52 protein-coding genes and 2 pseudogenes (1 of these 54 running past the window's edge) are annotated in these 56,804 nt (G+C 40.0%); 25 read left to right on the plus strand and 29 right to left on the minus strand.

The features are described from left to right. The 5 genes from A7967_RS14715 to A7967_RS14735 all read left to right on the plus strand — a co-directional run. Nucleotides 1-97 carry the end of a bifunctional diguanylate cyclase/phosphodiesterase gene (locus tag A7967_RS14715; protein WP_054203022.1) on the plus strand. The gene continues 2,222 nt to the left of window position 1, outside the view, so 97 of the gene's 2,319 nt are visible here — the last part of the coding sequence; its start codon lies off the left edge, out of view; it ends in the stop codon at nt 95-97. After that, the gene (locus tag A7967_RS14720) at nt 90-917 is read left to right on the plus strand and encodes a DUF3034 family protein (protein WP_099458990.1); all 828 of its coding nucleotides are present in this window, start codon (nt 90-92) and stop codon (nt 915-917) included. The genes A7967_RS14715 and A7967_RS14720 overlap by 8 nt, the downstream gene beginning before the upstream one ends. Beyond that, complete coding sequence (locus A7967_RS14725; RefSeq protein ID WP_054203024.1) at nt 917-1,336, plus strand: group I truncated hemoglobin; 420 nt, start codon at nt 917-919, stop codon at nt 1,334-1,336. The genes A7967_RS14720 and A7967_RS14725 overlap by 1 nt, the downstream gene beginning before the upstream one ends. Before the next feature lie 59 nt (nt 1,337-1,395). Next, the gene (locus A7967_RS14730) at nt 1,396-2,178 is read left to right on the plus strand and encodes a glycosyltransferase family 2 protein (RefSeq protein WP_064435821.1); all 783 of its coding nucleotides are present in this window, start codon (nt 1,396-1,398) and stop codon (nt 2,176-2,178) included. 83 nt (nt 2,179-2,261) lie between these two features. Continuing rightward, complete coding sequence (locus tag A7967_RS14735) at nt 2,262-3,104, plus strand: sulfurtransferase (RefSeq protein ID WP_054203026.1); 843 nt, start codon at nt 2,262-2,264, stop codon at nt 3,102-3,104. Here A7967_RS14735 and A7967_RS14740 read toward each other — a convergent pair. The 3 genes from A7967_RS14740 to A7967_RS14750 all read right to left on the minus strand — a co-directional run bounded on the left by A7967_RS14740 (nt 3,101) and on the right by A7967_RS14750 (nt 7,651). After that, a complete protein-coding gene (locus tag A7967_RS14740) occupies nt 3,101-4,633 on the minus strand; it encodes a tetratricopeptide repeat-containing sulfotransferase family protein (RefSeq protein ID WP_054203027.1) in 1,533 nt (510 codons plus the stop codon). The two genes, A7967_RS14735 and A7967_RS14740, sit on opposite strands and share 4 nt — an antisense overlap. A 52-nt stretch (nt 4,634-4,685) precedes the next feature. Beyond that, a complete protein-coding gene (locus A7967_RS14745; protein ID WP_054203028.1) occupies nt 4,686-7,124 on the minus strand; it encodes a TonB-dependent receptor in 2,439 nt (812 codons plus the stop codon). A 170-nt stretch (nt 7,125-7,294) separates the two neighbouring features. After that, nucleotides 7,295-7,651 (minus strand): DUF5522 domain-containing protein, encoded by a 357-nt coding sequence (locus A7967_RS14750; protein ID WP_054203029.1) that lies wholly within the window; start codon nt 7,649-7,651, stop codon nt 7,295-7,297. A 56-nt stretch (nt 7,652-7,707) separates the two neighbouring features. Here A7967_RS14750 and A7967_RS14755 point away from each other — a divergent pair, with 56 nt between their 5' ends. Then, nucleotides 7,708-8,034, plus strand: coding sequence for a hypothetical protein (locus A7967_RS14755; protein ID WP_054203030.1), 327 nt, complete (start codon nt 7,708-7,710; stop codon nt 8,032-8,034). Between the two features lie 116 nt (nt 8,035-8,150). Here the strand turns inward: A7967_RS14755 and A7967_RS14760 are convergent, their stop codons facing one another. Beyond that, nucleotides 8,151-9,119, minus strand: a complete 969-nt coding sequence (locus A7967_RS14760) for a class 1 fructose-bisphosphatase (protein WP_054203031.1) — start codon at nt 9,117-9,119, stop codon at nt 8,151-8,153. A 162-nt stretch (nt 9,120-9,281) separates the two neighbouring features. Between A7967_RS14760 and A7967_RS14765 the strand changes: the two are divergent. Both A7967_RS14765 and A7967_RS14770 read left to right on the plus strand, forming a co-directional pair. Beyond that, nucleotides 9,282-11,707, plus strand: a pseudogene (locus A7967_RS14765) (zinc-dependent metalloprotease). Nucleotides 11,708-11,841: 134 nt separating this feature from the next. Further along, nucleotides 11,842-12,615 (plus strand): YggN family protein, encoded by a 774-nt coding sequence (locus A7967_RS14770; protein WP_054203033.1) that lies wholly within the window; start codon nt 11,842-11,844, stop codon nt 12,613-12,615. A 3-nt stretch (nt 12,616-12,618) separates the two neighbouring features. Here the strand turns inward: A7967_RS14770 and A7967_RS14775 are convergent, their stop codons facing one another. The 3 genes from A7967_RS14775 to rsuA all read right to left on the minus strand — a co-directional run bounded on the left by A7967_RS14775 (nt 12,619) and on the right by rsuA (nt 15,865). After that, a complete protein-coding gene (locus A7967_RS14775; protein WP_054203034.1) occupies nt 12,619-13,017 on the minus strand; it encodes a glutaredoxin family protein in 399 nt (132 codons plus the stop codon). A gap of 395 nt (nt 13,018-13,412) precedes the next feature. Beyond that, entirely contained in the window at nt 13,413-15,041 is a 1,629-nt protein-coding gene (locus tag A7967_RS14780; RefSeq protein WP_197279049.1) for a methyl-accepting chemotaxis protein, read from the minus strand. Between the two features lie 125 nt (nt 15,042-15,166). Continuing rightward, complete coding sequence (gene rsuA, locus A7967_RS14785; protein ID WP_054203035.1) at nt 15,167-15,865, minus strand: 16S rRNA pseudouridine(516) synthase RsuA; 699 nt, start codon at nt 15,863-15,865, stop codon at nt 15,167-15,169. A 58-nt stretch (nt 15,866-15,923) separates the two neighbouring features. Between rsuA and zapE the strand changes: the two genes are divergently transcribed. After that, nucleotides 15,924-17,045: a cell division protein ZapE gene (gene zapE / locus A7967_RS14790; protein ID WP_054203036.1), complete on the plus strand. Its 1,122-nt coding sequence runs from the start codon at nt 15,924-15,926 to the stop codon at nt 17,043-17,045. Between the two features lie 503 nt (nt 17,046-17,548). Continuing rightward, nucleotides 17,549-19,669 carry a winged helix-turn-helix domain-containing protein gene (locus tag A7967_RS14795; protein WP_316244667.1) on the plus strand — a complete coding sequence of 707 codons (2,121 nt, stop codon included), beginning with the start codon at nt 17,549-17,551 and terminating at the stop codon, nt 19,667-19,669. Nucleotides 19,670-19,692: 23 nt separating this feature from the next. On the opposite strand, the gene A7967_RS14800 is transcribed toward A7967_RS14795, so the two are convergent. Then, a complete protein-coding gene (locus tag A7967_RS14800) occupies nt 19,693-20,025 on the minus strand; it encodes a 5-carboxymethyl-2-hydroxymuconate Delta-isomerase (RefSeq protein WP_054203038.1) in 333 nt (110 codons plus the stop codon). A gap of 465 nt (nt 20,026-20,490) precedes the next feature. Between A7967_RS14800 and A7967_RS14805 the strand changes: the two genes are divergently transcribed. From A7967_RS14805 to A7967_RS14830, 6 genes are all read left to right on the plus strand, one after another. Then, nucleotides 20,491-20,961, plus strand: coding sequence for a CreA family protein (locus A7967_RS14805; protein ID WP_054203039.1), 471 nt, complete (start codon nt 20,491-20,493; stop codon nt 20,959-20,961). A 15-nt stretch (nt 20,962-20,976) separates the two neighbouring features. Further along, complete coding sequence (locus tag A7967_RS14810) at nt 20,977-21,759, plus strand: hypothetical protein (protein WP_054203040.1); 783 nt, start codon at nt 20,977-20,979, stop codon at nt 21,757-21,759. A 5-nt stretch (nt 21,760-21,764) separates the two neighbouring features. Further along, nucleotides 21,765-22,388 carry a LysE family translocator gene (locus A7967_RS14815; RefSeq protein ID WP_054203041.1) on the plus strand — a complete coding sequence of 208 codons (624 nt, stop codon included), beginning with the start codon at nt 21,765-21,767 and terminating at the stop codon, nt 22,386-22,388. 39 nt (nt 22,389-22,427) lie between these two features. Next, on the plus strand, nt 22,428-22,922 hold the full coding sequence (locus tag A7967_RS14820) for a gamma-glutamylcyclotransferase family protein (protein ID WP_054203042.1): 495 nt from the start codon (nt 22,428-22,430) through the stop codon (nt 22,920-22,922). A 22-nt stretch (nt 22,923-22,944) separates the two neighbouring features. Then, complete coding sequence (locus tag A7967_RS14825) at nt 22,945-24,492, plus strand: serine hydrolase (protein WP_054203043.1); 1,548 nt, start codon at nt 22,945-22,947, stop codon at nt 24,490-24,492. Between the two features lie 100 nt (nt 24,493-24,592). Next, nucleotides 24,593-25,513, plus strand: coding sequence for a histone deacetylase family protein (locus A7967_RS14830; protein WP_054203044.1), 921 nt, complete (start codon nt 24,593-24,595; stop codon nt 25,511-25,513). Here the strand turns inward: A7967_RS14830 and A7967_RS14835 are convergent. Further along, nucleotides 25,496-25,786, minus strand: coding sequence for a DUF4144 family protein (locus tag A7967_RS14835; RefSeq protein ID WP_054203045.1), 291 nt, complete (start codon nt 25,784-25,786; stop codon nt 25,496-25,498). The two genes, A7967_RS14830 and A7967_RS14835, sit on opposite strands and share 18 nt — an antisense overlap. A gap of 80 nt (nt 25,787-25,866) precedes the next feature. Between A7967_RS14835 and A7967_RS14840 the strand changes: the two genes are divergently transcribed. Then, nucleotides 25,867-28,371, plus strand: coding sequence for an EAL domain-containing protein (locus A7967_RS14840; RefSeq protein WP_054203046.1), 2,505 nt, complete (start codon nt 25,867-25,869; stop codon nt 28,369-28,371). On the opposite strand, the gene A7967_RS14845 is transcribed toward A7967_RS14840, so the two are convergent. The 13 genes from A7967_RS14845 to rsmD all read right to left on the minus strand — a co-directional run bounded on the left by A7967_RS14845 (nt 28,358) and on the right by rsmD (nt 44,016). Further along, entirely contained in the window at nt 28,358-29,167 is an 810-nt protein-coding gene (locus tag A7967_RS14845) for a DUF2797 domain-containing protein (RefSeq protein WP_054203047.1), read from the minus strand. The two genes, A7967_RS14840 and A7967_RS14845, sit on opposite strands and share 14 nt — an antisense overlap. Before the next feature lie 378 nt (nt 29,168-29,545). Beyond that, nucleotides 29,546-32,056, minus strand: a complete 2,511-nt coding sequence (locus A7967_RS14850) for an EAL domain-containing protein (RefSeq protein WP_054203048.1) — start codon at nt 32,054-32,056, stop codon at nt 29,546-29,548. Nucleotides 32,057-32,163: 107 nt separating this feature from the next. Further along, a complete protein-coding gene (gene purD, locus A7967_RS14855) occupies nt 32,164-33,453 on the minus strand; it encodes a phosphoribosylamine--glycine ligase (RefSeq protein ID WP_054203049.1) in 1,290 nt (429 codons plus the stop codon). A 14-nt stretch (nt 33,454-33,467) separates the two neighbouring features. Beyond that, a complete protein-coding gene (locus A7967_RS14860) occupies nt 33,468-34,286 on the minus strand; it encodes a class I SAM-dependent methyltransferase (RefSeq protein WP_054203050.1) in 819 nt (272 codons plus the stop codon). Nucleotides 34,287-34,393: 107 nt separating this feature from the next. After that, on the minus strand, nt 34,394-35,980 hold the full coding sequence (purH, locus tag A7967_RS14865) for a bifunctional phosphoribosylaminoimidazolecarboxamide formyltransferase/IMP cyclohydrolase (protein WP_054203051.1): 1,587 nt from the start codon (nt 35,978-35,980) through the stop codon (nt 34,394-34,396). Between the two features lie 191 nt (nt 35,981-36,171). After that, nucleotides 36,172-36,462, minus strand: coding sequence for a DNA-binding transcriptional regulator Fis (gene fis, locus A7967_RS14870; protein WP_002957804.1), 291 nt, complete (start codon nt 36,460-36,462; stop codon nt 36,172-36,174). 20 nt (nt 36,463-36,482) lie between these two features. Continuing rightward, complete coding sequence (dusB, locus tag A7967_RS14875) at nt 36,483-37,454, minus strand: tRNA dihydrouridine synthase DusB (RefSeq protein ID WP_170174191.1); 972 nt, start codon at nt 37,452-37,454, stop codon at nt 36,483-36,485. Nucleotides 37,455-37,737: 283 nt separating this feature from the next. Next, on the minus strand, nt 37,738-38,619 hold the full coding sequence (prmA, locus tag A7967_RS14880; protein ID WP_054203053.1) for a 50S ribosomal protein L11 methyltransferase: 882 nt from the start codon (nt 38,617-38,619) through the stop codon (nt 37,738-37,740). Nucleotides 38,620-38,693: 74 nt separating this feature from the next. Then, nucleotides 38,694-40,532, minus strand: coding sequence for an RNA polymerase sigma factor RpoD (rpoD, locus tag A7967_RS14885; protein ID WP_054203054.1), 1,839 nt, complete (start codon nt 40,530-40,532; stop codon nt 38,694-38,696). Nucleotides 40,533-40,656: 124 nt separating this feature from the next. After that, on the minus strand, nt 40,657-42,408 hold the full coding sequence (gene dnaG / locus A7967_RS14890; RefSeq protein ID WP_054203055.1) for a DNA primase: 1,752 nt from the start codon (nt 42,406-42,408) through the stop codon (nt 40,657-40,659). A 162-nt stretch (nt 42,409-42,570) separates the two neighbouring features. Further along, nucleotides 42,571-43,017, minus strand: a complete 447-nt coding sequence (locus A7967_RS14895) for a GatB/YqeY domain-containing protein (protein WP_054203056.1) — start codon at nt 43,015-43,017, stop codon at nt 42,571-42,573. Between the two features lie 20 nt (nt 43,018-43,037). After that, entirely contained in the window at nt 43,038-43,253 is a 216-nt protein-coding gene (gene rpsU, locus A7967_RS14900) for a 30S ribosomal protein S21 (RefSeq protein WP_002957797.1), read from the minus strand. A 163-nt stretch (nt 43,254-43,416) separates the two neighbouring features. Continuing rightward, nucleotides 43,417-44,016 carry a 16S rRNA (guanine(966)-N(2))-methyltransferase RsmD gene (rsmD, locus tag A7967_RS14905; RefSeq protein ID WP_054203057.1) on the minus strand — a complete coding sequence of 200 codons (600 nt, stop codon included), beginning with the start codon at nt 44,014-44,016 and terminating at the stop codon, nt 43,417-43,419. 212 nt (nt 44,017-44,228) lie between these two features. Here rsmD and ftsY point away from each other — a divergent pair, with 212 nt between their 5' ends. The 8 genes from ftsY to A7967_RS14945 all read left to right on the plus strand — a co-directional run bounded on the left by ftsY (nt 44,229) and on the right by A7967_RS14945 (nt 52,103). Continuing rightward, complete coding sequence (gene ftsY / locus A7967_RS14910) at nt 44,229-46,307, plus strand: signal recognition particle-docking protein FtsY (RefSeq protein WP_082916338.1); 2,079 nt, start codon at nt 44,229-44,231, stop codon at nt 46,305-46,307. Between the two features lie 66 nt (nt 46,308-46,373). After that, nucleotides 46,374-47,051, plus strand: a complete 678-nt coding sequence (ftsE, locus tag A7967_RS14915; RefSeq protein ID WP_054203058.1) for a cell division ATP-binding protein FtsE — start codon at nt 46,374-46,376, stop codon at nt 47,049-47,051. Further along, nucleotides 47,048-48,034 (plus strand): permease-like cell division protein FtsX, encoded by a 987-nt coding sequence (gene ftsX, locus A7967_RS14920; RefSeq protein ID WP_054203059.1) that lies wholly within the window; start codon nt 47,048-47,050, stop codon nt 48,032-48,034. Before ftsE ends, ftsX begins: the two co-directional genes overlap by 4 nt. 224 nt (nt 48,035-48,258) lie before the next feature. Then, entirely contained in the window at nt 48,259-49,122 is an 864-nt protein-coding gene (rpoH, locus tag A7967_RS14925) for an RNA polymerase sigma factor RpoH (RefSeq protein ID WP_054203060.1), read from the plus strand. Nucleotides 49,123-49,338: 216 nt separating this feature from the next. After that, on the plus strand, nt 49,339-49,620 hold the full coding sequence (locus tag A7967_RS14930; RefSeq protein ID WP_054203061.1) for a hypothetical protein: 282 nt from the start codon (nt 49,339-49,341) through the stop codon (nt 49,618-49,620). Then, complete coding sequence (locus tag A7967_RS14935; protein ID WP_064435822.1) at nt 49,613-50,029, plus strand: hypothetical protein; 417 nt, start codon at nt 49,613-49,615, stop codon at nt 50,027-50,029. Before A7967_RS14930 ends, A7967_RS14935 begins: the two co-directional genes overlap by 8 nt. Nucleotides 50,030-50,349: 320 nt before the next feature. Beyond that, nucleotides 50,350-51,714 carry a serine hydrolase domain-containing protein gene (locus A7967_RS14940; RefSeq protein WP_064435823.1) on the plus strand — a complete coding sequence of 455 codons (1,365 nt, stop codon included), beginning with the start codon at nt 50,350-50,352 and terminating at the stop codon, nt 51,712-51,714. A 179-nt stretch (nt 51,715-51,893) separates the two neighbouring features. Continuing rightward, entirely contained in the window at nt 51,894-52,103 is a 210-nt protein-coding gene (locus tag A7967_RS14945; protein WP_064435824.1) for a hypothetical protein, read from the plus strand. A gap of 226 nt (nt 52,104-52,329) precedes the next feature. On the opposite strand, the gene A7967_RS14950 is transcribed toward A7967_RS14945, so the two are convergent. From A7967_RS14950 to A7967_RS14970, 7 genes and pseudogenes are all read right to left on the minus strand, one after another. Beyond that, nucleotides 52,330-52,731, minus strand: a complete 402-nt coding sequence (locus A7967_RS14950) for a hypothetical protein (RefSeq protein WP_064435825.1) — start codon at nt 52,729-52,731, stop codon at nt 52,330-52,332. 512 nt (nt 52,732-53,243) lie between these two features. Beyond that, nucleotides 53,244-53,672 (minus strand): hypothetical protein, encoded by a 429-nt coding sequence (locus A7967_RS14955; protein ID WP_064435826.1) that lies wholly within the window; start codon nt 53,670-53,672, stop codon nt 53,244-53,246. A 228-nt stretch (nt 53,673-53,900) separates the two neighbouring features. Beyond that, nucleotides 53,901-54,089, minus strand: a complete 189-nt coding sequence (locus tag A7967_RS23645) for an ATP-binding protein (protein ID WP_082916339.1) — start codon at nt 54,087-54,089, stop codon at nt 53,901-53,903. 302 nt (nt 54,090-54,391) lie between these two features. After that, a pseudogene (locus tag A7967_RS23720) lies at nt 54,392-54,647 on the minus strand (transposase); the annotation flags it as partial. 401 nt (nt 54,648-55,048) lie between these two features. Beyond that, nucleotides 55,049-55,363 (minus strand): helix-turn-helix domain-containing protein, encoded by a 315-nt coding sequence (locus tag A7967_RS14960; protein WP_064435827.1) that lies wholly within the window; start codon nt 55,361-55,363, stop codon nt 55,049-55,051. Continuing rightward, entirely contained in the window at nt 55,350-55,682 is a 333-nt protein-coding gene (locus A7967_RS14965) for a type II toxin-antitoxin system RelE/ParE family toxin (protein WP_064435828.1), read from the minus strand. The genes A7967_RS14960 and A7967_RS14965 overlap by 14 nt, the downstream gene beginning before the upstream one ends. A 289-nt stretch (nt 55,683-55,971) precedes the next feature. Continuing rightward, nucleotides 55,972-56,283 carry a hypothetical protein gene (locus tag A7967_RS14970; protein ID WP_064435829.1) on the minus strand — a complete coding sequence of 104 codons (312 nt, stop codon included), beginning with the start codon at nt 56,281-56,283 and terminating at the stop codon, nt 55,972-55,974. Between the last annotated feature and the right edge of the window lie 521 nt (nt 56,284-56,804).

Below are 56,804 nucleotides of genomic sequence, written 5' to 3' on the forward strand. Positions count from 1 at the left end.
GAAATGCGATCATGTGCAAGGGTATTATTTGAGCCGACCTTTAAAAGCGGATGTTTTTGAACAATGGTTAAAAGAGTTTAACAATGAGCATGCTTAAGTTTTTTTTGGGATTTATTGCTTGTTTATTACCATTTAGTAACTTTGCAGGGCAAGGGAAATTATTAGCAACGCCTGGCGTATCGCAAGTTGAAGGTAGCGCGGGTGGAGGTTTAGTCCCTTGGGCGCAATTAGCAGGTTATGCAACAGACGATGAGTTTGCAATCAATGGATTTTGCAGTCGCGCAGACGTAAGTGATTATACCCTTGATGTTTGTGGTGCGCAGATCAATTTGTTTAATCGTGTTGAATTCAGTTATGCAGAGCAACACTTTGATGTGCCAGCATTAAACACAAAAATAGAGCAGTCAATCACCGGTGCTAAAATCCGTTTATACGGCGATATAGTGTATAGCCAATGGCCACAATTAAGTTTAGGCGTGCAACATAAATCACTACGCGATGGCGCCGTAGCAACACTTGTCGGCGCAGAAAAAACAAGCGGTACAGACATTTACCTTGCAGCAAGTAAGCTTCATTTAGGCGCTTTGGCGGGCTACAACTGGTTTTGGAATATGACTACGCGCTACAGTGAAGCGAATCAGTTGGGGTTGCTTGGCTATGGTGGCGCTAATAGTCGTCAAAAATTATTATTTGAAGGCAGTACGGCTATCTTCTTAAGCCGTGATATTGCAGTAGGTATTGAATATCGCCAAAAATCAAACAATTTAGGTTTGGGTGAAGAAGATTGGCGTGATGTATTTGTCGCTTGGATGCCTAATAAGTATGTCAGCGTTACGGCTGCTTGGCTCGACTTGGGCAGTATAGCTGGCGCAGATGATCAAACGGGTTGGTATTTATCAGTAACAGGGTATTGGTAATGAAAAGCACACTAATAATAGTCGCGTTATTGCTGATGCTGGGGGGCTGTAAATCCACTGGTGGTCCAACGTTGTATCAGCAGCTAGATGGTAAAGCAGGAATTGAAAGGTTAATTGATAGCTTTATTAATCAGATTGCGCGCGATGAGAAAATAATTCACTATTTTGAAGATGCAAACATCACGCATTTTCGTGATGGGTTTATTAACCACTTGTGCGCTTTAACTGACGGGCCTTGTGAGTACATCGGCGATGACATGGTCGCGATTCATACTGGTATGAATATTAATGAGACTGACTTCAATCATGTTGTTGAGTTACTTATTAATGCGATGAATGAACTGAATATCAATCATACAGTGCAAAATAAAGTGTTAGCAAAAATGGCTCCATTACGAGCTGAGATTATTGAAATTTAAACAGTGCTTTATCGATTGCTGTTAGTTTAGGTTATCAAAAGAGTTTTAAAGTGAAAAATATGTCGGAAAGTAAAAAGAATAGAGAAAATAAAGCGCCAATCAGTGTTTTCATCGTCACATTGAATGAAGCTGAACATATTGAAAATACACTTAAAAGTGTCAGCGAATGTGCTGAAGTTATTGTTATTGATTCAGGCAGTACTGATGGCACGGTTGAAATAGCTACAGAGCTAGGTGCAAAGGTAATTTACCATCCATGGGAGGGTTATGCGAAGCAAAAGCAAATAGCGATGGAACATTGTAGCTTTGACTGGGTTTTGAATTTAGATGGTGATGAAGAACTAACGCCTTCTGCATTACAGGTCTTATGTAATGCTATGGAGGAAGATAAATATACCGCAGTGCGTTTAAAACGTATTGATCGCTTTATTAATAAGTTTCCAACTGGTTGGGTTAAAAAGCCAAATAATGTCAGGTTCTACAAAAAAAGTGATGCATGTTTTAACGCCAAAAAATTGGTTCATGAAAGTGCCACTGTAGAAGGTAAAGAGCTTTATGCTAAAGAGTATTTTTTACATTATGGTTATAACGATATCGACACCTTAACAGCCAAAAATAATACTTACTCAAGCTTAAGAGCAAAAGAAAAAATTATACAAGGTAAGCGCTATTCTATTTTGAAATTATTGCTTGTTTTTCCTATTACATTTATTAAAGAGTATATATTCTGTCGATTTTTTCTGTTTGGTAATCGAGGGTTTATAAAATCAATGATGACCGCTCATTATGCTTTTTTGAAAGAAGCAAAGTTATATGAACAAAATAAAAAGCAAAAAAAATAAACCTATTTTTGGTTTGTTTGTATTTTTAGCATTATTACCCGCTGATATTGTCAGTAAATATTGTAGGCAGCAACATATAAAGTATGAAAAATTTAGTAACCGCCACGTGGTTAAATGAACATCTAACCGACCCTAAACTCGTTATTTTTGATGCAGGAATGGTGCGTCCTGGTTTACCTGGGCAATATCAGCCTCACGCTAAGCTACCCAATGCTTTGCGCTTTGATTTTAAAAAGCAGTTAGCGGATTTATCCAGCGGCTTATCGCATACTATGTGTAGCCCTGAGCAGTTTACCGAGCAAATGCAATTGCTGGGTGTTGATAATGATTCACTTGTTGTTATTTATGAAGATGGCGGGCTATTTAGTGCCGCGCGTGGCTGGTGGATGTTTAAAGCAATGGGCTTTGACAACGTTAAGGTTCTCAGTGGCGGTTTAGCTAAGTGGCAATCACTCGGTTACCTCACTCAAGTTGAATACAGCCAAAATCACCACAAGGGTAATTTTAAAGCAAGAGCGCGTGTAGGGTACTTTATCGATACAGCAGCCGTGTTTAATGGTATTGATGACGATGATGTACTTTTGCTTGATGCACGAAGCTATAAGCGTTTCACTGGCGAAATGGCAGAGCCTCGTGAAGGTATGCGCAGTGGGCATATTCCTAATAGTTGTTCATTACCGTTTGCAGCATTGCTCAATGACGGGGAAGCTAAGCCACTGACACAAATAAAAGCGGCGTTTGAGGCGGTAATAGATGGCCAAAGTATCTTACAGTTTAGTTGTGGGTCGGGCGTAACAGCGTGCATATTGGCATTGTTTGCTGATGAATGTGGCTACGAAAACTTACATGTATACGACGGTTCATGGAGTGAGTGGGGCGGCCGTGATGAGTTGCCTATCGAAACCGGCTCTAGCCCAGCACGTTAAAGTGCAAACCCGTAGTGTTGCCAGTAATCAATGGCTTTGTTATTGAGAGGCTGGCGTACTTGTACTTTACTTGCCGTTGCTGACGGGCTGTGTTGTTTGTAAAAATCTAAACATTGTTCTTGCCACGTTAAATCACAAAATGCATAAACCCGCTGTGTGCTTGCAATCGGATTAGTTACGAGTTCTTCGTACTTTATAGTGATTACATTATCAGGGTATTTATTTGTAAAGTGCTCAATCAAATCACCGCAGTCTTCATAAAAGTTCTTTATATTATTTAAGTTATAGCTGTAGTGATGAAAGGGACTCGCTGGATTATAAAGTTGGCGAAAATTAGCAATACAGCTGTCTTTTTTCCCGCGTTGCATACAAATAATTTTAGCACTAGGAAAGGCTGCTAAAATTAAATCAATATAATAAAAATTGAATGGCTGTTTATCGCAGCTACGTAGCTGTGGATCCACTAGTTGCGTAATACGCTGTTGATATTGAGCCAATTGTGTTGTTAGTTCGCTATTTTTATACACGGCATTGATTACGCTACTATTTAACAGCTGAGTATTATTGCCTTGGCAAAGCTGGGCAATGTCATTGAGTTCACCCACCCCTTGTACGTGTGCTGACTGGTTTATTATTTTCTCCATCAAAGTAGTGCCGGAGCGCGGCATACCCACAATAAACAATGGTGCAAAATTGTTGTGATTTATTTGCGGCCTATGATCGTCACTTAAAGCGATAAGCTGCCTACAAAATTCACGATGGGCTTGTGCGTTATATTTAACATTTTGATAGATAAGTTTTTTACTTGTATTAAAGTGAGTAAAGGCCTGCTTATAATCAGTGCAATGTTCATAATTAAGTGCAATTGCGTGGTGCAAAAATTGCTGCTGTATCGGGGTTTTAGCGTACTCGGTTAAACCTAAAAGCAGTTGTAAATGCTGCTTAGCCTGTTGGTTATCGTTAAGTTCGGCCAGTGAATAGTGAGCCTGAAAATGCTGCGGGTGTTGTTTTATAAGTGAATGCAGTAGCTGTACTGCATCATTAAATTGCCCCATTATTTTATACGCTACAGCTAAGTTATAGCTCATCTGTGGATTTGTAGGAGCATGTTGATGAGCCTGCAGTTGCCATTCTAACGCGAGTTGATAGTGCCCTAAACGAGTTAGTACATTGGCAATTAAATCGCACTCAATAGCATTAAACTGTGTGTGCTTTACTGCTTTATTAATCGCTTGTTGCGCATCTAACAGCTTGCCACTGAGTACCGCTAATTTTGCCAAGTGAGCAAAGTATAATGGCATTGGATCAATGCTAATCGCTTTATTGAGTAGTTTATGTGCCTTGCTATTATCGTTTGCAGCAATGTTTATTTGCGCGAGTAAAAAATAACTAAAGAGATCATTCGGTGTGTTGTTAATATTACTGACCAGTAATAAATGCGCGTCGTTAAGCTTGCCATGATTAATAGCGTGCTCAATTTGTTGTTGTAGGTTTTTTTGAACGGATGTTAATTGCATAGTAATAAGCATAAAAGCCTTGGCGTAAAACACCAAGGCTTTTTTAGTTTACAAAGAGCTGTTATTACAGTTCAAAGTTATACGTAAACTTCATACCAATAGTACGAGGAGTTGTGGTGTAGTGACCATACACACGTTGTAATTTAGGCAGTTCTTTGTTTAGCTCTTCATACTTAGCCATGCCAGCCCATGATTTATCACGGCGTACCGAGGTAAACGCGTACTTATCGAATAAGTTATCAACATAGAGAGTGGCTGACCACATATCACCGGTTAACTTGGCTGATAAGTTATTCAGTGCATAACCTGAAAGTGTTTCGCCATAAGCTTTTAAGCCGACTTTAGTGATCACATCACTTTGCGCGGTCATACCGTAGTTAATGCTTAGCAATTTATCATCGAGTACATCTTGCTCGTAACGTAGGCCAAATGAAAACTGATGCTCAGGCGCGCCTGGTAAACGGTCGCCATCAGAGCCATCGTAATATGTTTGATACTGTGCGTATTCATCGTCCAGTACACCTAATAACCCAGGAGCATCTTCAGTTAACTGTGCCTTTGCATAAGCATAAGCATAAGTGGCGTAGGCAGTCCAGTTATCAGCAATCATTGCGCGAGATGAAATTTCCACGCCCTTTGAGTTAGCTGTAGCTGCATTTGAGGTGATTAGCTCTTGACCATTTACGGTTGCAGTACCTACTTGTGCGTCTTTCCAGTCAACGTTAAATAGCGCCGCATTAAAGTGTAAGCGATTTTTAAACCAGCTTGATTTAAAACCTAGCTCATAGTTTACTGTGGTATCGGGTTCATAACCAATTTCATTTGGAAGAGCACAGACTATTTGCTGTTCAGGTAATATATCTGGGCAAGGTGCTAGACCGTTGCCACCGCCAATTCTAAAGCCTTCACTTACGGTAAAATAGGCAAGTACACCAGAATTAAATGTGTAATTAGCATTAAATTTAAATAAGTTACCGTTATCACTGGCGCTCGTATTCACCATTGTAAGTTGATCTAATGATGAAAAATCACCTGAGTACAACGGTGTTGCTGAGCCAGATGTTGTTGATACATCATACTCGTAAAAACGCGCGCCAAGTGTCACGTTAAATTGCTCGGTAAAGGCATACCCTACCTCACCAAATAAAGCTTGTTCAGTGATCTCAGAGTCACTGACTAAAATATACTCGAGATCTTGTTGCAGATTAGGAATATCATCGCCCCAAAACTCAGTTAAACCGGGTGTGTATTCGCGATCGTCTGAGTGAGTTTCAAGTTTGTTGTAATAACCACCGACAATCCAGTTAAAAGCGCTATCAGAGTTAGACACTAAACGAATTTCTTGAGTGAAACTATCACGTTTTGACGTATCCAAAGTTTGCGCTACAAACGCAGGGAAATCAGCATAACCACTCCAAATATCGTAAAGCAAATCAGTTTGGTCACGTTGCCCAGATTGCTCATAGCTTGACCAGCCTGATGCCGACACAAGTTCAGCAAAGCCTAAATCAGCTTTGATCTCTAAACTTAATAAATCGTTTTCTTCTTCACCTGGCTCAAGAATACGCGCGGCATTTTCATATTGACCAATCATACCGTGTAATGGGTTGGTATCGCTTAGTGAATTATATTGCGATGTTGAATTGCCACCGTTTTCTTGCTTTTGATAAAAGTAGTTAAGCGTAGCCTCAACCGCTTCATTAGCTTGCCAACGCAGTGATACACGACCAGTAGTGATTTGCTCATCATTTACGTCACTAACACGGCGTAAGTTGGCGTTTACATCTTGCTGATTGGTAAAATCTGGATTTGGGTTTGATACACCGGGGTTTTGCACCACGTAGTTATAATCGATATAACCTGGGTTAGTGTAATGATTTACACTGGCGCGAATAGCCAACACATCCTCAATTAAAGGCGTATTGAATACCAAGCCAAACTCACCGCCCGTACCGTCACTTTCATTTAATGCAAATATATCACCGGTTACTTGGCCTTCTGTAATATCAAGCTCAGGCTGCTTTAATAAGTAACGAATAGCGCCACCTAATGTACCAGCACCATACAAAGTGCCTTGCGGGCCAATAAGTACTTCAACACGATCAACATCAGTTAAACGTAAATCAATATTAAGTGGAATTTCGCCCACATAAGTAGCAACAGTACCGCCGTCAGAAATACGATCAGAGGTATTGGTATTTAAGCCGCGGACAATAATCGGTGAGCCTTCACGCCCGCCTTGATCAGAAATAGTTAAACCGGGCACCCAACGCGCTATATCTTCAAGATCACCAATGTTTTGATCTTTGATCACATCGCCATCAAGAGCGGTAATATTAAGGGGGGCTTCTTGCACTGAACCCGCACGACGAGTTGCAGTTACTTGAATAGTTTCGATTGCTTTATCTGCTTGAATTGCTGATTCAGCGGCTGATAGTGGTTGGCTATTAAATAAAATGGCAGAAACGGCAGAGGCAAGTAATGCAGGTCTAAAGGCAGTCATGTTCATTTTCCGAATAAGTTACAGTATATTTATGCTTAAAAAGTAGCCTAAACCACTTTGTAAGGCGCAATTAAGTAAATTATTAGTGAATTTATATCCAATTGTAATGTATTTTTATTCTGATAGTCATGCGTTATTTGCAATATTATTTAAATTATTTGAATAACTATTTACTGTTTTCGGTACGGACAATTTTTACAGTTGTTTTTGCAGCAGTTGCCGCGCTTTAAAAAAAACCAACGACTGAATACCATATAGCCGTTTTGCATCTCATAATCGAGGCGTTCAATTAAATTAGCATTACTTTGAAAGGGCTTAGCAAAAGCGACTTGTTCTTTAAGGGGGCGCTGATACAGCGTGTTTAAAAATGTATTAATTTTTTCCAAAGTACACACTTGGCATAAACAGCTGGTGGTTGTGCTATCAAGCGGTAAAATAGCAGGCAGCTCATTGCACCAACAGGCATTGATATTATCAACATTGCAGGTGAGAGTAGCTTGGCATTGCGAACAGGCTAAAGTAGTCATTCAATATTCATTTAAGCTTTAATAATTATCATCTATAGAATAACAGATAAACACATATGAACAGAGCACAAGCCTTAGCAGAATTTACCACCTTTGGTAAACACAAAGACGAAGCCATCGGCATTATTGTTTCATCACTAGCAGATGATCAAAGCCCAGCCTACATATTAACGCTCGAAGCTGTACTCGATGTGCTCACTCGATGCCTTGCCGGCGAGATAGATTTAGACGATATTGAGCTGTGGGCCAATGTTATTGAATCAAGAACCGACATAGACCACAGCGCTGTCGAAGGCGCAATTTATGCCCTAAGCAACAGCGAACAAATGGGTGATCTCGATAATAGTAAAATTGAGAGATTGGTTGAGTTGTTGAAAATTTAGCCGTTAGCCGTTAGCCGTCAGTTTAGAGATAAAATATAAACCGTGCTTGACTTAACAAGCATGGTTTATATTTTTGAGCTTACAGCTTACAGCTTACAGCTTACAGCTTACAGCTATTACTTATGATATCCCAAGCAGGTTTCTACTTCGTTTTTAGAACCTAAAATAACGGCTACACGCTGGTGAATGGCGTCTGGTTGAATATCCATGATGCGCTCAGTGCCTGTTGATGCAATGCCGCCAGCTTGTTCGATAAGCATGGCCATTGGGTTTGCTTCATAAAGTAAGCGTAGTTTATTTGGTTTGTTTGGATCCTTAGTGTCGGTAGGATAAGTAAATAATCCACCACGACATAAAACACGATGCACATCACCTACCATGGCTGCAATCCAACGCATGTTGAAGTTACGAGCGCGTGGGCCTGTTTCGCCAGCCATTAAGTCATCAATGTAACTTTGCATAGCTGGTTGCCAATGGCGTTGGTTTGATGCGTTAATAGCGTATTCGTTAGTGTCTTCAGGTACTTGGGCAAAATCTTGAGTAAGTAAAAATGTGCCGTGCGTTTTATCAAGGGTGAAAAAACGTGTACCTTTACCGGTTGTTAGCGCAAGAGTAGTGCATGGGCCATATAAAACATAACCCGCCGCAACTTGATTTTTACCCGGCTGCATAAAGATGCTCTGATCTGCTGCATCTGAACCTTCAGGTGCTTTCATGATAGAGAAGATAGTACCGACTAATGAGTTGATATCGGTATTTGATGAGCCGTCAAGCGGGTCGAATGCGACGATATATTCAGCGTCAGGGTTACCCGCAACGGTGTAATCTTCTTCTTCAGAGGCAATCGCTTTTACGTAGCCTGATTCCAGTAATATGTCTTTGAGGAGCTGGTTGGTTACTACATCAAGTTTTTTTTGTGTTTCGCCTTGAATGTTTTCATCAAGTGTTGAACCGAGTACGCCTGAAAGTGCACCTTGGCCAACACGAAAAGAAATTTCTTTACATGCAGCTAAAATGGTTCGGATCAAAGAAATTAATTCTCTTGGGCAACCGTCTTCAAGTAAAACCGGTGGAAGTCTACGCATTCTATTTTCCTGATAACGTTATGGGCTGTAATAATCTTTTTATGTGAGAGCGACTATGACAGCAAGCGCTGAATTTCGTCTTAAATAACTGTATTTTAGATGTAACATCCTATACTGGAAGTACCCATACAATCTTAAAACGCGAATAACAAAGATAAGATTATGCAAAAAATACCATTGATACGTTACATACTCTTTACTGTGTTGCTAACTATGATAACCCAAGCGCACGCAGCAATTAAGTCTATAAATGATTTTACTGAACAAATGAATCATTTTCCGGGCTATTTCTCTTTTTACTACGATAATGAAAACGGTAAAATTTACTTAAAAGTAGATAAACTGAAACAGCAATTTTTACTACAACAAAGTTTACCTTACGGTGTTGGCTCTAACGATATTGGCCTGGACCGAGGCCAACTTGGCAATACACATTTAGTGCAGTTTGAGCGCTTTGGCGACAAAGTGATGCTCAGAGCAATCAATACTTATTATCGTGCAAATACCACAAATAAAGCTGAACAAAAAAGTATAAAAGAAGCGTTTGCATCAAGTATTTTAGCGGGTTTTAAAGTTGTTGCACAAAACCCACAAGCCGTATTGATTACACTCCTTATTTATTGAGTGATGTACATGGTGTAAGCCGAACACTCGCTGCGCGTAAACAAGGTAACTTTAGTTTAGACGAAAATCGCAGTGCTGTGCTTGTTGAACGTTCAAAAGCGTTTGTTAAAAACACTGAGCTTGAGGCTGTACTCACTTTTAAAGGCTCTCAACCGGGGGAATTTATTCGTCAAGTAAGTGCCGACCCTTATGCATTAACTGTGCATATGCATCATTCATTAATTCAATTACCTGATGATAATTACACACCGCGTAAATTTCACCCTCAATCGGGGTATTGGAGTATTGAACACAAAGACTATGCAGCGCCTTTGAGCGAGTCAATGCTGGTACGGTATATACCGCGTCATCGTCTTAGTAAAAAAGATCCCTCATTACCGATAAGCGATCCTGTTGAGCCGATTACTTATTATTTAGATCCAGGTGTTCCTGAGCCAGTAAAAACCGCTTTATTAGACGGTGCTAAGTGGTGGGATGATGCGTTTGCTCAAGCAGGTTATAAAAATGCTTTTATTGTAAAAGTGTTACCAGATGATGCGGATCCGATGGATATTCGCTACAACGTTATTCAATGGGTACATCGTGCTACACGCGGATGGTCTTATGGAAGCTCCGTAATTGATCCTCGCACCGGGGAAATTTTAAAAGGCCATGTAACGCTTGGCTCGTTACGCGTTCGCCAAGATATATTAATAGCAGAAGCCTTAGCTGCGCCTTACTTAGAGGGTAACGAAGTTGCTAAAACCCTACAAGCAATGGCTTTAGATCGTATTCGCCAGCTTAGCGCTCATGAAATTGGTCATACCCTTGGTATAGCCCATAACTTTTCAGCATCAGTGGCCGATCGCGCATCAGTGATGGATTACCCACACCCATTATTAAGCTTTACAGATAAAGGTGAACTTGATGTTAGTCGTGGTTATGCACATGGTATGGGGCAGTGGGACACGCAAGTTATAAAATATGGTTACAGTGATTTCACTAATCTTGATGAAGACGCTGAACTTGCTGCTATTTTGGCTGATAATAAAGCCAAGGGGCTTGAGTTTATCTCTGATACCGATGCACGTGCAAAAGGCGGTGCTCACCCAACAGCACACCTTTGGGATAATGGGGCATCGCCAAGTGATGAGTTAACGCGTGTACTGGCTGTGCGAAAACTTGCTTTGGCTAATTTTGGTATTAAAAATATTAAAACGGGCGTGTCGATTTCACAGTTAGAAGAAATGTTAGTGCCACTTTATTTATTTCATCGTTATCAAGTTGAGTCTGCGGTTAAATTAATTGCAGGTGTTGATTATGACTATGAAGTACGGGGTGATACCGCGATAAAAGGTGCGCAAGTTGTTGAAAAACGAACTCAGCAGCTTGCTCTAACAGCTATCTTTGAAACATTACATGCAGATAATTTAGTGTTGCCTGAGTCTATTTTAGCGCTGATCCCACCAAAGGCGTATGGTGAGTCTAAAAATCGAGAAAGCATTGTAGGTCGCACGGGGTTAACGCTTGATGCCATGGCACTTCCTGAAGTGGCGGCGCAACATAGCTTATCTTTATTGCTTAATAGCCAGCGTTTAAACCGTTTGGCGCAACAACAAGTGCGCAGTGATGCATTTTTTAGTCTGGATGAATTACTTGCAAAAGTGTATCAGCAAGTGTTTTTAATTCAGAGTAAAAAAGGCATGGCAGGTAAAATTGACCAGCGAGTACAACTTCTTACTGCCAAACAGTTCGCTGACTTAGTGGCCAGTGATAAAGTAGCGCCAGAAGTGCAAGCTCAGCTGCGTTATTACTTAGTAAAATTGAATAAAGTCTACCAGCAGGATTCACTACTAAGCAGTGCCAGTGTAGGCGATAGTGCGTTTAAACAGTATTTAGCTGATCAAATAAGTCAATTTTTAAAAACAGGGCAATGGCCTGAAAACTTTAAAGCATTACCAATTCCACCGGGTTCACCTATTTAAATGTAGGCGCGGGTTTATCCCGCGCACTTGAGGCACCCATGCGCGATGTAAAATCGCGCCTACCATTTTTCTTGCATAAAACTGGTTTTTTGTTAACCTAGCCACCTTCCATTTTTAGTCTTTTTGAGGTGTTTATGGCGTTTTTATCTCGGTCGATATTGGCGTTATCTATAGCACTTTCAAGTCTGCATCTTTCTGCCCAAGCTCAGTGTGAAGTTGAATTAGGTCATGGTTTAATCATCACCGACGATATTATTCGTATTGTTGATAAAGGCCAAACACGCGTCCAAATTAATAATGATAATCAATTGTTTATCCGTGGTTATTGGATTGACTTAAGTAATGAGGAAAGTTTGGTTTTAGCCCAGTTTAGTGCCGGTATTCGCGATACTGTGCCAGAGTTAGTTGAGCTGGCTACTGATGGTGTTAATCTGGGTTTAAGTGCGATTGAGCAGGTTGTTGAAGGTATGTCTGATAAAGAACCTGAAGTACTAAAAACACAACTGCAGTACGTAGAGCGTGCATTAATGGATAAATTTAAACGCGGTGATGACTTCTTTTTCATCGCGCCGCAATCATTATCTAAAATTGATGATTTTTTTACCGAAGAGATCAGTAAAAAAATTCACTCAGCGGTACATGGCTCATTAGGTGCAATTTTGGTTTCACTTGGTGATGCGTTTAAGTCACGTGAAGGTAATATTGAAGATCGAATCAACGACATGGGTTTACGTATGGATATTATTTCGAAAGAAATTGATAAATCATTACAAAAAAAAGCTCACCAATTAGAGCTTAAAGCCTCAGAATATTGTGAGTGTTTAAATTCGTTAGATATAACAGAATCGCGCTTACAAACGATTGTGCCAGATCTTGCCGATTTTGATTTAGTGCAAATAAAATCGTAATTTCTATGTAGCGATTATATTTGAGTCTGTAAGTTTTTGTTTAATTGGTCCTTCAAAGAAACCTCTGAAAAGCATGTTTTCTATAATTATTAAAGGAAAGCCGTCGCCGGAAAGTTGTTCAAACTCCTTTAAGCCTTGCGGGTTTTTTTCTATATCAACTTCGATATATTCGACGTGGTGTTTATCTAACATTTCTTTAGCTTTTGCACAAAATTCACACCAATCAACAGTATAAATTTTTACCTTATTTATATCAGTGATACCAACATGTTGATAATTGCCAACCTCTATAGCAGGTTCTTCGAAAAAGCGCTTAACAGTGGGTAAAACAAACTGACCTACCAAGGCACCTAAGCTGAGTGTAATAAAAAAAATAGTCGTGTATTTAGCAAGTGATTTCATTGATGTATTTTCGTTACGTTAGTTGGTAAGGGGGGTAATCCCCCCTCTGATTTAACTACTACATTTACTTATACAGTTTGCTTTTACGTCTCTGCAGTTTAAGTAAGAATTATTCGATGACATTGCGCATTTATAATATTCATAGCCGCAATAATTATCTATAGAGCCATAGGGCTCCCAGTTGCAGTCACTAACTGCTGAAACAGTTGCTGTCATTCCAATACCAAATGACAGTCCTAGAATTGCTGTTAAGAGTTTCTTTTTTTTCATTACTAGTTCCTTATTAGTTAAGAATTCGGAAACGCTTACTACCTTTTCCAGTCCCTAAAGTACCGACCAAAGACAGCGTTGTCAATTTGTTTTTTTTAATGTTTTTATAACATTAAAGTTACATTTTAGGAGCTGAATTTACCTGTTTGCTCTTCTAAATCATTCGTTAAACCTTTTATTAAATCAGTCGCCGCGTGAGCTTGATGAGATACATTCGCTGTTTGTGAAGCGGTATCTGAAATTGTCACAATCCGTTTGGCTGTATCTTCACCTGCATCAAGTTGTTCTTTCGCCGCAATAGCAATTTGGTGGCTCATTTGTGCAATGGCACTAAGGGATGATGCAACGCGTTGTAGTTCTTCACTGGCATTTTTAGACTTCGCAACCGTTTGTTCGCTAGTCGCAATACTCAGGTTTACAGATGTTTTAGCGTCTTGCGTAGCCGTTTGTAGTTTGCCAATCATATTACGAATTTCTTCGGTGCTGGTTTGCGTGCGTTGTGCGAGTTGGCGAACTTCATCGGCCACAACGGCAAAACCACGGCCTTGCTCACCGGCTCGGGCCGCTTCAATTGCAGCATTAAGTGCAAGTAGGTTAGTTTGTTCGGCAATACTTTGAATGACACTCAGTACATTGGCAATGTTGTTAACTTCGTCATCAAGTGTTTGGATATTATTACCAGCGCTGTCAATTTGCTTTTCAAGAAGTACAATTGTTTCCGCCGCTTCGGTTGTTAAATCGTTGGCTTTTTGCCCTTGATTTTCAGCTTCTTGAACAGAGTAGGCTGCTTGTTCTGCATGCTCAACAACAGTTTGTGCAGAGGCCGTAAGCTCAGTGATAGCTGATGCGACCATATGCGTTTCTTCATTTAGGCTCAGTGTTAGTTTATCAAGTTCAGTTGAGCGTGACTCGTTATCAAAGCTTTGACTTTTAAGGCTATCAGTGACGTCTTTAATACTGCCTACTACACCACGTAAACCTTGCTGCATATATTGCATGGCTGCAATAATGCTCTCAGGTGGCGCGTCTGTACGAATATGTGAGTTTAAATTGCCACGAGACACTTGTTTTACTATATCTATAACTTCAGTGACCTCGCCGCCAAGTGCATTGCTCAAAGCAATACCAAAGCGAGCAATTGCAATAGTTAAAACAATTGCAATAACAAGGGATAAGCCTAGTAACCACTTTGCGGTATTCCAATAACGCTCGTCGACTTCTTTAGCACTAATGCCAGTACCTACATACCAACCAAAGTAGGGTGTTTTCTGTACTACTGAGGTCAAATCAACTGTTTCGCCATCACGGACTGAATCCCAGTGGTAAGTAATAATTTTATTCGTTTGACGACCAACTAATTGCTCAACCATACGACCAATACTTTTACCGCTGGCATCTTGAAAATCATTAAAGCTCGTACCATGCAGTTGGGGATCGTGAGGAGTGGCAATAAAGTCAAGCTCGTCATTTACCACGTAAACATATTCAGAATCATGGTATTTGTTTTCACGAAGCATGTTAGTTGCAAATTCGCGGGCTTGCTCTTGGGTTAATTGTCCATTTTGAGCGAGTAACTCAAATTGTGCGACAATATTGCTGGTACTTTTCATGAGCTGATTTATACGCGCAATATTATCGGTTTCGCTAGCGTGGCGCAGCGACTGTAAGCCAAGTAATGCAATAGCATTAAGTGCTATAAACATCGCCCCAGCAAATAGGATAGTTTTTGTTCTTAATGCTAAACCTGACAGCACATTGAGCCCCTTATTTATATTATGACCCTAAATTTCTACCATGTTTATCGACCCGTTGTCAGATTTAATTAATGATTATTAGGGAGTTTTACGTGATTTTTACTCAAGTTAAAAAACTTGCTGAATTAAAGATTAACCTCTTCAGACGTTAATTGTCGATACTCACCACTTTTTAAAGAGTGCTCTAGTTCAATACCGTCTATTTTCTCTCTATGTAACTCAACAACTTTATTGCCTACGGCTGCAAGCATTCGTTTAACTTGATGGTATTTACCTTCGCTAATTGATAAGCGTAAGCTAAAAGTAGCAAGTTGCTCTGCAATGGCTGGCCTTGTGATTTCTTTTTCGTTATGTAGTTGTATACCTTGACGAAGTTGTTCTAGTGCATCTTCAGTTATTGGCTCTATGGTTTCAATTAGGTAAGTTTTAAACTTATTGTGTTTTGGTGAGGTAATTCTATGAGACCAATCGCCATCGTTGGTGATCAAGACTAATCCTGTTGTATCGATATCAAGGCGACCGGCAACATGAAAATCACTCATGTTAGGTTCATCAAATAAATCAAATACGGTGGGATGCATGTCATCTTTGTTGGCACATATATAACCCACCGGTTTATTTAGCATGAAATAGCGCTTACCCAAAAATACAAGAGGCTTGCCTTGCCAGGTTACTTCATCTGTTGCTTTGATTGATAGATCAGGTGCGGTCGCGAGTTCTCCATTAACTAATGCAAATTTGCTTTTAAGCCCGGCTTTGACTTTTGTACGTGGGATCTCAGCAAGGTGGCTAATGAATTTATCTAAGCGGCAAGGGAATTTCATTGGGTTCACATTTTTAGTCGGCTACAATGGCGGCGATTATAGCCGATAGTGATATACCATGACAGTATCAAGCGGACAAATATTACAGTATTACAATACACAAATCACCATGGGTGAACTTGAGCTTGATACTGCGCAGTTAAAGGCTGTAACGGCACTTGATGAGTTAGCAAACGCTTTACAGACACCCCTAAAATGGTGGCAGCCACCGCTTGTTGTACAGGGGGTTTATTTGCATGGGCCTGTCGGGCGAGGCAAATCGATGTTGATGGATGTATTTTATACTCGCGTGATGATTTCACAAAAAACGCGTCTACACTTCCATCATTTTATCGCGCAAGTACATCAGCGTTTAGCGCAATTACAAGGAATTAAAAACCCGTTAGATCAAATAGCCAAAGAGTGGTCAGCCAATCTTAAATTAATATGTTTTGATGAGTTTTTTGTTTCTGACATTGGCGACGCGATGATCATGGCTGGGTTATTTAAAGCATTATTTGTAAGACAGGTCGTGCTTGTTGCAACTTCTAACTGTCAACCAGAACAGCTTTATTACAATGGCCTGCAAAGGGCGCGGTTTTTACCTACGATAGAATTAATTAAGCGGCATTGTCATATTATAGATGTAGCGGGAGAGGTCGATCACCGTTTTAGATTTGGCCAATTAGCGACGCATTACTTTGTTGGGGCTTTAGAGCGTACATTAATCTCGCACTTTAAAAGCTCTGAAAACCATATAAGGCAAGGCTCAAATATTAGCGTCTGTGGTCGTAATATGACGTACTTAGTGCGCAGTGAAAATGCCATTATGTTCGACTTTATGGCGCTTTGCTCAGGAGCTCGTAGCACCGCAGATTATATTTATTTAGCGCAACATTTTACGCGTATTTATATTGCAAACGTGCCAGTTATGGGAGCAAGTGCGACAAATAAACAAATAGTGCATGGTATTGAAGATAGCTATCAACGTGAGAAACAAGATTTACAAGAGCATACACTCGATGACGAAGCGAGACGCTTTATTGCGTTAGTGGATGAGTTTTATGATCGCGGTAAGCTATTGGTGATTGGTGCCGATGTTGCTATTGCACAGCTCTATCAAGGTAAAAAATTGGCTTTTGAATATGCACGAACTGAATCTCGATTGGTTGAGATGCAAAGTTGGCCATTTATAAATTAAAAAAGGCAGGCTTTTTCAAGCCATGCCTTTGGTAACAACCTAGTAGGAATATAATCTAGCTCAATTTAAATCGAGCTAGGTATAAATTTATAAAGCTAATTATATTTTTAATATATTTAGCTATCCATCGATAGTCACAATGCTAGACATTCACTTCCACTAAAAAGGATGAGAATTATTTTATTATCTAAGGCTGTGACTGTTAGTACGCTCACTACTTTGGACGGGCAGAACAAAGATTTAGTTAACGTTTTAACGAATAGATTTGTACAGGCAATGTTTTATGCAATTGCGGACAAAAACTCAATAAAGAATGGCTCGTTTATTTCCCTATTTTATATCTATTTTATATCTATTCATTAAAAAACAAATGGTTACATGTTTATTTTTGGTGGCTCTTAAAACACGTTTATTTAATTTGTTGAGTAACTTTGCTTTTTGTCACTATAAAAGGGTATCCTTTCTGGTATCTAAATTGGAGGTGTTAATAGCCGTTTATGAATATGAATCAGCCGTTTCTGTTAGGACCTTGTCGAGTTTTACCCTCTGAGAATAAATTAGGTTGTGCAAATGTTGAAGTGGTCTTACAACCAAAGTTCATAGAGCTATTGTGTTTTTTAGTTTCTCGCTACCCAGAAGCCGTTACTCGTGAAGAGTTAATTGAAAATGTATGGAATGGTAATAGCTATGTAGGTGAAAAAGCACTTACGAATGCTATTTGGCACCTGAGAAAAGCATTTAAAGAGCTTGACCCCGATACTATTTATATTGAAACACTTCGTAAAACAGGGTACCGAATTACGCTAACGCCATGCTCTTTAACCCAAAATGAATTAGTAGCAATACCCACTAAAAAAAGTATATTTTCTCGTTTTTCATCAATGCAAGTTATATGTGCTGTTATTACAGTTATTGTGTTTGTTACTAGCCCCTTTTATTTCCTACATGATAACTCTAGCAAAACTCGCAATTACAAAACACGCTTAACTGATCATATTGAAACACTAACTACAAGCCCAGGGCGAGAGCTGTTTCCGGGGGTATCAAACGACAACCATTTATTAGTGTACTCATGGGGAGAGCCGGGTGAACTTGCCAACCTTTATTTACAGGATTTATTTTCTCCCGAGCAAGCTGCTATTGCTTTAACAAATAGCGATGGTATTGAAGGGCGTGCCGTTTTTAGTCCTGATCAGCAACGTATTTATTATTATCGGCGTTCAGATGGTGGTAAATGTGACATTATTGAACAAACACTTAGTGGTGCAGCTACAAAGTTGCTCGGTAGCTGCGCTGTAAATTTTACGACAGATTTAGATATTAGCGCTCAAGGTGATAAGTTGGTCTACATCAGCGAGCGAACAGTTGACGGGACGCTCAGTTCAGAGCTCAATATTATTAACTTATCATCAGATAAAGCCGTTAGCCAAGTACCGTGCAAACAAGCGTGTAATATTCAGGATGAATCAGTGGCTTTTTCTCCAGATGGTACAAAATTGGTTGTTTCACGCAATTTACCCGATGGCCACGAAGAATTATTTTTAATCGATATTAGTAGCGGTGATACACAACAACTCACATCAGGCTTTTTGGATCTTCGAGGGGTAGATTGGCATCCCCAAAAGAGTCAGCTGGTATTCTCTGCGGTAGAACATGGGCAGCGCCAAGGCTACTTTTATCATTTAGATACAAATATTATTCAGGATTCAAAGGTTACAGGGCTAAGTTACCCTGAATATGCAGACGATGGGACTTTATATTTTCATCAGTGGCATACAGATTCAACGCTTATGCGGGTTGAGTTGGGGGACAATGTTGCCAGCTCTCCATTTCCAGTGCTATCCACTGATTTTAATATGCGTTATGCAGATTTTAATGAATTAAAAAATAAGTTTACGTTTATCTCTAATGAATCTAATGAAAGTGAATTATGGATAGCGGATCAAGATGGTACAAATCGACGGCAGTTAACTGATTTTAAGTCGGGTATTTTTAATCCTATTTGGTCACCTGATGGACGTTACATTGCTTTTACATTATTCATAAAAGGCAAAAATCAGCTTTATATATATGATTTTGAAAAACAAGTAAGTGAGCAGTTAAAGACCGGTTTTAAGTACCATGCAAAAGTGTCATGGGGGAAAGACAGTCAAACTGTTTTAGTGTCGGATAGTAAATATGTGCATCGTTTTAACCTTAATGGTAAAAACTTAGGCAAAATGATTGAGCAGCCTGCTTATTATGCTTATGAAACGCAGCAAGGTGATTTAATTTTTGCTAAGCCGAGCGCTAAACAGCTTTGGGTTAAATATGCAGATTCAGGTAGGGAAGAAGTGCTAGTGCCAAATATAAACTTGTCGAATGATTTGGCATGGCATTATGTTAAAGCGGATGAAACAAGCCTTGCGCGGATTTATTATTTTAATGTAGATCGGGCTGATTACCGTTTGAGTTATTACGATTTAGCAAACCAAAGCCATCATGATGTTATGCGCTTACCCGAGCGGGCATTTAGCCGAGCATCAGGGCTGACTTATATAGCTCAATCTGGTTGGTTAGTTTACAGCGCTTATAAATCACCACAAATAGATATAAAGCGCATTAAAGCTCAGTATTTACCTTGAGCTATATCGATTAAAAAGTACCGCTAAGTGCATTTGCGGTAGATATCGTCAGACATATCATGAACATTGACGCTTAAACTATCTGATTCTCGGCAATAGGTTTTTAGGCATGCTAGTAAGTGTTCACTCAATTGTTGTTTTTGCGCTACGGTACGACCTTGCATAATATGCGCCCCAACATGGATAAAGCCTTCTTTACCGTCTCCTAATTGATAATGGGTATAGGCGATTGCCCGCGTCTTTATTGAGTCGAGTTCGAATAGATTACTTTCAAACGCGGCTTGGTGAATTTTTTCGACCAACACCTGTGGTAAAATGGGTAAATCTTCAGAGTGTTCAATAACAATGTGTGGCATTACTGGTTCCTTTAAATGATCGTTGAGCTTATCTTAGCAGAATACAAATGCATAAAGACACACAAGCTAGCTGGTGGCAATATCATTGTAAATTTGTTTTATAGTTACAAATACGTTTAGTGTTAGTATTGAAAAATAGTTGAAATGAAATAAATACCCAAACTACCTCAAGAAGCTGAATTCAGCGTTTCACAGGGGCTTAATATCAAGGCGTTACTTTGCAACAATGGCAGTCCCTTTTAAGAAGTAACAACGATGAGAGTAAGTGCCTGTGAAACGCCCTACGGGTTGGTTTAAAAGCGATTTATACTGCGTTACTTTTATAAGGGATTGATTTTAATAATAGAGCCACTATTACTTGTAATCAATGCCTTGCCTAAATTGCTTTTAACTCCAACTGAAACTGGCATCTTGAGGTGGTTTGGGTATAAAAACCCTACTCTTTGAATTACGTTAAGGAACAGTATGAAATACTTAAAAATGGGTTGCTTACTGGCTGTTATTTTTACAGTGTCGGGGTGTTCTGATGATGCCGCGTCGGTCAGCTTAGGCTTGTTTACCACGAAAGACATTAAAGTTAATTCGCAACAGGATCCTCTTGTTAAAGGTGTTACTTGTCATATCAGCCATATTGAGGCTAATTTAGATTTTGCAGATCCTTCCGATATGTCTATTGCATGTCGTCAGACGGGACCAATCACCGCCGACCAATTACAAGCAATAGATCGTAGTAAATCAGGTGAGGTGGTTTTTAAGTCATCAAAGAGTATTTTATTTAAATCATTAAAAGTCCGCCGTGTTTATGATGCACAAACGCGTACTTTGATGTACTTATCATACTCAACAAAAGAGTCGACAGGCAGTCACCATCACGCATTATCTACTGTGCCGCTGTATAACACACAAGCGTGGACGTGGGCACAAGCGCAACAATAACTAAAAGAGCAGATTATGTTAGCCTTATTTAAAGCAAAACCATTATTAGATGAGCAAGAACAGCAGTGGCTGATCGATACTTTTGTATGGGCAATTGAAAATTTCGACAGTGATTATTTTATAAATAATACAGATATAGTATTGCCAAACCATCAGTTCTTTCCCGATGCGGTATCAAGCATTGAGGAAATGGCGAGTAACGTTTTTGAGCGTGTAACGAATTATGCGGGAATGCACGTTTGGCCGATTCAATTGGTTGGGCCTGCGCAATTACAACCTCAAGTATTTCCTCATTTTGAGCTTTCTAACTCGCTTAGAGGTGCACAAAGTAAATTAATGGTGACGCCTGCGCACCGTGTTAATGTGTCATTTAATCCAAATCAAATTAACCAACCACAAGATTTAGTAGCAAGCTTTGCCGGTACTTTAGCGACTATCATGATCCACCATGTTGGTGTGTTACCACCTGGGGGAAAGGAGTTTTTACCTCAGGCCAGTGATGCACTTGCGTGCTTTTTAGGCTTTGGTGTCATGATGAGTAATACGGTGTATCAATTTAAGGGCGGATGTGGATCATGTTACAACCCCTATGCTAATAGACAAGCGGCCTTGAGTGAATCGCAAACGTTATTTATGCATGCACTTATTTGCCACTTTAAAGGCCATCAAGAGTCTAAAAAATATCTAAAATCGCATTTACGTGGTCAATTTAAAAAAGCGCAAAAAGAAATTAAAGCATTGGTAAATGACACTGCTAATCCACTGTTACTCGCGCTTGATGAGAAAAAGGCAGGGTAATTAACGTGGCTTATCTTGATGAATTTTTACTAATTGCATTGGCACATTTTTTTGCGGTAGCAAGCCCGGGTCCTGATTTTGCAATTGTGCTCAAGCAGAGTATTCAGCAAGGGCGGCGAAATGCTTTGTGGACTAGTTTTGGGGTTGGTTTAGCAATATTATTACACGTTACTTATTGTTTGTTAGGGGTTGCTGTTTTACTCGCGCAATCACCGACTATTTTTATGGCATTAAAATATTTAGCCGGGGCTTATTTGGCTTATATTGGTGTGCAAGCACTAAGAAGTGCCAAACCGGCCACAGCAGAGCAGGATAATTTAGTACCATCTGCCTCAACTGAATCTGACTGGGTAGCATTTCGCCGTGGCTTTTTAACAAATGCATTAAATCCAAAAGCAACGCTATTTTTTATGTCGTTATTTACTTTGGTGATCAGTCAATCAACACCGTTAATTGTTCAAGCTGGTTATGGCCTTTATATGGCTTTAGCAACGTGGGTATGGTTTTCGTTTTTATCCTTGGTGTTATCAAAGCAAAGTGTACGAGGTTTCTTTCAAAAAAGTGGCCATTGGTTTGACCGTGGTATTGGTGTGATTCTTATCGCGTTAGCAATAAGAATCGTGGTGTAAAAATCATCAATTAATACGCCAATACAAGAGCAGGTAAATATGACTATATATAATTTTTCTTTTGGTTCCAATATGTCCTCTAACCGTTTACTCGCGCGTTTACCTAATGCCAAGCGTGTTGGTACGGCGATCCTACATGGCTATGAACTGACTTTTGATATGGTGAGTCTTGATGGGTCAGGCAAAGGTAATGTTCGTCCAAGCAATGACCAAAATACGCAAGTATATGGTGTTGTTTATCAACTTAACCATGAAGAAAAGAGCATTTTAGATGACATTGAAGGTCCGCGTTACGATTGTGTGGATGTTCAAGTAACGCTGCTTGATGGGCAAGTTCTCAATGCTCATTGTTATATTGCAAATACTACTAATGAGGACATATTACCTTATGACTGGTATATGCAGCACGTTCATCGCGGGGCGCTTGAAGCTTGTGTGCCAAATGAGTACAGTGAAGCCATAAAATCACGACAAACATGTCGAGATAGTAATAGTGAACGTGCTGCAATTGAGTTTGCCGTGCATCAACAATAATAAAAATTAAACTAGGACTGTTATGAAACTAACTAAATTAGCCATTGCCGCCACGTTATTTACAGGGTGTGCATTTAATAGCTACGCTGATATTGATACGAACAATATTAACCAAGTAATCGAAAACTCGATGGCACGTTTTGATGTGCCTGGCATGGCTGTGGCGATAGTTGAAAACGATAACGTGGTGTTTGCCAAAGGCTTTGGTGTAAGCCATTTGGAAACTGGCAACAAGGTAAATAAAGACACGTTATTTGGTATCGCATCAAATACCAAAGCATTTACGGCTGCGGCATTAGCTAAATTAGTTGATGAAGAGAAGCTAAGCTGGGACGATAAAGTGATTGATCACTTACCTGAGTTTCGTCTTTATGATGCATATGTAACCCGTGAAATGACCATTCGAGATTTACTTAGCCACCGTAGTGGTTTAGGTCTTGGCCAAGGCGATTTAATGATTTGGCCAGATACGAATAAATCAATTGAAGAAATTTTTGCCGGTTTAAAGTATTTAAAACCCGCCAGCAGCTTTCGCAGTAAATATGCTTACAACAACTTAATGTTTGTTACTGCTGGTGAGGTGGTTGCTCGAGTGTCAGGTATGAGCTGGAACGATTACATCGAAAAAAATATTCTACAGCCACTTAAAATGGGTAACTCACGTGCGGGGTTTTCGCGTATCCCAAGTAACAATAAAAACTGGGCAACGGGGCACATCCCAATGGATGGCAAGTTACACCCTTTCTTTGTTAACTACTTAGAGGACTTTCGTGGAGCTGGCGCAATAGCATCAAGCGTGAGTGATATGAGCCAGTGGTTACGTACTCAACTTGCTGGTGGCACAATGCCTAATGGCGAACAATTATTTAGTGATAAACAACAAACACAAATGTGGCACCCGCATATTACCTCTGTTGCCTCTAAATCGGCTTATGAAGCGTATCATCAACAGTTTAGAGGATACGGCTTAGGTTGGAGTATTGAGGACTATCACGGTGTTAAAAAGCTTGCACACGGTGGCGGGATTTTAGGCATGGTATCGCAAGTGACATTAGTGCCAGAGAAGAACCTCGGTATTGTCATTTTAAGTAATCAGCAAGCATTCGGTGCGTTATCGGCAATTACTCATGAGGTGCTCGAAGATGCACTTGATCTTGAAGATAAAGACTGGGTTGAAGAGCTCGCTAAAAAGCACTTTGAAGGCAAGCAAAAAGCGTACGCAAATGCTAAGCCAGAAGCGCCTGCTGACTACCAGCCACAGCTACCGAATATTAGCTACACAGGTACATTGAAAGACGATTGGTATGGTGATGTTATTATTGAAGAGTTAGACGGTAAACTGCGTATTGACTTTACTCACACCAAGCGTTTAAAAGGCCAGCTAGAGCACTACACAGGCAACACATTTATTGTTAAATGGGATGAAAAACTACTTGAGGCTGATGCGTTTATTACGTTTGATATGACGACTAAAAATCGTGTTGAAAGTGCCAAAATGAAAGCTGTTTCAACGGCTGTTACAGATTTTAGTTTTGACTTTAGAAACTTAACACTAAAAGCAAAAAAATAATTAGTTAGAATTTTTATTTTAGAATAGTAAACCAAAGTCGCAAAGCCACCAATCGGTGGCTTTGTTATAGTTGCCACTTGCTGATACAGATGGAGCTTTTATGCGTACCGCGATTATTTCACATCCTTTTTGCCGCAAACATAAAATGATTGAAGATCACCCTGAATGCCCTGAGCGTTTAGATGCGATATCAGATCGCTTATTAGCCAGCGGGTTGGATATTGCAGTACAGCAAAAACAGGCCCCAAAAGCACTTAGAGCGCATTATTTGTTAGCACATGATGAAGCACTGGTAAAACAAGTTGAAAGCACTATTCCAGTTCAAGGGCTTGCATCACTTGATGGTGACACCTGGTTATGTCCAGAATCACTTATGGCGATTGAGCGCGCAGTAGGGGCTGGCATATTGGCGGTAGATGAAATATTAGCAGATAAGCTCGATGCTGCTTTTTGCTCAGTACGTCCGCCAGGGCATCATGCGAATAGAACCACCTCAGCTGGTTTTTGTGTGTTTAATAATTTAGCCATTGGCGTTAAATACGCACAAAGCAAAGGCGTAAAGCGCATTGCGATAGTCGATTTTGATGTGCATCATGGAAATGGTACACAGGATATTTTTATTGATGATGACAATGTATTATTTTGCTCGTTATTTCAGTATCCGTTTTACCCTAATACGGCAATAGAAAATAACGCAACACTCATCAATTCGCCTTTACCGATTGCCAGTGATGGCAATGATTTAAAAGCGCTGTATAACCAACAGTGGCTGCCTAAATTAACGCAGTTTAAGCCTGAACTTATTTTTATTAGCGCCGGTTTTGATGCTCATCTTGAAGATGATATGGCAAGCTTAAAATTTGTTGAAGATGACTACACATGGCTGACTGATCAATTGGCAAAGTTAAGCAAAGAGCTCGGTTGTAAAGGAATTATCTCTTATTTAGAAGGAGGGTATTCACTTTCAGCACTTGGGCGCAGTGCAATTGCTCATGTAAAAGCGTTAGTTGATAGCGAGTAAATCAAACGCTTGTTGTGGGCTTAATTGTTGAATTTTACTCAAGCAACATTGCCCTTCATTTGCTAAATAATGCTTTACATATACACCTAACTCATCGGCACTTAATGGCTGGCATGCTTTTCCTAAAAGTGTGTGGTAGGTACCACTTTCCTCTAGCACTCTCACATTTTTTTGTTCATGCTCGCTGATCCCATATAAAAAGCAATCTACGTCACTTTGCTGATGCGCAATTTCTATTTCCTCATTATAAATGATGATTTTTGGGTATGACATGCTGGTTTATTGTCCTAAATCAAATGGTTGGTAATAAGCTTTATTATACTTTTCGGTTCGTGCCAAACAAGGAAGCTATGATGCCAAAAAGTAGCCGTTACCAAAAAGTATGTGATGTGTTTACAAATAAGGTTATTTCGTGTGTTAAGCACACGCATCTTATCGAAGCTGTGAGGTTAATGCGAGCACATAATGTCAGTGCTATTTTTGTTCAAGAGCATCGCTCTATTTGTGGAATATGGACAGAAGCTGATTGTATGAAGCTTGATTTTAATAATCCACAAATAAAAAGCGTGGAAATAGCATCAGTAATGTCGAGCCCCGTTATTAGTATTTCGAGCCAGCGATTGCTTAGCGATGCCGCTTTAGTTTTTCATCAATACAGTGTACGACACCTTTTAGTGACAGATGAAAGCGCTCTACCATGTGGCGTGATTAGCATCACGGATATTGTCCGCAATCAAGGTTTGGATCACTATTTACAATTTCGCCCTGTGAATGAGCAATACAGTAAAAATATATCAATAGTGCCTGCAAATATGGGTGTGAGTGAAGCTATAAAGCTAATGTATGAGCGCAACGAAAAAGTTATTTTGGTATTCAATAAGCAGCAAAACGAACATGGCATTATTACCCAGCGTGATTTACTGCATTTAATTATTGAGCATGAAAGTAAGCATTTTTGTTGGGATTTTGCGAGTTGGCCACTTTATCAAATTAGCCCAAAAAATAGTTTGTTTGATGCTTATAGATTAATGTCAGATAACAATGTGCGTCATTTAGTGGTGACTGACACTCAAGAAATTAAAGGGGTTTTATCGCTTGAGCACTTAATTAATGAAATCGAAAGTGCATATTGTAGCGAACTTGAAAAAGTACTCGCACAACGAGACATCGCTCTACAGCATTCACAGCGTAACCTATACCTTGCTAATAAAATAATCGACGCTTCGCTTGATGGCATAATGATCACTCAACAAGATGGCGTAATCATTCAAGTTAATCCGGCCTTTACGACGTTAACAGGTTACCAAGAATATGAGGTAATAGGTAAACAGCCAAAAATCCTCAGTTCAGGTAAGCACGGTAAAAGTTTTTATATAAAAATGTGGCAATCTATTGCGGATAAAGGTGTTTGGCAAGGGGAGATATGTAACCGTAAAAAAAACGGTGATTTATATACTGAATGGCTCAGCATTATTCAAATAAGAGAGCCAAATTGCAGTGAGGTTGTGTATGCGGCAATTTTTAGTGATATTACAGAGCGAAAAAATGCAGAGGAGAAGATAGTTCAGCTCGCTTACTTTGATGAGCTAACGGGTTTACCCAATAGACGCTTATTTAATGATAGGTTAAGCATGGCATTGGCAGCTGCACATAGAAATAACGACATGCTTGCCGTAATGTTTATTGATTTGGATCGTTTTAAAGAAATTAACGACAGCTTAGGGCACAGCGCCGGTGATGAATTATTAAAAATGGTGGCTAAACGTTTACAAGCATTGCTATGTGAAGGGGATACGCTAGCACGATTAGGTGGCGATGAATTTGTGGTGTTATGCGAGGTTGATAATATCGCATCGGTGATTAGTTTGGCTGATCAGATACTTAACCATTTGAATATCCCTTTTCAGCTGGAAGGATTGGAGGTGGGCGCAACCGCTTCAATTGGCGCAGCAATTTATCCGGAGGATGGACTCGATAGTGAGACCCTTTTAAAACATGCAGACATCGCAATGTATCGCTCTAAAGAAATAGGGCGTAACTCTTTTCAGCTGTTTAAGTCATCAATGAATGCGCGTTCTTTAGAGCGTTTAGCCATGATGAGTCGTTTTCAGCATGCGCTAGAGAATGATGAATTTGAGTTATACTTTCAACCTAAGCAATGTTTAAAAACACAAACAATAAAAGGCGTTGAAGCATTACTTCGTTGGTATGATCCTACATTAGGGATGATTTCTCCCGCACAATTTATCCCATTAGCGGAAGAGTTAGGCTTAATTGTAAAACTTGATTTGTGGGTGCTAAATAGTGCCGGCATGCAACTGGCATTGTGGCAGCAAAAAGGTATAAAAGCAGGGCGGCTTGCAGTCAACGTTTCTGCGTGTCATTTGAGCCAAGGCAAGTTATCAAAAAGTGTTGAGCAGATGCTAAAGCGTTATAATTTGTCTGGGGACTGTCTTGAAATAGAGTTAACTGAAAGTAGTTTTATAAGTTCCTTTAGTCAGGCGAAAAAACAATTGCAGCAGCTAAAAAAAATGGACGTGCACATTGCGCTTGATGATTTTGGTACAGGGTATTCGGCACTGAGTTACTTAACTAAACTTCCAATAGATACCTTAAAAATAGATGCCAGTTTTATTGCCAAAATACCTGATGAGTATGGCAACAGTGAAGTCGTGGCTGCTATTATAGCGATGGCTACGAGCTTAAATCTATGCGTTGTAGCGGAAGGAGTAGAAAAGCAAACGCAGTATAATTATTTGCAAAGTTTAGGTTGTAATGTAATACAAGGTTATTATTATTGCCGCCCTTTAGCACAGCGGCAATGGTTTGAGTTTTATGCCCAGCTTACCCCAGCGTAACATCGTAAGAGGTGAACTTACGGATGTTTATTACGCCTGTATCAAAGATTAAATACTGCCCTTTGATACCATTTAAAATACCACTGACAACGGGCTCTTTATCGAAATTAAAGGAGCTAATCTTGGTTGGGTACTCTGTAACAGGGAACTGTAAATCAACAACGTCCTCATTGAGCTGCTCAATGGCTGTTGCGCCAAATAGCTCAGCCAGTTCATTGAGTTTATCTGCAATTTGCGGAATAAGCTCAGCGGCGGCTGCTTTTAAGTCGAGTACATCATTTTGCCCTTTGAGCATGTTGCGCCAATTTGTTTTATCAGCAATAAACTGTGCTAACGCGACTTCGACTAAACCAGATTGTAAGCGTGTTTGCACTTTAAAAATAGGCAGTGCTTGGGTTGCCCCTTGATCAATCCAGCGGGTTGGAATTTGCGTGTGGCGGGTTATGCCGACTTTTAAACCCGATGTATTCGCGAGGTAAACATAGTGTGGGATCATGCAGTTTTCTTCCCCCCACTGCGGCTCACGACAGGTGCCTTGATCAAAATGACAGGTTTCAGGTTTCATAATGCACATATCGCAGCTAGCAAGCTTGCGCATACACACGAAACAGTGTCCTTGAGAGTAACTTTTTTTAGTTTTTTTACCACAACTCGAACATAAAATTGAACCGTTAAAAGTCAGTGTTAATTGTTTGCCAATATAAGCATTGAGATCAACTAACTCATCACCAATTGGCAGATGATATTGGATCGGCTGAGTTAGCGATGATTTTAATTTTTTAATTGTGCCTTGCATCTTTACGCCCCTAAAGATGTGAAAAAGGGGATTTTAACATGTAATTGCACTGACTGATTATTTAATGTGAATGACAAGGGCGTGTTGATCTTTGTGGATTGAAATTTGTTCAATTCAGGGGCGATTTAATCGCGGCGCGAGGTTTGGAATCGAGTGGGCTCGATAACTGCTCCTGCGTTATTCTACTGGCTCACATCCATGTGAGAATAAGTAAAAACCGAGTAACAAAGAGTTAATCGCCCCTAGGAAGAACCCTTTGGGCAGCGCATGTTTGGCATTTATACTGCGTTATCGCCTATTTATGGGGAACAACCACACAGCATAGGCGCTGCCTTGCCTAAATACCAAATAGACTGCTGCAAAATTAATCACGAAAGGTCAACATGCCCTAAGCCACTGCAAATAATCTGTGATGGGTATGGCTTTGGAATAATAGTAACCTTGGGTATTATTAGCACCCATTTCAATTAGTAATTGATGGGTTCCTTTATCTTCAACGCCTTCTACCGTAACACTTAGCCCTAGATTGTGCGCCATATCAATTGCGGTTTTGACAATCACTTGATGGGATTGATTCGTTGTGAGATCCAATACAAATGATTTATCAATTTTTAAGTTTGAAAAGGTGTAATTAACTAAATAATTTAGTGAAGAGTATCCAGTACCAAAATCATCAAGGATGACGTGAACACCGAGCTTTTGTAGCTGCTCCATAAAACTTTTCATTTGTTGTTGATTCTCAACGAGTGCCGTTTCGGTCAACTCAAATTTAAGCTGTTTAGCAGGTATGTTATACGTTAATAAAGCGTTTTCAATTTTTTCGGCGAGTTTATTAATACTTAAGTTTTTAGCGCTTAAGTTTACACTAACAGTGTGCTCATTAAAGCCATGCTTATTTAGTTCTACAATATCCTGACACGCTTGTTCTATCACCCATAAAGTAAGCTCATTAATAAGTCCGGTTCGTTCAGCTAATAAAATGAGTTCTTCTATATTAATATGTTGATGCTCAGGCGTTGGCCAGCGCAGCAGTACTTCACTACCAATAACTTGATTGGTACGCACGTTTATTTGTGGTTGATGGTACATTGCTAATTGATTGCTTTTAATTGCTTGTTGTAGTTTTGCAGCAAGCCCTATATCCATCGTGATGTGTGTATTTTGTTGTGAGTTGCTGATATTGCTGGTGCTATTTTTAGCTTGTTTTAAAGTCAGGTAGCCGCGTTGTAAACTAGCTTCAAAATTGCCGTTCGTTTTTGAAAAACTGATCCCTACAGCGTATTTAAGTTGTAAATTTAATCCTTGAACCTCATATTGCTTTGGTAAGCTTTTTACGGTTTTATTTAAACAAAGAGAGAGGCTTTCTCCACTTTGTGTTTTTGTAGAGATACACGCAAATATACCCGTGCCAAGATCGACAATTTTAGAGCTGCTATCTAAATTAAAATCTAGGTTAATAAACTGACGCTCATTACTTAACTGAAGCTCGAGTGCTTTTGCAACGTGGATAATTAGCCCGTTCGCTTGAGATGGGCTTAAAATAGTATTAAGAGAATTAAAATAGCGCAGTTTAATTAAACAGATCGTGTTTGGTCGTTGTTCTTGCTCAAGGTTCATATAAGCTTGCTTTAACATTGCACTATTAAGTAGTTTTGTTTGTTGAGTATGGGTTGCATGATACAGCGCTCGCTCACGTTGATAGCGGACACGATCTGCTAACGCCATTGCCATGAGTATTACTTCACATAAAATAGCCGCTAAAAAAGCATGGCGCGTTGCAAAGCTATAGGGCAATACACCTGTTAACTCTAATGGTTGGATTGCTGCACCAATAATTAGTGGGATCCAAGAAATAACATAAAATTTAGCCCAACGAAAACCACTGCGTAGCTTTTTATAAATCAAAATAATACATACGATATACAGTAAGACTAAAATACCAAAGAACACAGGGGCTGCAATGCTTTCAATAATAAAAAAGCAGCTTACAGCTAAAATAGCCATCAAGCCCAGCAGGAGTAAACTTAGCTTATAACGCCAGCATTGCTCTTTGTGGTAGCGTAAAAACATGGTACAAAATGAAAGTGTGAAAAAAGCAATGGCGTAGTTGCTAACAACAATATATTTGTGAAAAAACAACTGCCAAGAAAGTGGCCATAAATAAAAGCCAAAACCTAGTACGGCACCCATTAAGATTATTGCGCTAATAATGTAACCAATATAGACAAGGTAAACGCGATCACGAATACCAAAAAATAAAACAAGGTTGTACAGTGCTGCCATAATCAAAACACCAACAAAAATTCCCCATATCGCGGTTTGTGAGCGAGTTAACTCCTGAAACTCTGCTTCACCATATAAATTTACGGGGGTTTTACTTATTCCCGTCGTATCAATTTTTAAAACTAGCTTTTGCTTGCTTTGCGCCGGTAGTGATAGGCGAATATGGGGTACGCTGTATTGAAGTAAACTCAGTCCAAGCTCGGTATCACCTAATGTAGTTTGGTGAATAATATTATTGTGTTTATCTAAATGGTAAACGTTTAGCTGATCAACCATGGGGTTATCAAAGTGAGCAACAATTTTCTCTTTGCTGGTACTACGATTATCTAACTCGATAATTAACCAGTAATTACGGCTTTCGAAGTTCCAATCGATCTCAGTAAAAGGTTTATAAATCATCGCATCAGGCTGAGTTATTACTTGCTCTAAAGAATGTTTTTTAGTGGGATCAATGAAGTAAGCATATTTTAAATAAATGGCAGTGGTTTTATCTATTGTGTATTTAGTGGGGGTTGCTAGATGGGATGCGTAATTACCTATAACAAAAAGTAGCACGAACAATATAAAAATGGCAATAAAGTGATAGCTAAGAGAATGATGTTTCAATTGTTCGGTTCTTAGAAGGTTTTTGTATTTTTAGTGTAGCATTAAAAAAAGCGCAGTAAACCGCGCTTTTTTTTTAAACAAACTGGTTAGACCTATTTTAGATCTCCCTAGCTTTGAGTTTCGCGGGCAATTGCACGATAAGCAATGTCAGTACGATATTCCATGCCTTCCCAGCTGATTTCATCAATCAGTTGATATGCACGTTGTTGTGCTTGTGTAACTGTATTTCCAAGTGCTGTTGCACACAACACACGGCCACCGGCAGTCACTACGTTGTCACCGTCTTGTTTAGTCCCAGCATGAAATACTTTTTCATCAGCAGGGTAGCTAACTTTAAGACCATTGATTACATCACCTTTCGGGTAGTTATCAGGGTAACCTTTGGCAGCAAGAACAACACCTACAGCAGCGCGAGGGTCAAACTCAATGGTGGTTTTATCAAGCTCAACACGGTTCGCAGCTTCAATCAACTCAACGAGATCTGATTGTAAACGTAACATCATTGGTTGTGTTTCAGGGTCACCAAAGCGGCAGTTATACTCGATAACTTTAGGCGTACCAGAGCTGTCGATCATCAATCCTGCATATAAAAAGCCAGTGTACGGGTGGCCTTCGCTTGCCATTCCTTCTACCGTTGGAGTGATCACTTCGTTCATAATGCGCTGGTGGATTTCGTCAGTAACGACAGGTGCAGGTGAATATGCACCCATACCGCCGGTATTAGGACCAGCATCGCCATTGTAAGCACGTTTATGATCTTGGCTGGTAGCAAACGGTAATACGTTTTTGCCATCAACCATAACAATAAACGACGCTTCTTCGCCGTCTAAGAACTCTTCAATCACTACGCGACTGCCAGCCTCGCCAAAAGCATTCCCCGCAAGCATGTCGCGGATTGCATCTTCAGCTTCAACTTCAGTCATGGCAACAATTACGCCCTTACCTGCAGCAAGGCCGTCAGCTTTAATTACAATTGGCGCGCCTTTTTCTCTTAAGTATGCAAGAGCAGGGTCTATTTGTTCGAAGGTTTGATAATCACCCGTTGGGATCTTGTGACGTGCTAAAAAGTCTTTTGTGAATGATTTAGAGCCTTCAAGCTGTGCAGCGCCTGCCGTTGGGCCAAAAATAGCTAAGCCGTGCTCTCTAAATTTATCAACAACACCCAGTACTAGAGGAATTTCAGGGCCAACAATCGTAAGTTCAACGTTATTTTGTTGTGCAAAGGCGAGTAGGCCATCTAAATCTTCTACTTTAATAGCTACATTCTCAAGCTTTGGCTCAAGAGCAGTACCAGCGTTACCAGGGGCAACAAATACAGTGTTTACTTTGGTGTTTTGAGCAGCCTTAAACGCAAGTGCGTGTTCGCGGCCGCCGCTGCCAATGACTAATACATTCATGGCGAATATCCTATTTAAAGCGGTTTTTTAAATTTCAGCGTCATGCGGTCACTTTCACCAATGGCTTTATACTTGGCGGCATCTTGCTCGCCTAGACGTAAGCTTGGTGGTAGTGTCCATACACCTTTAGGGTGATCAGCTGTATCAAGAGGGTTTGCATTAATATCACTGTCTGCTACCAGTTCAAAACCGGCTTTTTTAGCGATTTCAATAACATAACTTTGCTTCATATAACCTGATGATTTTTGCATTTCATCAGCGCGGTCTTCAGGTAAGCGGTGTTCAACTACGCCTAATGTACCACCTGGTTTTAGAGCTTTATAGAAAGATTGAAATGCACTTACTGCGCCGTCTTTATCTTTACCCATATACCAGTTATGAACATTACGAAAAGTTAATACCATATCGGCACTATCTGCTGGGGCAATGTCTAAGTGAGTAGTAGGGGCAAACTCAGTGATTTTTACTTTACTGAATCGCTCATCTTCGGCTACTTTCTTTTTAAAGCCCGCGAGTGAACGTTGGTAGTAACCAACCGATGAATCAGCAGGGAAATGTGCAGCGTAATAGGTACCTTGCTCTTTCAGTGCTGGCGCTAAAATTTCACTGTACCAGCCGCCGCCAGGTGCAATCTCAACGACTGTCATTGTTGGTTTGAAACCAAAAAACTCCAGTGTTTCTACAGGATGGCGATATTGATCACGCTCAGAGCTGCGCTCACTTGATTTAACAGCATGACTTAATGCTGATTCACTGGCATGGTTATGAGCCAAGGCCATTGTTGAGCTGATCGTAAGGGTGGCAACAAGTAGCGTTTTTAGTGCAAGTTTCATCGTCTGTTCCTTCATATTATAATTTTATAGAGGTTATAGAATAGGCAGAATACGTGAATTTGGTGCAAACAAAAAGAGCTAACTTATGCAGTTAGCTCTTTGTGTGATTAATGGCGGAAGTGACGCATGCCAGTAAACACCATTGCCATACCAGCTTCGTCAGCTGCAGCGATAACTTCTTCATCGCGCATTGAACCACCTGGTTGGATAACAGCTGTAATACCAGCCTCTGCTGCAGCATCAATACCATCACGAAATGGGAAGAATGCATCTGATGCCATAACAGAACCTTTTACTTCAAGGTTTTCATCAGCGGCTTTAATGCCAGCAATTTTAGCTGAGTAAACGCGGCTCATTTGGCCTGCACCTACACCAATAGTCATGCCGTCGCGGGCATAAACAATCGCGTTTGATTTAACAAACTTAGCCACTTTCCAGCAAAATAATAAGTCTTTGAGCTCTTGCTCAGTAGGCTGGCGCTTTGACACAACCTTTAAGTCACCTTGCGTAACCATACCTAAATCACGGTCTTGAATTAGTACGCCGCCGTTAACACGTTTAATATCGTGACCGGTTGCTTTACCCGACCATTGACCGCACTCAAGTAAGCGTACATTTTGTTTAGCTGAAATAATTTGCGCTGCGGCTTCAGACACTTTAGGTGCAATAATTACTTCAACAAACTGACGTGAAACAATCGCTTCTGCGGTGTCTGCATCAAGCTCTTGGTTAAAGGCAATAATGCCACCAAATGCTGAAGTAGGATCTGTTTTAAACGCACGATCGTAAGCTTCAAGGATGTTTTCACCGATTGATACGCCACACGGGTTTGCATGTTTTACGATAACACAGGCTGGCACATCAAATTCTTTCACACATTCAAGCGCAGAGTCTGTATCGGCGATGTTGTTGAACGAAAGCGCTTTACCTTGTAGTTGAATCGCCGTTGCTACTGATGCTTCTTGCACATCGTTTTCAACATAAAAAGCGGCGTCTTGGTGTGAGTTTTCACCGTAGCGCATATCTTGTTTTTTAGTGAACTGCATATTGATAGTGCGTGGGAATTTAGTTTCCTCTGCTGCTTCCTCAGTATAATCAGGAACCATTTTACCAAAGTAGTTAGCGATCATACCATCGTACTGTGCAGTGTGCTCGTAAGCGGCAATGGCAAGATCAAAGCGTGTTTTATACGTTGTTGAACCATTATTGCTTTGCATTTCATTGATCACACGGTCGTAATCTTTCGCGTTTACTACGATAGTCACGTCTTTATGGTTTTTAGCCGCGGCACGAACCATTGTTGGTCCACCGATATCAATGTTCTCAATGGCATCTTCAAGGCTGCAGTTTTCTTGAGCGACAGTATTCGCAAAGGGGTATAAGTTAACTACAACGATATCGATAGCTGAGATATTGTTCTCAGTCATTACGCTTTCATCTTGACCACGACGCGCTAAGATGCCGCCATGAATTTTTGGATGAAGAGTTTTAACGCGACCATCCATGATCTCAGGGTGACCTGTGTGGTCAGATACTTCAGTGACTTTAATGCCATTATCAGCAAGTAATTTACAAGTACCGCCAGTTGATAAGATGTCTACGCCTTGTGATTCAAGAGCGCGAGCAAATTCAACAATACCGGTTTTATCTGACACACTTAGTAGTGCGCGACGAATTGGACGATGTGTATCCATTGTAGTTTGATTACCTCAGTGTTTGAGCTAGCTTAGAAAGGCACTATTTTAACTGAATACCGCTTAAAAAACGATGTTTAAAGAATGAGGATTATGCAATTAGGTGCTTTTTTGAGGATTTTTAAAGATATAAAAAAAGCACCCTAAGGTGCTTTTTTGAACATATGCTGTGATATATCACAGCATATGTATTAGTTCATGCCGTATTTCTTTAGTTTCTTACGTAAAGTACCGCGGTTGATACCTAATAAGATTGCCGCACGTGTTTGGTTACCACGTGTGTAAGTCATTACTTCTTCAAGTAATGGCGCTTCTAGCTCTGAAAGAACAAGGTCGTAAACGTCTTGCACATCTTGACCGTTAAGCTGTTTTAAATAATGATGAACAGCTTTTTTCACTGCATCACGCAATGGCTGCGGTTTCTCGTGTGACTGAACATGAGGGTTAGTGATAAATGGAGAAGTCACGTTTTGTTCGAACATTGTTTATATCTCTTTCTTTCTTAGTTAGCTGCTAGTGTTATAAAGTATTGCTCTAAAGCCTCGATTTGTGCCTGTGGATTCTCGAGGACATTAAATACTCGCCTAAACTGACCATCACTGTCATGGGTTTGCAAATACCAAGATACATGTTTTCGAGCGATACGCGCTCCCATTGGTTCCCCGTAAAACGCATGAAGGTTCACTAAGTGTTCCATCAAAATACCGCGTACTTCCTCAATTGGAGGTACTGGTAAGTGTTTACCAGTTCGCAAATAGTGGTCTATCTCCCTAAATATCCAAGGGCGACCTTGGGCGGCTCGACCAATCATAATGGCATCTGCACCCGTATAGTCTAAAACCTGCTTTGCCTTTTCAGGTGATGTGATATCACCATTAGCAACCACAGGTATCGACACTGAACGTTTTATATCCCTAATAGTAGCGTATTCAGCCTCACCTTTGTACATACATGCGCGTGTACGCCCATGTACGGCCAATGAAGCTATGCCATAACGTTCAGCTATTCTCGCAATCTCTACACCGTTACGGTTGCTCTGATCCCATCCTGTACGGATTTTCAGTGTTACAGGTACATCAACAGCGCTAACCACCGCATCAATAATCTCTTCCACTAAATCAGGAAACTGTAATAGCGCTGAGCCTGCGAGTTTCTTGTTCACTTTCTTAGCTGGGCACCCCATATTAATATCTATGATCTGTGCACCATTACTTACATTGAATTGTGCAGCCTGAGCCATTAGCTCAGGATCAGCTCCTGCGATTTGCACTGCACGTATTCCCGATTCACCGCTATGATCCATACGGTTCATCGATTTTTCGGTTTTCCATACCAAAGGATTTGACGATAGCATTTCAGACACAGCTAGTCCCGCACCTAAGCGGCGACAAAGTTGTCTAAATGGTCTGTCTGTAATTCCCGCCATTGGCGCTACAATTACATTGTTCTCTAACTGATATGATCCGATACGCACTGTATTCAATAGGCCTCTTTTCAAGGGGCGCTAAGTTTACGGTTTTTTTAGCAAAAATCAAAGGCTATAAATTGAACAAAAGTGACTTTTTTTTGACTTTTGTGTATTGACATTTGATAACAGTTTGACGAATGGCTTTATTTGTCTGAATTTCATACAAAACTAATTTACTGCAAGAAAATCATTCTGTTCAGGGTTGTGTAAATAATAGGTAAAGCCTGTTAATTACAGGCTTTAGATGGTGGTTTTGGGTTAATGCTCTAAATGGAGTGATTGCTTCAAATTAAGCTTTTTTAATACCACTTACACGAGTCCACTCACCTTCAACGGCTATTTCATCAAGCGCTAAAAAAGGTGCATAAACATCAGCAACTGACTGTGCCTGTTCTTCTAAGATACCTGACATCGCAATTTTACCGCCTGGTTTTAACAAGCCTAAAATCACACTGTGTAGTTCACGCAGTGGTGCGGCTAAAATATTTGCTACTACTATATCTGCTGTAAATTCAGGCTGATTTTCTGGTAGGTAAACTTCGAGTTTGTCAGCAACGCCATTGCGCTGTGCATTATCAAGGCTTGCTTCGAGCGCTTGTGGGTCGATATCAATACCAATCATGCGCTCTGCACCCAGCTTTATCGCTGCAATACCTAAAATGCCTGAGCCACAACCAAAGTCGACGACAGTTTTACCTGTTAAGTCTTGGCTTTCAAGCCATTTTAAGCATAAAGCGGTTGTAGCATGGGTGCCAGTACCAAATGCAAGACCTGGGTCTAATAGAACGTTTACAGCGTCTGGATCAGGAATATCACGCCAGCTTGGGCAGATCCATAGCTTTTCACCAAATTGGATTGGGTGGAAGTTATCCATCCATTCACGTTCCCAGTCTTTGTCTTCAAGCTGCTCAATTTTATAAACTAACGAGTCGTTTATTTCGTCATGGCGTTTTAATAATGCAATCACCGCATTCATATCGTGAGTCGCTTCGAATAAACCAATTACAGTGGTATCGGCCCAGAATACAACAGTGCCGATTTTTGGTTCGTAAATAGGGGTGTCTTTAGCATCAATAAAGGTAACAGACGCACTGCCTGCTTCCATTAATAAGTCACTTACTGCATCAGCTGTTGCAGCATTGGCATTGATACGGATTTGGATCCAAGCCATGATTCTTTCCTGTAAATAGAAAAAAGGCCGCTACAGCGGCCTTTTAAATTTTAATCTGTATTTTTAGCTACTAATTATTTAGCATCTAAGAAGCTTTTCAGTAAGTCAGAGCGAGAAGGATGGCGTAATTTACGCAGTGCCTTCGCTTCGATTTGACGAATACGCTCACGGGTAACGTCAAATTGCTTGCCTACTTCTTCTAGAGTATGGTCGGTGTTCATATCAATACCAAAACGCATACGTAATACTTTTGCTTCGCGGGCGGTAAGGCCGGCTAGTACATCGTTCGTTGCGCCACGAAGGCTTTCCATTGTCGCTGAGTCGATAGGCGAATCAATAGTAGTATCTTCGATAAAGTCACCTAAGTGCGAATCTTCATCATCACCAATTGGCGTTTCCATTGAAATTGGCTCTTTTGCAATTTTAAGTACCTTACGGATTTTATCCTCAGGCATCATCATGCGTTCAGCTAATTCTTCTGGATTTGGCTCACGACCCATTTCTTGTAACATTTGACGTGAAATACGATTAAGTTTATTAATCGTTTCGATCATATGCACAGGAATACGGATTGTACGTGCTTGGTCAGCAATAGAGCGGGTGATTGCTTGACGGATCCACCACGTAGCATAAGTTGAGAACTTATAACCACGGCGATATTCAAACTTATCAACAGCCTTCATCAAACCAATGTTACCTTCTTGGATTAAATCCAAGAATTGTAAACCACGGTTGGTGTATTTTTTTGCAATTGAGATTACAAGACGTAAATTCGCTTCAACCATTTCTTTTTTCGCACGGCGGGCTTTCGCTTCACCAATACTCATACGACGGTTGATGTCTTTAATTCGCTCGATATTTAAACCCGTGCTTTCTTCGATCACACGTAGTTTATTGATACAGCGAATTATCTCAGGCTTCACTTCTTCAAGTTTTGCAGAGTGCTTTTCGTTGGCAGCGATTTCTAAATCAATCCACGATGCATCTGTTTCGTTATTAGCAAAATGCTTAACGAATGTTTTCTTTGGTAATTTGGCAATTTGTACAGCTTGCTTCATGACGATACGTTCTTGAATACGAACGCGATCCATCATTTCACGCATGTTATTTACCATGCGATCAAACTGTTTAGGTATTAATTTGAACGTTCGGAATAATTCGCCGATTTCAAAAATAGCAGCCTGAGAATCAGGATGTGAACGGCCTTTCTTATCGAAGGTTTCACGTGCTTTATTGTAAAGATCGCGAAGATTTTCAAAGTGAACGCGGGCCTCTTCAGGATCTGGGCCGGTATCGACTTCTTCTTCGTCTTCATCATCGTCTTTATCATCATCGTCTTCATCATCAAGCTCTTTTTCGCTTAATTCAGAACCGATATGAGTCGCAGATATAGGCGCTTCATCTTCATTTGGGTCAAAGAAACCAGAGATAATGTCGCTTAGGCGCATTTCTTCGGCTTCAAACTTGTCCCACTGTTCAAGAAGATAAGTAATTGCTTCAGGGTATTCTGCAACCGAGATTTGAACCTGGTTGATCCCTTCTTCAATACGCTTGGCAATAACGATTTCGCCTTCACGGGTTAACAGTTCAACTGTTCCCATTTCACGCATGTACATACGTACCGGATCCGTTGTACGGCCGATCTCTTTATCTACAGTGGCAAGCGCAGCAGCAGCCGCTTCAGCAGCGTCTTCATCTGTTGTCGTTTCTTGCATCATCAATTCATCGGCATCAGGTGCGTTTTCACTAACCTTAATACCCATATCATTGATCATACTAATGATATCTTCTACTTGATCTGAATCGATAATATCTTGTGGAAGGTGATCATTAACTTCTGCAAAAGTTAAATAACCTTGCTCTTTACCTTTTTGAATCAGAAGTTTTAATTGTGACTGAGGAGTTGGATCCATAGAGATTTTTTCTTCCACTCTGATAAGTTGATACAACAGGCGCCAGCTTGCTTATTTAATAAGCCAAGCTAAGTATAATTTGACGCAGTGAATAGCACAGTATAACAGCAAAAATCGTTTTTGACTAGTTGTTAGTCCCTTTTAATGCTTGAGTCAATAAGTGACATTCAAGCCGCTCATCGCTATTTAAGCCTTGAGTCTTGTCCTTTATTAATAGGGTTTCGAGACGATAATTTAAACACTGATCTTCAATAAATTTGAAAGTATTTTTAAATTCATCTTCTAAACGATCTTCATTTATCTCATGTTGCCACGTTGCGAGCTTGATTAATGCTTCATACTCTGGAGCTTCACGAAATGATTCAAGCAATTGTGCCGTAGTAAGGGGGGCCTTTTGTAATGCGTCATGCTGCAAACGAATTAGTAGCGCAATTCCGGCAATATTCATCTGTGCCAAATCAGGTAAATAAGGCACTGTTGATGCAAGTTGCGGGTGCTGGACTAATAAGCCAATAGCGCGGCGCATAGGCGTAATTTTAAACTTACGTTCAATTGAATGCTGTTGCTTTGGTGTTTTTAAACGGTTATTTAATTGCTCTTTGGTGCGGCCAATTAATCGGCCTAAGTGCTCTAATAGGTTCTCTTGATAAAACTCACTGGGTATTTTTTCGACCAATGGCAGCACTGCACTGAGTAGTTTTGCTTTACCAGCGTCAGTGGTTAAGTCAATTTCTAGGCTTAGCTTATTAAACAGTACTTTAGTAAAATCATCAGCTTGAGCTAATCGAACTTCAAAGGCTTCTTTGCCCTCTTGTTGGACTAAGGAATCAGGATCTTCGCCATCGGGTAAAAATACAAACTGTAATGCTTTACCATCACTTAGGTAGGGGAGAGCATTTTCTAACGCACGCCACGCCGCGTCACGTCCTGCACGGTCACCATCGTAACAACAAATTACTTTGTCTGTGGTTCTAAATAAAGTATGCATGTGCTCAGCTGTAGTCGCAGTACCTAGGGCTGCGACTGCATACTCAATACCTTGCTCACTCAATGCCACTACATCCATATAACCTTCAACAATGAGTACATGGTCGAGTTTTTTATGGGCTTGTTTTGCCTCATATAAACCATATAGTTCAAAGCCTTTATGGAAAATACGAGTCTCTGGTGAATTTAAATATTTTGGCCCTTGATCTGCTTGCATGACACGTCCGCCAAACGCGATAACCCGCCCACGTTTATCGCGGATAGGAAACATTAAGCGGTCACGGAAAAAATCAAATTGACGACCTGGTGTTTTCTCAGAGGCCAGCTTTAGCTCAACGAGTTGCTCTTTTTGTTCTTTATTACGACCAAGTTGTTGGCACAAGCCTTCCCATTCACTGGGGGCATAGCCAATCATAAACTTTTTAACTGTTTCGCCAGTTAAGCCTCGGCCTTTGACGTAATCAATGACTGTTGCTGAGTTACTATGGTGTTTTAATTGATGTTGATAAAAACGTGCGGCATGAAGCATTAAATCATAGTCTGAGCGTTTTTGTTCCGCCGTACGTTCAGGACCACTGCTTGTGCCTTGTTCGCGAGGAACATCAAGATTCATCAGGCTAGCGAGCTCTTCAATAGCATCAACAAATTCAAGTTTGTCGTATTCCATTACAAATGAAATAGCGTTGCCATTTGCGCCACAGCCAAAGCAATGATAAAACTGTTTATCTTGCGACACTGTAAATGAAGGTGACTTTTCATTATGGAAAGGGCAACAGGCTTGGTAATCTTTACCGGCTTTTTTAAGACCTACTTTAGAGTCAATTAGCTCAACGATATCGGTTCTAGCGAGTAAATCGTCAATAAAATTTCGTGGGATCTTTCCGGCCATTAGTAAAGTGTAGTCCTGAAATAAATAGAAAAAGGTGAACGAATTAACTTTCGTTCGACAAATTTAGATTTGAACACAAACGCTATTTTTATAAAAGCTAAAAACGAAGAAACCGAGCACATGGCTCGGTTTGCTTAAATCATACGTCTGTATGTGGGTGTATTAGGCAGTTAATCGTTGCTTAATTAAACCAGAAATCTTACCTAAATCGGCGCGACCTTCAGCTTTGCTTTTGATTATACCCATTACTTTACCCATATCTTGCATACCTGCTGCGTTAGTATCAGCAATAGCCGCATCAATGAGGGCAATGATTTCATCTTCACTCAATTGTTGAGGTAAGAATTCTTCAAGTGCCGTAATCTCATTGGCTTCAATTTCGGCTAAATCTTCTCGACCAGCATCAGTGTACTGGGTATAAGAATCACGGCGCTGTTTAACAAGCTTCACTAAGACTGCGGTAATACCGTCATCATCAAGTGTTATTTGCTCGTCAATTTCACGCTGTTTGATAGCAGCAAGTACCATACGAATTGGGTTAAGACGTTGTTTGTCTTTCGCTCGCATCGCATCTTTTTGTGCATCTTTTAGCTTTATTAAAAGGCTCATTTATACAAGACCAATACGGATCAATATAATTTAACGCGACGTGCGTTATCGCGAGAAAGCTTCTTCATGTGACGCTTAACTGCAGCAGCTTTTTTACGCTTACGCTCAGCTGTTGGCTTTTCATAGTGCTCGCGACGACGAACTTCTGAAAGGATACCTGCTTTTTCACATGAACGCTTGAAGCGACGAAGTGCTACGTCAAACGGTTCGTTCTCTCTTACTTTAATTACTGGCATTAAAAATTCACCTACCTAAATAATGAGCGTTGCTCAAGTTGATCAGACAATGATCAAGTGGTTCAAAAATGGTGCGGTATTGTAATCCGAAGCCACACCACATGTAAAGGATAAATATTGACTGTCCCGACAGGAAACTGAAAATATTTCTATGTTATTAATTTTACTGTAATTGATAGAGCCTACATAATACTTGCCCAGCAACTTTCTCTTTTAATAACAGCCAATTGCTTGGTGTTTGTAAAGGGCTAAGTTCGTTTTCGACTTCAACATAAATGAGTGCATTTTTACTTAGCCACTCATTTTCACTCAGTAAATCACAGCATTTTTTTGCCAGATTCTGACGAAACGGCGGGTCAACAAAGACTAAATCGAACTGCTGTTGTAACGTATTTTGGCTCAAATACACTAAACTATCAGTACAATTTATCTGCGCATTTGTGAGCTTTAATGTCTCAGTATTGGCTTTTAATTGTGCTGAAGCAAGTTTATCCCTCTCTAAAAATACAGCTGAGTTGGCAAAACGCGACAATGCTTCGAACCCTAACCCACCAGAACCGGCAAAACAATCAAGCACATTTGCACCGTGAATATCTTGCATTAACCAGTTAAATACAGTTTCTTTTATGCGATCTGTGGTTGGACGAAGCCCTTGTACATCTTTTACTGGTAGCTTGCGGCCACGAAATTGCCCACTGATGATTCTGATGACACCATCATTTACTTTGTTATTTATCTGTTTTTGTGATGATTTATTTCTCATTTAGCTCACTAAAAAATGGTATCTAGAACTTAGCTCAGATAATATTGTAATCATATAGTAGCGTGTCATTTTTCAACTGCGCTAAAAGTGTTACTATGAGCATCTTAGACAATATATTGTGGTTATTGGCAGTTTGGTATTAATACAATACCGTCAGTACGCAAATTATTTCCGTTAGTTTATCAGATTTTTATAAGTGGTTATTAGCAAGTATGGCAAAAAAAAATAAATTCCTGTCTTGGTTAGGTTTTGGTAAGTCAGATAAAAACCAGCAAGTAGAACAAGCAGCCGAAGAGGCTAATAACCAACAAGCAGAAGCTGAGCGTTTAGAGCAAGAACGTATTACAGCAGAGCGTCTAGAGGCTGAGCGTATTGCAGCAGAGCAGCAGGCAGAAGCCGAACGTGTAGAGCAAGAACGTATTGAAGCAGAGCGTCTTGAGGCTGAGCGTGTAGAACAAGAACGTATTGCAGCAGAGCGTCTCGAGGCTGAACGTGTAGAGCAAGAGCGTATTGCAGCAGAAGCTCGCGATGCTGAGCGTTTAGCGATTGCAGATGCTGAATTAGCCGCAGCTGAAAAAGCAGAGCAGCAACGTCGCGACGCAGCCGCTCGTTTAGCTGAACAACAAGAAGCTATGTTGTTACAACAAGAACAACAGGCTACCGAGCAAGCGCAACGTGAAGCGGAGCGTATTGCAGCGGAAAAGGCAGAAGCTGAGCATGTAGAGCAAGAGCGTATTGCAGCAGAAGCTCGCGATGCTGAGCGTTTAGCTATTGCAGATGCTGAATTAGCCGCAGCTGAAAAAGCGGAGCAGCAACGTCGCGACGAAGCCGCTCGTTTAGCTGAACAACAAGAAGCTATGTTGTTACAACAAGAACAACAGGCTACCGAGCAAGCGCAACGTGAAGCGGAGCGTATTGCAGCGGAAAAGGCAGAAGCTGAGCATGTAGAACAACAACGTATCGCAGCAGAACGTCTCGAGGCTGAGCGTTTAGAGCAAGAACGTATTGCAGCAGAGCGTCTCGAGGCTGAGCGTTTAGAACAAGAGCGTATTGCAGCAGAGCGTCTCGAGGCTGAGCGTTTAGAACAAGAACGTATTGCAGCAGAGCAGGCTGAAGCTGAGCGTTTAGAACAAGAACGTATTGCAGCAGAGCGTCTCGAGGCTGAGCGTTTAGAACAAGAACGTATTGCAGCAGAACATGCTGAAGCTGAGCGTTTAGAGCAACAACGTATTGCAGCAGAACAGGCCGAAGCTGAGCATTTAGAGCAAGAACGTATTGCAGCAGAGCAGGCTGAAGCTGAGCGTTTAGAGCAACAACGTATTGCAGCAGAAGAAGCTAAAGCAGCAGAAAAGCCGAAAAAAGAAGGTTTCTTTGCTCGTCTTAAAAAAGGTTTATTAAAAACGCGTATAAATATAGGCTCAGGTTTTGCGTCAATTTTTACAGGTAAAAAGATTGATGATGAGCTGTTTGAAGATCTTGAAACGCAGTTATTAACAGCGGATTTGGGTGTTGATACCACCATGAAACTGATCGACAGCCTTACTGATGCGGCTAACCGTAAACAGTTAAAAGATGGCGATGCACTGTATGAATTAATGAAGCAAGAAATGGCTGCTATGCTTAAAACCGCAGAGCAACCTTTAGTTATACCTGCAGATAAAAAACCATTTGTTATTTTAATGGTGGGCGTAAATGGTGTTGGTAAAACAACCACCATTGGTAAATTAGCTAAGCAGTTTCAAGATGAAGGCAAATCAGTCATGTTAGCGGCAGGGGATACGTTCCGTGCAGCAGCCGTTGAGCAACTACAAGTATGGGGTGAGCGTAATAAAATCCCAGTAATAGCACAGCACACCGGTGCCGATAGTGCTTCAGTGGTATTTGATGCATTTCAAGCAGCAAAAGCGCGTAATGTTGATGTGTTAATTGCCGATACAGCAGGACGCTTGCAAAATAAAGATAATCTAATGCAAGAGCTTGAAAAGATTGCGCGTGTGATGAAAAAGATTGACCCAGATGCGCCACATGAAGTCATGCTAACAATTGATGCGGGCACAGGGCAAAATGCAATTAGCCAAGTAAACTTATTTAATCAGTGTGTTGGTCTTACAGGGATAACTTTATCTAAGTTAGATGGTACGGCTAAAGGTGGGGTTATCTTCGCCGTAGCTGATAAGTTTAATATTCCGATCCGTTATATTGGTGTTGGCGAAGGCATTGAAGATTTACGTGCATTTAATAGCAATGACTTCATTGATGCGCTATTTAGCCAAGATGAGGACAACGCTTAATATACCCATTGGTATTAATAAAAGGGAGCAAGCTCCCTTTTCAGCTGCAGATGATTGATAATTAAAATGATAAATTTTCAGCAAGTGAGTAAAACATATCCCGGCGGCCATCGTGCACTGGAAAAAGTGAGCTTTCATATTAAGCCCGGAGAACTGGCTTTTTTAACTGGTCATAGTGGTGCAGGTAAAAGTACCTTACTTAAACTAATTAGTTTAATGGAACGTCCATCAGCGGGTCACGTATTTATAAATGGTGTTGATTTAAATACAGTGAAACCAAGACAAATCCCTTATGTACGCCGAGATATCGGGATTATCTTTCAAAATCATCGTCTATTAGAGCGGCATACAATTTTTGATAATGTTGCTTTACCCTTAATAATAGAAGGCACACACCATAAGCAAATTGAAAAACGAGTTCATGGTGCACTTGATAAAGTAGGCTTGCTTGATAAAGTAAAGTGCCACCCATCAACGCTTTCTGGTGGCGAACAACAGCGAGTCGGCATTGCACGCGCCATTGTCAATTCACCTCCATTGTTACTTGCTGATGAGCCAACCGGTAATTTAGATCCTGAACTTTCAATGGATATTTTACGTTTGTTTGAAGAGTTTAATAACCATGGGACTACGGTCTTAATTGCCACTCATGATCTTGGTCTCATCTCGAGAATGAAATATCGCAGCTTAACGTTAAAAGATGGCCGAATGAGTCAAGACCCATTGGCTGAGGCATCATTATGAGTTTGTTATTTAAAGGCCGAAAAAGCCAAAATGAACGAGTGAAAAAATCTATTTTTTCGAATAGTTACTTTTTTGTTTTAAATATTTTTCGCCAAGGAATTCATAGCTTAGGTGAAATGTGGCGCACGCCAATGGCTTCAATGATGACAATTGCCGTATTGGGTTTAAGCTTAACCCTACCAGCAACTCTTTATTTGGTTGTTAAAAACGTCCAGCAAGTTAGCAGTGGATTTGAAGAAGCTGCAGAGATCTCATTATTTGTAAAAGAATCCATGAGTGAGCAGGAAACGCAGACCTTAGTAAAACGTTTAGCCTTGTATTCAGAAATAGATACGGTCACTTTTATTTCAAAGCAACACGCATTAACTGAATTTAAAGAGGTATCAGGGTTTGGCCAAGCACTTGAATATTTAGATTCGAACCCATTGCCAGATGTTGTAATAGTTACACCAACATCAAAACATCGCCAACCAAACGCAGCACAAGCACTATTAAAAAAACTAGAAGCTGAACGAGAAGTGGATTTTGGTAAGCTAGATATCGCATGGTTAGAGCGCTTAAATGCATTACTTAGCTTATTAAAGGAAAGTGTGCTCACCATTACACTGCTTTTACTTACCTCAGTAACCTTGATTATTGGCAATACTATTCGATTATCTATTATGGATAAGAAAGAAGAGATCCAAGTAATGAAGCTCGTGGGTGCAACAAATACGTTTATCCACGCACCTTTCCTATGGACAGGTATTTGGTATGGCATTATAGGTGGTTTGTTTGCCTTTATATGCGTAGCTTTAATGATGTGGTGGCTTGGGGCCGCGGTTACGCAGGTCGCAGGCGTTTACCAAACAAGTTTTAATTTAGTTGGGCTAAGTGTTGGCGAATTTGCCGCACTGGTAATGCTTGCAACTAGCTTAGGCTTTGTTGGCTCATATTTATCAGTTAATCGCTACATTAAAGAAATAGAGCCCGATAAAGTGTAACAATTGTTGTTTATAATCACCAGTTACGTTGGTGGTAGGTAATACTGCTAATGCTACCAACGTACCGCAAAGCTAGAATTCATCGCTTATTCAGGCGTTTAAAGTACAATAAAAAACATCAAAAAAACCACTTGCTTCAATCGAAAAAAAGTTTTACATTGAAGTTAGCACTCTAAGTTAAAGAGTGCTAAGATAGTTTCAAATGTTTATCACTGAGGTGAAAAATGAGTAAAGATATATACGCAATGGCACTCACAGTTGGACAGCAAAGCGCAAGTATTGATGGTTACCTTCAAGCGGTAAGTACAATACCAATGCTAGGTGCTGAGCAAGAAAAAGAGTTGGCGACTCGTCTCCAGGAAGATGGCGATCTTAGTGCTGCAAAGCAACTCATCATGTCTCATCTTCGCTTTGTTGCACACATTGCTAAAGGTTATTCAGGTTATGGTTTACCACAAGCCGATTTAATCCAAGAAGGCAACATAGGCCTAATGAAAGCAGTAAAACGTTTTGACCCTACCGTGGGTGTACGTTTGGTTTCATTTGCAGTGCATTGGATTAAAGCTGAAATACACGAATTTGTACTTAAAAATTGGCGCATCGTAAAAGTTGCGACAACAAAAGCACAGCGTAAATTGTTCTTTAACCTTCGTAAGAACAAAAAGCGTTTAGGTTGGTTTAACCAAGCTGAAGTAGCAACCGTCGCGAGCGAGCTAGGTGTAAGTGAAAAAGAAGTTCGTGAAATGGAATCGCGCATGAGCGGCCAAGACATGGGCTTTGATTTAACCGGTGACGACAGTGATGACGCGCCAACAAGCACATACTCACCAGTGCAGTACTTAACAGACGGCAGCAACGATTTAGCTGACGAGGTTGAACAGCAGCAATGGCAAGAGCAATCGCACACACGTTTGTTCAGTGCTTTAAAAACGCTTGATGAGCGTTCACAAGACATTGTTAGCGCACGTTGGCTATCAGACGACAAAGCAACACTGCAAGAGCTTGCGCAAAAGTACAGCGTATCTGCAGAGCGTGTTCGTCAGCTTGAAAAAACAGCGATGAAAAAGCTACAAGCTGCAATGAGTTAATCACAGCTTAGTAAGAATATTAAAAGCCCCGCATGAAAATGCGGGGCTTTTTGGTTTTAAGAGTAAGCATCAATTCTTTAGCGGTGTTATTACTGCCAGCCATTCAGTCAGTAAAGCAGGGCATATTTAGAAGATTAGGGAACATATGGTCCTTTAGTTGAAAAAACAGCCTAATTTATATATTCTGATTGTCAGCCACTGTTAAAAGGAATTAATGTGCGACTCTACCATTTTTCACTTGTAATTATTGCTGTGATAATTTTGTTTATCCAGCTTGATCCCACCTATTACGTTATTAACTATGTCACCATACCTGCATCGGTATTATGTTTATTTGGGTTAATTTACCAGTACACGCAAAAAAATATTTTTGGTTATATCGCAATGGCAGGATTTGCCGTTTTTTTACCCATTGGCGCTTTAGGCATTTTGTCTATCAGAGAGGCAATGGATAAAAAAATGAAACTTGAATTTATAAGGAAGTTAAATAATGACTGATATGGTAATCGAAAAACCAACCACAATAATTAAAGTAGCCACTGAAAAATTAACACCACAATTAATCATCGGTATTCTTATCGTTATTGCAGGTTTTGTGCTGATCCCTAATATAATTGGCCTAGGTTTCATGCTGATTATTTTTTATTTCGTAAATAGTAGTATCGAGGTGGTAAGAATTTACCCAAAATACTCAGAAATAAAATTGGCAATTATTCGCCCTCGTTGGCTTATTTTAGATGCCAGTGTAGAAAGCGCTGAAGTGGACGGTAAAAACTTGCTGCTAAAAATTAACGATGAGGATAAGCAACTCACCAGAAAGATCCCGTTAAATGCGCTATCAGAAGCTGATGGTGAAAGTGTTATAAAATACTACCAATCTCAAGCGAACCATAACGCCAAAAAATAACGCCCCTCTACATTCGCGCTAACGCTTCACGCTAAATAACTAATGCAGGTTGGTTATTTAGCGTGAAGCGAAACCCAATGAAAAATCTCCAAGCATGATATCTGATCGTTGAGTTGTTGACTGTTCTGAACGCGTCATAAATGAATATTTAAAATGTGATAAGCAAAAAGTAAAACGCAATCTCATTATTTTTTTACAACAGGCGCGTTATAAAAAACAAACACTTGCCCAAATTGATTACAAGTGTAATACTTTTGATTACATCTGTAATCAAGTCTGTATTTAACAATTTACAGGCTAATAATGAGAGGGCAAAGCTTGTGAAAAAGCATATTACCATAGGTTTCTTTTTGGCCATATATACCTTAAGTGCACAAGCACAAGAGTCAAAGTTCGAGGCTGTACTCGCGTGTCATAATTCAGCTGACGCGCCGGGTATGGCGATTAGACTAGAGCAATCGGGTTCACTTGCTTATAGTGGTGCTATTGGTTTGGCAAATATGACTACATTGAGAGAGCTTCATGTAGATGACGTATTTCAAATCGGCTCAGTGACAAAAACATTCACCGCAGCGGCTATTTTAAAGCTTTCTGAGCAAAAGAAATTGTCACTACAGGATTCATTGGTAAAGTATATTCCCGATATTAATCCAGAATATAAATATTTAAGTATTGAACGAATTTTAAGTCATACATCAGGCCTACCCGATTACTTAGGTGACCCTCACGTTACTGCACTTTATGATCAATATGCACCATTAGATCAAGTTATAAAGAGTATCAGCAAGCAATCAGTGCTGTCGAAACCGGGAATGGAATATAGCTATTCAAATTTGGGCTATGTGCTTTTAGGTAAAGTGATTGAAGCCTCTTCGGGTGTTTCTTATGAGCAGTTTCTATCTCAAACCTTTTTTACACCACTAAAAATGAATAACACGTTTGTTATTACTAAAGGAACAACGACAGGTGAGGTCAAGGGTTATACAAGCGAACCAAATAAACCCGATCAATACCTATCACCTGAGCAATCCATACAGAGAAAATGGAATGTAGACCGTAGTTGGATTGCTTCAGCTGGAGCAATTGCCTCTACGCTTGCAGATATGAGCTTATGGCAAAACGCATTAAAATCGGGGCAAGTTATTTCAGCGCACAACTTCCAATTAATGACGACCCAAGCAGCATTGATAAATAAAGACAGAATAAACTACGGGTATGGTGTAGATGTATATCCCATAAGTGGATTAAATAGCTTTAGTCATCAAGGAATTGTGCCTGGTTTTTTTACATGGCATGTTTATTTTCCAACGGTAGATTTAACAGCTACAGCATTTGCCAATATTGATAGTAAGCACCCTGGTCCAGCTTTATTAGATATGATCGCTTTGCAATTGAATTTATCGCCTCAGCCTGTAAAAGGGGAAAAAGCAGCCCGTACAGCTAGATCTTTAATTGGACGCTATCAATCAGCTGACATGAAAATGTTGACTATATCATATGAAAATAATGTTCTTTATTCTCATTATGAGGGAGAAGAAAAACGAAAGATTATTCCACGAGAGAATAATGCCTACTCTTACGAATGCACTGAAAACTATTTTCAGCTTAGAGATAATAATGGCACAAATGAAATAGTGCCAGTGTCACTATATCATGGCGAACAAGCCCCTTTAATAAAGCTATAAATACTTTATTTTAACCTTTAATTTTTATAAGTAATTTTATTTTCTTGTTGAATTTAAAATATGAATAGGCATTTAAGCCTCCAAAAAGTGCAATTTCCTTTTTAAATTTAGCTGCAGGTGTAATCTCAACGGAACCGGAGGCGCCATTTCAGGTTAATTCGAATACACCAAGAGTTTCTATGGATGGGTGGAGCCAAGGAGCTGTTTTGGAGCTAGGGAAGGGCCGAATAGCCGTATTTTCTGAAGGTATGATGTTCTCATCCCAGTTAGACAGCACAACAGGTAAAAAGTATGGATTAACATCAGCTGGTGCGCAACACAATGAACAGTGTTATGCACTGGCTTGTGGAGGAACTCTAATATTTATGGGGAGCAACCACACGACTTAGGCTCTGCCTTGCCTAAATACCACACAGTCTGCTGCAAAATCAATCACGAAAGGTCAACACGCCCTAGCTCTTTGTTGGCACACAAAACTAAACACGTCACGAGTTTGATTGAAACTTACAGCTTACAGTGCGCAATGACTATTTAGCTTCACAAGGTTTAGCGTCATTGAGAGATATTTATTACGGAAGGTGGGCTGCCCATTGCACTTCCTATTAATAAAACAAGTCATAGGACGGCTGTTTTCTTAGTTGATTTTAATTCACTTATATCGGGTTTGTTATTAAACATTTCACCGTCTTCTTTCTTTTCGATGACTTCTTTTTGTTGCGCTTCTACCACGTGTTTTTTTCCTGGGTTGAAAATAGCATCTACTTCTAAGAAAGCTCCGCTGACGGAACTCTGACCTGAAACAGTGCTTTTATTTTTCTTTTTGAACCAATCCAAGTTAAGAGTTTTGTACGCAACAGCAATTCCAATAACAGGTATAAACCAAACACAAAGAAACAAGACTAAACGCTTTTGCAATGAAGGTACCCATTGATGAATTTCTTTCGATATATGGGCGTTGACCAAAATGTGAAATACAGCAATGATTGATCCCAGAGCTAACAACTTAGTGTGATCCATAACTAGTAACCCTCTAAAAGCCTAACGAGCTTGTACGATAACTCGTTTTTAAGCTATTTTATATTGATGGTTCAACCATAGCTGGGTTCCTATTTTGGTTCAATCGGTTACTTTGATTTTACGTAAAATATAAAAAGAGGACTTGGTGTTGTTTTAATGCTAAGAGCTTGGTAACAGAAGCTAAGACGCGTGTTATGTTGTAGGCGGGAGTTTATCTCGCGCTTCGGTTGGTACATTTTTTAAGAAATAACCTTGGTGAAAAAATTAGGTGAATTATTCACAAAGAGACTAAGTGATTAATAAAGCATAAAATATATAAATAATAGAGGTAAAAATTAGATTGCTTTGTGCCCGTTAGCGCGAGTTAGTGATTTTGATGTCTGAAGACAAGATCTGATCCGATTACTCTATGCTGAAACAGTCGAGCAGATCGAAGCACTGCACCATGGAATATCAACAGAAATTAACCAGCTTGTGCGTGTCAATATACGCGGAGAATTGAGCGCTTACTATTAATCAATTTTAAAACTAACAAAATTACTATCTAAATATTTATTCTTTTTCCAATCCATATACCTAAATTTTATTTTATATTCACCTTTTTTAAGTTTATGCCATTCCTTAATCCAATCCAAATCTACCTTAGAACCATATACATTGAATCTAGGTGTTTTTACAACTTTACTATGTGACATATCGAAATTCGCCAAAGATAGGAGTGTATCGACTACATTACCATTCTTATCTATCACAATTGGGCATATATTGGATTTTTGTTTACATGAACCAACAATGAATACATATGGATAATATTTTTCCGGCATATATTCACCATTATCAAAAACAAAATATATACTACTCTTATTTTTGAAAGCAATTAACTCTTCAGCTTGAGTAGCAAATACCGGCAAGAAGAAAAATAATGATATTAATTTTAACATGTAATTCCCCTAGAAGTTTTATTATCAATGTGAATATTTACACAATTATCAGAACAGAAAACATCCATCTTAAACAGACATTGATCAGACCGTTTGTGACTCATCAGCTGTAATTGTATATTCGAAAAACTTACCGTCTTTTTTGTAGCAAGTTCTCCAGAGAGCAGTTTGAGAAAAGTGATAAAATGTAAGTTTTCCTAAGCCATTCTTTCCATGAACTAAAGTGTGCTAAACCTCACTATCTCGTTTTTCTGAAGATAAAACTGGTTTCAATTTATTGTAAACTTCTTTGAGTGGCATACCTTTGTCATTATCAGAAATTGAAAAATCATAAATATCTCCAACCTCTGTAGCAAGATAATCAATTTCTATTGTATTAGCACCAGCATCGAAACCGTTCCAAATATACTCTGCAATTGCTCGATGCTTTTAAGCCTATTCTTAATCCCTTTAGTATTAACTTCTGCTTTGCTCATTTTAATCCTTTATGAATAAACTCATATACTTGATGGAAAATTTAACGAGCCTGTAGAATAACTCGTTTTTAATTTATTTTTATTGATGTATTAACCATAGCCGAGTTCCTATTTCGATTCAATCGACAACTGACTTTCACGTAAAAATATAAAAAGAGGATTTGCTGTTGCTTTAATTGGTGTTTTGGAAGGTATGACAGGTGTTTAAGTGGCTTATTTGAGGTGGTAAGGGGTTACCCATTATTAATGTATCGTGTTTTGCAGCTTTTCTAGATTATGAACTAAACAATACAGTTGCCATTGGGCATTCACTTTCGTTTGACCCCGTAAGGTCAATTTGTTCATTCCTTTATTGACTGTAATATTTCGCTTTTTACCATAAGGAAAGCAGGCTCTATACAGCCTAACCTTTTACCATTCCTTCAATAAAAAGTTGTCGTCGCCCCTGTGGGCTGTCTATTTTGACCTTCATTTTGTCAATGTAGTTCATTTTCAACCTACCAAGACTTATCTACTAACGGTGGATTTAGAACATTAGATTCAACATAGGATAAGAATGCGCTACTGGCGGCAATGGCGCTCTTTATAAAAGGAATAGTACGCACTAAAGTACGCAGTTTAATGAAATTGGGTGTTAACGAACGACTGGCCATAGCCTGTGGTATCACCAGTACCAAAAGTAGGCGCTTGGAAGCGAAGGCCCTTGTAGAAGCTCAAAAACAAAAGGAATTAACATTGCATTAGGCAATGATTACTTAGCGTCACAAGGTTTAGTGTCATTGAGAGATGTTTGGATCAATATTCATTACGGGAGATGAAGCGCCCATTGCACTTCCTGCTAATAAAAAGCGCATGATGGGTGGTGTGGGGGCTGGAGGTTAGAGACCTCCGGCTACTCGATTATAGCTCAGCGATGTGCGACAAGGTTTCAGGATGACGCTGAACCAATTTTAGAAGGGTTACCGCTTGTCCATTTGGTGCGCTACGCCCTTGTTCCCAATTTTCTAATGTACGAGATGATGTATGCAGTAAACGCGCAAACACACCACGAGACATATTAAATTGTTCACGAATACTCATGATTTCATTAGGTGAAATATCTAACTCACCCACATCTTTAAGCTTATGATTTTTAAGGGTTAACTTACCATTGGGATGTTCTTTAGCCTCAATAAGAGATGAACTTAACTCTGTAAATAGATCACGATTGCTCATTACGCCACGCCTCCATAAAAGCCTTTAATTGTTTCTTTTGGTCTGCGGTTAAGTCGGACATTTCATTCTTGCCATAAATTGTCAGCAAGTAGAAACGACGCTTTTCATCGAGGAAGTAATAGATAACACGAGAGCCACCACGCTTAACCTTACCTTTACTTGCAGCTCGAATTTTTCGCAAATCACCTGTACCTTGAATCACATCACCCTGTTTTGGGTTAGACATTAACTCAGCTTGGAAAAGTCTAAACTCTTCATCGCTGAGATACTCATTGCGGTACTTTTCAAATATGGTCGATTCGACAAATATACTTTTCATATGCAAAGTATACGCAAGTAACGTACAGGTCGCAAAGCTATACGTGATCAACGTAGTTTTAATTTTTAAGAAGACGAGGCTGACCTAAGCTATAACGAGGCTGTAGGATAACTCTAAGCGTTTTTAAAGCATTAGGTAATGCATTTGGAACCCATAAAACAGGCTGTTTTTCTTAAAAAAGAGTAATTCTACAACCTCAACGCCGTTTTAAGCGGTAAATTGCAATTGGCTAAAATAAGTTAGGCACGAATAAAAAGCCAACTGTAATTTGTCCGTCTTGAAAACCCGATTAGGTTAACAGTTGCACTCCCAAGCCAATAGAACTAACCACTATACCGCTTAATGTTAAATATTGCTGTATTTCGGCTTTGACTAATATAGGCGATTGAATCTCTTTTAAAGCAGATTTGAAAGGCATAAAAAACATTTGGGGAGTTAAACCTGTAGCAAATAAAGTTATTGCTACGCCTGTTGAAATAGCTAGATTACTTATGTTGGTTTGAGAATTGAAAAAGTCATAACAACCAGCCACAAGAAACAAAAAACTAGCCCCCCAACAAAAAGCTACAACTAATTTTTCTTTAAATAGTAAATTACCCACTGAACTCTCCTTGTTAACCTAACAATTCTATAGTGCGGGCATCGCGGATATTTCTGCTCTGGCCACACTCATGTGTATGCTTTATATAGTTTTAACAAATTACCTAAGATATTACTATCTGTTAATTTTTTATAGTTTTAATACAAAATAAAGTAGATAAAGATGCGCGCGTCGCTGATTTTCCTGAATCTGTGTGTGAACAACAGTTTGACCACTCAATTAGCTATTATATTGAGTCAATATCCGGTGAACGCTCTAAACCGCCACTGGGTTTTATTCTTACATCGTTGGGTTTCGTTGCTCTCAACCACAACCTACGTGATAAATTTAACGACGGCCTATGCTGTTTACTAGCTCCTTTTCTCTTGCAACTTGTGGCTTTTAACTTACAATTTGACCGCTGACCGCTGACCGCTGACCGCTGACCGCTGACCGCTGACCGCTGACCGCTGACCGCTGACCGCTGACCGCTGACCGCTGACCGCTGACCGCTGACCGCTGACCGCTGACCGCTGACCGCT

This window comes from Pseudoalteromonas neustonica (assembly GCF_001653135.1).
GTDB lineage: Bacteria > Pseudomonadota > Gammaproteobacteria > Enterobacterales > Alteromonadaceae > Pseudoalteromonas > Pseudoalteromonas neustonica.

Bases quoted from the DNA above. Each gene is read 5' to 3' on its own strand.
- A7967_RS14720 (WP_099458990.1), top strand. From the start codon at position 90: ATGCTTAAGTTTTTTTTGGGATTTATTGCTTGTTTATTACCATTTAGT.
- A7967_RS14725 (WP_054203024.1), top strand. From the start codon at position 917: ATGAAAAGCACACTAATAATAGTCGCGTTATTGCTGATGCTGGGGGGC.
- A7967_RS14730 (WP_064435821.1), top strand. From the start codon at position 1,396: ATGTCGGAAAGTAAAAAGAATAGAGAAAATAAAGCGCCAATCAGTGTT.
- A7967_RS14735 (WP_054203026.1), top strand. From the start codon at position 2,262: ATGAAAAATTTAGTAACCGCCACGTGGTTAAATGAACATCTAACCGAC.
- A7967_RS14740 (WP_054203027.1), bottom strand. From the start codon at position 4,633: ATGCTTATTACTATGCAATTAACATCCGTTCAAAAAAACCTACAACAA.
- A7967_RS14745 (WP_054203028.1), bottom strand. From the start codon at position 7,124: ATGACTGCCTTTAGACCTGCATTACTTGCCTCTGCCGTTTCTGCCATT.
- A7967_RS14750 (WP_054203029.1), bottom strand. From the start codon at position 7,651: ATGACTACTTTAGCCTGTTCGCAATGCCAAGCTACTCTCACCTGCAAT.
- A7967_RS14755 (WP_054203030.1), top strand. From the start codon at position 7,708: ATGAACAGAGCACAAGCCTTAGCAGAATTTACCACCTTTGGTAAACAC.
- A7967_RS14760 (WP_054203031.1), bottom strand. From the start codon at position 9,119: ATGCGTAGACTTCCACCGGTTTTACTTGAAGACGGTTGCCCAAGAGAA.
- A7967_RS14770 (WP_054203033.1), top strand. From the start codon at position 11,842: ATGGCGTTTTTATCTCGGTCGATATTGGCGTTATCTATAGCACTTTCA.
- A7967_RS14775 (WP_054203034.1), bottom strand. From the start codon at position 13,017: ATGAAATCACTTGCTAAATACACGACTATTTTTTTTATTACACTCAGC.
- rsuA (WP_054203035.1), bottom strand. From the start codon at position 15,865: ATGAAATTCCCTTGCCGCTTAGATAAATTCATTAGCCACCTTGCTGAG.
- zapE (WP_054203036.1), top strand. From the start codon at position 15,924: ATGACAGTATCAAGCGGACAAATATTACAGTATTACAATACACAAATC.
- A7967_RS14795 (WP_316244667.1), top strand. From the start codon at position 17,549: ATGAATCAGCCGTTTCTGTTAGGACCTTGTCGAGTTTTACCCTCTGAG.
- A7967_RS14800 (WP_054203038.1), bottom strand. From the start codon at position 20,025: ATGCCACACATTGTTATTGAACACTCTGAAGATTTACCCATTTTACCA.
- A7967_RS14805 (WP_054203039.1), top strand. From the start codon at position 20,491: ATGAAATACTTAAAAATGGGTTGCTTACTGGCTGTTATTTTTACAGTG.
- A7967_RS14810 (WP_054203040.1), top strand. From the start codon at position 20,977: ATGTTAGCCTTATTTAAAGCAAAACCATTATTAGATGAGCAAGAACAG.
- A7967_RS14820 (WP_054203042.1), top strand. From the start codon at position 22,428: ATGACTATATATAATTTTTCTTTTGGTTCCAATATGTCCTCTAACCGT.
- A7967_RS14825 (WP_054203043.1), top strand. From the start codon at position 22,945: ATGAAACTAACTAAATTAGCCATTGCCGCCACGTTATTTACAGGGTGT.
- A7967_RS14830 (WP_054203044.1), top strand. From the start codon at position 24,593: ATGCGTACCGCGATTATTTCACATCCTTTTTGCCGCAAACATAAAATG.
- A7967_RS14835 (WP_054203045.1), bottom strand. From the start codon at position 25,786: ATGTCATACCCAAAAATCATCATTTATAATGAGGAAATAGAAATTGCG.
- A7967_RS14840 (WP_054203046.1), top strand. From the start codon at position 25,867: ATGCCAAAAAGTAGCCGTTACCAAAAAGTATGTGATGTGTTTACAAAT.
- A7967_RS14845 (WP_054203047.1), bottom strand. From the start codon at position 29,167: ATGCAAGGCACAATTAAAAAATTAAAATCATCGCTAACTCAGCCGATC.
- purD (WP_054203049.1), bottom strand. From the start codon at position 33,453: ATGAATGTATTAGTCATTGGCAGCGGCGGCCGCGAACACGCACTTGCG.
- A7967_RS14860 (WP_054203050.1), bottom strand. From the start codon at position 34,286: ATGAAACTTGCACTAAAAACGCTACTTGTTGCCACCCTTACGATCAGC.
- purH (WP_054203051.1), bottom strand. From the start codon at position 35,980: ATGGATACACATCGTCCAATTCGTCGCGCACTACTAAGTGTGTCAGAT.
- fis (WP_002957804.1), bottom strand. From the start codon at position 36,462: ATGTTCGAACAAAACGTGACTTCTCCATTTATCACTAACCCTCATGTT.
- prmA (WP_054203053.1), bottom strand. From the start codon at position 38,619: ATGGCTTGGATCCAAATCCGTATCAATGCCAATGCTGCAACAGCTGAT.
- rpoD (WP_054203054.1), bottom strand. From the start codon at position 40,532: ATGGATCCAACTCCTCAGTCACAATTAAAACTTCTGATTCAAAAAGGT.
- dnaG (WP_054203055.1), bottom strand. From the start codon at position 42,408: ATGGCCGGAAAGATCCCACGAAATTTTATTGACGATTTACTCGCTAGA.
- A7967_RS14895 (WP_054203056.1), bottom strand. From the start codon at position 43,017: ATGAGCCTTTTAATAAAGCTAAAAGATGCACAAAAAGATGCGATGCGA.
- rpsU (WP_002957797.1), bottom strand. From the start codon at position 43,253: ATGCCAGTAATTAAAGTAAGAGAGAACGAACCGTTTGACGTAGCACTT.
- rsmD (WP_054203057.1), bottom strand. From the start codon at position 44,016: ATGAGAAATAAATCATCACAAAAACAGATAAATAACAAAGTAAATGAT.
- ftsY (WP_082916338.1), top strand. From the start codon at position 44,229: ATGGCAAAAAAAAATAAATTCCTGTCTTGGTTAGGTTTTGGTAAGTCA.
- ftsE (WP_054203058.1), top strand. From the start codon at position 46,374: ATGATAAATTTTCAGCAAGTGAGTAAAACATATCCCGGCGGCCATCGT.
- ftsX (WP_054203059.1), top strand. From the start codon at position 47,048: ATGAGTTTGTTATTTAAAGGCCGAAAAAGCCAAAATGAACGAGTGAAA.
- rpoH (WP_054203060.1), top strand. From the start codon at position 48,259: ATGAGTAAAGATATATACGCAATGGCACTCACAGTTGGACAGCAAAGC.
- A7967_RS14935 (WP_064435822.1), top strand. From the start codon at position 49,613: ATGACTGATATGGTAATCGAAAAACCAACCACAATAATTAAAGTAGCC.
- A7967_RS14945 (WP_064435824.1), top strand. From the start codon at position 51,894: ATGGATGGGTGGAGCCAAGGAGCTGTTTTGGAGCTAGGGAAGGGCCGA.
- A7967_RS14950 (WP_064435825.1), bottom strand. From the start codon at position 52,731: ATGGATCACACTAAGTTGTTAGCTCTGGGATCAATCATTGCTGTATTT.
- A7967_RS14955 (WP_064435826.1), bottom strand. From the start codon at position 53,672: ATGTTAAAATTAATATCATTATTTTTCTTCTTGCCGGTATTTGCTACT.
- A7967_RS14960 (WP_064435827.1), bottom strand. From the start codon at position 55,363: ATGAGCAATCGTGATCTATTTACAGAGTTAAGTTCATCTCTTATTGAG.
- A7967_RS14965 (WP_064435828.1), bottom strand. From the start codon at position 55,682: ATGAAAAGTATATTTGTCGAATCGACCATATTTGAAAAGTACCGCAAT.